The organism is Aquirufa sp. (assembly GCF_044342065.1).
Taxonomy (GTDB): Bacteria; Bacteroidota; Bacteroidia; order Cytophagales; family Spirosomataceae; genus Aquirufa.
Genome location: NZ_JBIIQN010000002.1, coordinates 115,343 through 173,013 on the forward strand (window position 1 = coordinate 115,343; position 57,671 = coordinate 173,013).

The window sequence follows — 57,671 nt, forward strand, 5'->3', positions numbered from 1 at the left end:
TCGCGCTATGAGATAAAATATCAATTTTTTGCTTTCTAAAATCTTTGAAAGAGATCCCCTTCACATCAATAAAGGAGCGAAAGTCAACTTTTACATTGTATTTACGTTCGATTTCAGAATAGGGAGATTTTGCAGCATCTGCCGGAGCAGCCTGAGTAACGAGGATACTTTTTACTTTTTTCAACCGACTTGCATCGGGCTGCGTAACGTTTGCAACTACACTCATAATAATTAATTCAAATTAAGCACTCTAGCTTGGCCTTAAACTGAAAATGCTTGCAAATATACGAGAATTTTTTTCAAAAAAATATCTGCTATTACATGTATTCTGGAAAAATCAACTCCCGCAATCCAAATACCATTACTTGTCCCTCCATCAATACCAAATAAGCCAACAGTGAAAGTTGGTTTACTGAATAACTTCTACGAAATACTTGAAAAAAGTAAATTGCCCGAACGATAAAATATCCAGTAATTACATACGATATGTAGTTCAAACTCACAGGATACATGGGGCCCATGTAAACTGAAAAAAGACTAAGTAAACAGAATAAAACTAAAAAAAACTGCAAGTTGGCTTGAATCGATTTAAAATAATGCGCCTCAGCTATATTGGGCAATCTGAAAAGGTTTGTAAATAACTTATACACAAAGAACCGGCTGACGAACAAGGCAAAACCAATGGCTGTTTTGGATAAAATAAACCAAACCGCCGGAAGAAACCTTTGTAAATTCTCCTGAGATTCAAAAAATGAATCCTGTGACTGATTTAGCAAACCATTGTAAAATGAAAAACAGGCCGTAACTAAACTCAACAAAAAAATTACAAACAGATTAGGGAAAGCAAAAGCGTTTTTCAACAGCACCTCTTCTTTTATTTCCCAATGAATCCAATCTGAAAAACGAAAATACGCCGCGAAATAACGAGGAAAAGAAGTAAACAATACCCCCATAAAAAGCAAAATGAATAAAAACGCGCTTCCAAAAAACTGATTAAACAAATACGCATTTCGTTGGCTTAAATTCAACCTATCCGAAAATGTGGTGTTTGCCTCCTCTACCTTTCGCTCTATGGAAACGGTTTTAGGCAAGCCGACCATATTAGCTTGATAAAAACTCAAGTACAAAGGACCAGACTGCCTAAATTTGTCTCGTAAACTATCAACTGACCACCGGTAGGTTTTGTCCTTGTATAAGTGACTGTGGAAAGCCCCTTGAATAAAAAGAACATATTCCCCATCCATCTCCAAGCGAATATAGGTCTTCGGGTATTCCTCAAGCGGAATGGCTAAAGATTTCGATTTGTAATTATAATGTTTGGATGAAATATAAGGCAGAAATGACTTTAAATTCGCCTGATAGACTAACCATGCCTTATCGAGCGGCTGTACCTCCTGCCACTTTGCAACTGCAAACTGACTGGAGAGCCATAAAATAACGAATAAAAAAAATCTGCTAATCTTCCTGGTTAGGATATGATTAGCAGATTTTGAGATAAAAGGAATCATCCTTAAAATTATTTTCCAGCTAATGCTTTAATCATCGTTTCACCGATATCAGCTGGCGAGTAAACTACATGAATACCACACGCTTGCATAATCTTCATTTTAGCTTCCGCTGTATCATCAGCTCCGCCAATAATTGCACCCGCATGACCCATCCGGCGACCTTTCGGTGCTGTTTGCCCTGCAATAAATCCAACTACTGGTTTGCGATTTCCATCCGCTTTGATCCAACGTGCTGCTTCAGCTTCCATGCCTCCACCAATCTCTCCGATCATCACGATGCCTTCAGTTTCCGGATCATTCATTAATAATTCAACAGCCTCTTTTGTTGTTGTGCCAATGATTGGATCACCACCAATACCGATAGCTGTTGTTTGGCCTAAGCCTGCTTTCGTCAATTGGTCTACCGCTTCATAGGTTAAGGTACCTGATTTTGATACGATACCTACTCGGCCTTTTTGGAAGATAAAACCTGGCATAATACCAACTTTACATTCATCAGCTGTCATGACACCTGGGCAGTTTGGTCCGATTAACCGACAATCATGATTTTGAATATACTCCTTCGCCACAATCATATCTTTGGTAGGGATACCTTCCGTGATACAAATAATCACTTTGATTCCGGCATCAGCAGCTTCCATAATCGCATCTGCAGCAAATGCGGGTGGAACGAAAATAATTGATGTATCAGCACCTGTTTTTTCAACAGCATCAGCCACCGAATTAAAAATAGGACGATCTAAATGCGTTCCTCCTCCTTTTCCTGGGGTCACCCCGCCTACCACATTCGTACCGTAGGCAATCATTTGTTCTGCATGAAAGGAACCTTCTGTTCCTGTAAATCCTTGTACTATAATTTTCGAATTCTTGTTAACTAAAACACTCATTTCGTAGGGGTTAAATAAACGTAGGCGTATTTTTTTTCAAAGGTACAAATTATTGATAATATTCTTCAAAAACCTTTAATCGGATGAAATAAAAATTCGAACAGATTTTTTTATGTAAATTCGAATTCCAAAATACTCGCATGCTCAGACAATTACACATACAGAACTATGCCCTCATTGACTCTGTCAATCTGAGCCTTTCTGAAGGTTTGAGCGTCATTACAGGTGAAACAGGAGCGGGCAAATCCATACTTTTGGGGGCGATTGCCTTGTTGATGGGTGCACGCGCTGATGGCAAATCATTATATGATCCTGAAAAAAAATGCATTATTGAAGGGACGTTTGCATTAGCTAAATATCCACACATTCGCCAGCTTTTTGAAGAGGAAGGATTGGATTTTGAGGACCCTTGCATAATCAGAAGAGAAATTAATCCAGCCGGCAAGTCAAGAACCTTTGTAAATGATAGTCCGGTTGTTTTGGAGTCTTTACGAAAAATAGGTCAAGAACTGATTGATATTCATTCACAACAAGATACTTGGTGGATGTCACATCCTGATTTTAGTTTAGAGTTAATTGACAGTTTTGCTCAAAACCAAGTATTAAAAAGTTCTTACGTTTCAGCATTTCAAGCATTTTTACATGCACAAGAATATGTTGATTCGCTCAACAAGCAATCCGCTTCTGGATTGCAAGGATTCGACTTTATGCAGTTTCAGTTTCAAGAATTGGAAGCAGCACACCTGAAAGAGGACGAATATGAAGCGTTAGAAATCGCTGTTGAAAAAGGTGAAAATGCCGAACAAATCCATGAGAAATTAGCGGGATTGGCGAACTTGTTAAGTATTGATGAATATTCAAGTATCCAACAAATTCGTTTGGCCTTGCAACAAGCACAGTCCCTAAGTAAATGGGATCCAGCATATGAAGCATGGAAAGTTAGGCTAGACAGTATTTGGATTGAGTTAAAAGACTTAGCCAGTGAGGTGGAACATGAGGCTGAAGATTTTCAGACAGACCCCGCAAGCCTATTAATTCAGCAGCAACGATTGGATTTACTCAATCGATTATTGCAAAAATATCAAGTAAAAGATATTGCATCGCTCATTCAAATGCGAAATCAATTAGATGATCAAATCGCAAGTTTCTCCAATTTAGATGAAGCCTTGGCAAAAGCCCATGCACAACTACAGGTATGTCAAGCAGAGGCCCAGAAAGCCGCATTGATTTTACGTGAAAGCCGACTACAAGTTTGTAAACCGATAGAAAGTCAATTAACAGAATCCCTCGCTGCACTAGGCATCCCCAATGCTACCTTAGCCTGGGAAAATACCCAACGAGAAATGCGTCCATCCGGGATTGATAAGATCCAATTATTATTTTCTGCTAATAAGGGCTTAAGCCCGAAGCCCTTTAAACAAGTGGCATCTGGAGGAGAATTAAGCAGGCTTATGCTATCGATCAAACACTTACTCGCTCAGAAACGAGCCCTTCCTACGTTAATTTTGGATGAAATTGATACGGGTGTTTCTGGTGAAATTGCTATCAAAATAGGTCAGATGCTAACGCAAATGAGCCAAGGTCATCAACTGATTGCCATCACACACCTACCGCAAATTGCCGCGGCTGGAAGTTCACACTGGTATGTTTATAAAGACCATGCTGGAGAGAAAACGGTATCAAGTATACGTGAATTAAATGGAGAAGAACGCGTGGAGGAAATTGCCAAAATGATTGGGGGCCAACAAGGTTACCTGGAATTAAAAGATAACGTTAGAAAATTAATCAAAGCATCTCATGTTTCATAGAATCGTTGTTTGTATCCTTTTGGGTACGGGTATCTTAGCTTGTTCACAAGCAGAGGAAAAAATCAGTGAGGAATTACAGGAAAAAGTCTTAGCCTTACATGATAACCTAATGCCGAAGACAGAAGAAGTTGTTTCCTTGCAAGCGCAATTGGATAGCTTTTCTACGGGAAAAGATTCCGTACATGTAAATAAGTTGAAAAAGGCCTTAGCTAAATCGGATCAAGCTATGATGGATTGGATGCATCAATTTTCTATGGACAGTTTAGGTAAAATGGAGGTGAAATCAAAAATTGAATACCTCGGAAAACAGTTCAATAAACTAAAAGAATTACAGCAACTCACCGACTCCACTTTAAATGCAGCCAAAGCCTACCGCCCTTAGTGGATTCCTTGTGCTAAGCTTGTTATTAATAGGCTGCCAAGAGAAGAAAACCTTGCCTTTTTTAGGACCCAAGGACACCCATATTGTGAATGGGAAGGTGGACACCTTGTATCACCAAATTCCTGCATTCCGCTTTTTAAATCAAGACTCGGTTTGGGTGAGTGAAAAGGATATGGCTGGTAAAATATACATTGCCGATTTCTTCTTTACCTCCTGTCCCACAATTTGCCCAAAGATGAAAACGCAGTTATTGCGAATTTATGAACGTTACGCGAAGAACGACGGTATTCGCATCTTGTCGCACAGCATCGATCCTAGTTTCGATACCCCAAGTGTATTAAAGCAATATGCCAGTCGTTTACAAGTCAAAGCACCTCGATGGAATATGCTTACTGGAGATAAAGCGGCCCTATATAAATTAGGAGAAAAGTCCTATATGGTTACCGCACAAGAGGACAAAAATGAGGCAGGTGGATTCGTCCACAGTGGAGCCTTTATTTTGGTAGATAAAAATAGGCATGTTCGAGGCATATACGACGGAACACAAGAAACAGAGGTTAATCACTTAATCGAAGACATTGAAATACTCTTACAAGAAAAGTAGCCTAAGCATGAAATATATTTTCCCATTTTGCCTCCTCATTAGCTTGATTGCCTGCCAAAGCAAGGAAGAAATATTGTACCAACAATACGTGGTGGAAGGTCGAGTTATCTACGAAAAAAACTGCTCAAACTGCCATCAATCTGACGGTAGTGGGTTGCGCGATTTATATCCTCCCTTGGCCAAAACAGATTTATGGAGGCGTTATAAAGTCGAGCAATTAGCCTGCATCATCAAAAATGGGCAAAAAGGAGAAATCAAGGTGAATGGGAAAGTCTACTCGGGTTATATGCCAGCGAATGCTAAGCTAGAAGCTATTGACATTGCAGAGCTCATTACGTTCATGAATGATAGCTGGGGAGATAAAAAAATCTATTCATTTGATGAAGCCAAAGCGGCTTTAAAAAATTGTCGCTAATTGGTCGGCAATTGATTTACGGTTAACACCGAGTTACTGACGCGACGTAACGAATAGCTCGAAAAATCTTGGGCGGCATCTAAGCCTACTCCATGAATAATATCAGTACGCGTTTTGATGGATACAGGTTTGGTGGTGAATATGCGCTTTTCATTCGGTAACCACGTGAATTCATCTGTTTTTAACACCTCTCCTTTTAGCACATTGTTGATAACCACATGACCCATCATTTTATAGGAATTCGTGGTTCTGAAAAAATGGGCCGAATCACCTCTGATTTCTGAAGTTACATTGCCCAATTTATCAAAAAACCAAAGTTTCATTTCTTTTGGGTAGATGCGATCTTCTGTAGGAGTTGTAATTTGTTTTTCGGTGATCATGTGTACTACAGCACGCCCTGAATCGGAATACATCATATCAATACCGAGCAATTCAGACTTGGGTCCACGGTAAACACGTTTATCTGCTGCTTGCTCTTTTTGACAAGACCAAAACAGAAGAGAACTCACTACCAACAGTAAGAATCTCACGAAACGCAGCATTGATTTAATCGATTTTAATTTTACGGAACCAAACATCACCCAAAGTCATCCCAATCACCACACGATGATATTGCTCCTCAAGTGAATTATCGGCTAATGTACCTCGTTTACCAAGTTGATATGACACGTTCACGTAATTCAAGAAATTACGCAAGGGCAAGGCAACACCTACCGAAAGACTCTGATCTTTGGCAAATTTACCGTTCCCACCAAAATCGTATGGAGTAGTGGTTTGAGAAACACCCACACGATAGGTCACACGCTTAAAGAAACTCGAAATAGACTCAAAATCAGGCGTATACTCTGCTCCAATTGAGATTTGCTCACTTGTGGGCAATGCTTTGCTTCGGCCTAAATTATTATCAACTTTCGACCAATCCGTTCGTACGTAATCAACACCCACCATCCAGTGCGCTAAACGCTCAATACTTACACCAACACGCGATGAAACTGGTAATTGCTGGGTGAATGCTTCCGATTTAGCTAGGGTATCAGAATTAATTACATTGAGTCCTCCCAAATCATAGGTAACAAAACGTTTCATTAAAGTACCACTCAAACTGGGACTTAAGTCCATCGTTGCACCAGCATTGAGCACTAAATCATTTTTCAGCACCTTACGCCATGCAGCCCCAGCTTTAAATGTGAAATCAGCATAATTTGATTGATTTTCCAACTTAATCTTATAAAACTGCCCGTCTGAAAGATTTTGAGTCCCTACATTGCGATTTACGGCGCCGAATAAAAAACCCATTTCCAAGCCTACAAAAAACTCCTTACCAATGCGCACCCCGTTTGATATGGTCAGTTTGCTTACACCACCATCTCCCTTATATGAGTATAAAAGGCTATCTACCCCCAAAACATTTAAGCGGCGGTAAGATCGCGTTTCATAATTTACTGTTGAATAGGGTCTTACTCCAAATGACATTGTCCAACGCGAAGGAATAACAGGTAGCGTTATATTTAAGGATTGATAATTTCCACCAAGAACTTGTTGGCGCTGGCGATAATCCTGCATGTCTTTAAATTCAGCATTTATACCAGCTTCAAACATGGTATAATGATTCCGAGCTAATAGCGCAGGATTAATCTGGTTCGAATAAATACCATTGGAATTTGAAACGCCTATTCCACCCATCATGGAATTAGAGGGTGTTTCTGGCGTGTAAAGCTCACCCATTCCTATGTAGGATAAAGGAGAATTAACGATTGTTTGAGCGTAGGAATTGGGGATTAACGCGGCAAAGAATGCAAAAAATAGCACGAATGATGCTAAAATATTTTTATTCAAATGAGTCAATTGATTGTAAATCATGCGGTTAAAATTCCTCCCTTTTATATCTTTCAAGTCTGCAAAGGTCGTAAATTTTTTCATAATCGAGTAAGATATTAGCTATATTTGAAATCATATTTTGAGAATCCCGCATGGAAAGCTTAAGCAATTGGTATTTTTTAGAAAACTCAGCGCTTGATTTAATCATATTCGCGTCAATCCTTCTCACAGGTTTAGTTTTAAGGCGTTTTTTTTCGAATACCTTCTCAAAAATTGTCCTTCGCTTTTTTCCTCAAGAGTTCGTATCATTTCAAGATTGTATTCAATTATTGCGCAAGCCCTTGGAATTACTTGTTTTTTGGATTTCACTTTACCTGGCTGCTCATAATCTTCATGTCCCCTCAACTTGGCATTTAGTATCGATTGAAACTTTTGGTATTCGCTTTTTACTTTCAAAAACTTTTGAAACCGTTATCATACTAACGCTAACTTGGATAATTATCAGATTAGTAAAAGTGGGTATTCTTGTTGCGCAAGAAAAATGGCAAGGAATAGAGCAAAAATCAAAACAACAGTTTATTCCCTTTTTAAACGACCTGTCGCTCGTATTTATTATTGCAGCAGCTGGCTTTGTCATCTTGGGTCGTATTTTCGAGGTAGATGTGGTTGCCTTAATTACGGGTTTAGGATTAGGAGGTTTGGCATTAGCCTTAGCCGCTCGAGAGACATTGGAAAATCTATTTGCCTCGTTTACAATATTCCTAGACCTTCCGTTTGTGGTTGGGGATAGTATTCAAGTAGGAACTATTACTGGCGATATAGAAAAAATCGGATTTAGAAGTACGCGATTACGCGGCGTAGATGGCAATTTAGTAGTTATACCTAATCGGCTACTGACCTCACAATCTTTAGAGAATCTCAGTGAAAGAGATTACCGACGAGCTAAGTTCAACCTAACCTGCCATTTAAATACCTCTTCAAAACAAATTGACACCATTATACAGGCCATTACGGATTGCATTAAAGCAGAAAAGCTTTGCAATACAAAAGAATCTAAAGTAGTATTTGAAGGATTTGGATTGTATTCTTTGGATATAAGCGTCATGTTTTATGTCCAAACAAAAGATTTATCCATTTACCAACAAACTAAACAACGCATCAATTTGCAAATTTTGGCATTATTAAATCAGCATAAGATCACCTTAGCGAGTAGTGTCAGCGCATGAAAAAGATCATAATACTATTTTTTAGTTGTCTATTTATATTCCTTCATTTTGCTAATCTAGTTCAATACTTGATCAACTTCCCAAATTGGGGGGATGACTTTACTTTTTTAGCTTATTTTATTGACCTTCCAACATTAGAATTTACAGAATTTTGGAATAGATCCACCGAATTTCATGGGTTTATTCATCGAATGGTGGGCGCAAGGCTGATAACAGCCATATATCATTTATTCTCTGATGAATTCAATTTTAAAACATTGACAATTTGTGTGAATGTCCTTATCGTGAGTATCCTGTATCCGATATACCAACTTGTTCAAAAGGCTAAAATCAACTTGTGGCACTTCATTCCGATAAGCGGCTTGTTATTTGCTTGGAATGGAAATTTGGATAATTATGCCTTAATAGGTGTTCTTGTTCATGCGACATCCTTAAGCTTTTTGATTTGGGTATCTTATTGGATTAGCCAAACGAAAACACGAAACTGGGGGATTGGCCTTTCATTGATTTATCCATTTATCAGCACGGAAGGACTTGCCTTTATTCCGGTGGTACTGGCTTTACTATTTTATCAAAAAGACCGAAAAGCTTGGATTTATAGCATCGCTGGCTTGCTTGTAATCTCTCTATACTTCATTAATTACGATGCCCCCAAAAGCGCGTCTGCTAACTCCGGCATTGAAAAACTTTTATTTCTGGTACAAGGAAGCATTGTGTTTATTGGAGGAGCGATTAAGCACCAGGTATTTTTAAGCATGATCGCAGGTACCTTTTTGATTGGAAATGTAGGGTATACCCTGCTGCGCTATCACCAAAGTAAAGATCCCGCTTTGCTTTTCGCTGGACTTGTTTTCATCCAAATCATTGCCATGGGCACCATGATTACTTTGGGACGGGGTAATGTTGAATCAGGCGACTTAAATGCCCTCTTCGCTGAACGTTTTTCATTTTATGGAACGGTCTTCATCTGCATAACATACTTCGTTTGGATTCAACCTCAGCATTTTCAAATACCTTTTTCAAGACTGTATTTGATGGCCCCAGCGTTTGGCTGGATTGTTTTGTCTGCTTATGCTGCATACCCCAAATTGCAGAACTTACGTAACCGATTACAAGCAGATGCGAGCAATGCTTATTATTTTAAGCTTCATACTTTATACCCCTTTGCTAGGCAAGAGATGAATTTGCTGACGCAAAAAGGAGTATATCAATTTCCCAATGAATTGTTTTCACTCAAACCAATTGGGAATCAAATACAAATAACACCTACACCCGAATTTGAACCTGAATTTCGTGAATTTGCTGTTGATGGTAGCGGGACAATTTTGGTTTTTCAAAACCAAAAACCTCGCTTATTTTTACCCATAAATTCACTCAGCCATCGCATTAAAATAAAAAAGGACGTCCGCTTTAATGAGCGAACGTCCAAATTTCTATTAATTCCAAGCAACTAATTACCCAACTAATTCTTTCAAATCTTCATCGTGAATCATCTTGCGGGCATCTGCCATCAATAAGAAACGGGTGTAGATTTTATCTAATTCAGGCTTCTCAAAATCAAATCCCAAAAGACTCAGGCGATGGCGCAATGCAGCACGCCCTGAACGCGAGGTTAGAACAATTGCAGATGAAGGCACACCCACATCCTCTGGGTTCATAATTTCATAATTTTGCGCATGCTTTAAAAATCCATCTTGATGAATGCCAGATGAATGAGCAAATGCATTCGCACCCACAACAGCTTTATTCGCTTGAACAGGCATCCCCATCAAATTTGAAACTAAACAACTGGTTGGATATAAATATTTCGGGTTAATCCCTGTAGAGAATCCCAAATCTTTGTGCACATTCAAAATCATGGCTACCTCTTCCAAAGAGGTGTTCCCAGCGCGTTCACCTATCCCGTTAATGGTCACCTCGACTTGGCGTGCTCCAGCTTGAATTCCGGCAATGGTATTCGCTGTTGCCAGTCCCAAATCATTGTGGTTATGCATGGAGATGGTTGCCTGGTGAATATTTTCTACGTGTTCGTACAAATAGCTAATGCGATCATACATTTGATTCGGCAACAAATAACCCGTCGTGTCCGGTAAGTTTACAACCGTAGCACCGGCTTTGATAACCTCAGAAGTCAATTTAGCTAAGAAGGGTAAATCAGCCCGACCGGCATCTTCCGCGAAAAACTCCACATCTTCCACAAAAGATTTTGCGTATTTAACTGCCCAAACTCCACGCTCAATAATCTCTTCGCGCGTTGAATTAAATTTATGTTTAATGTGAACATCAGAAGCACCGATTCCCGTATGAATGCGTGGACGACGTGCGGGCTTTAATGCTTCCACAGCCGCATCAATATCTTCTTTTTTAGCACGCGTTAAGGCACAAACCGTAGGCTCCATTACCGCCCCTGCAATGGCCTTTACAGATGCAAAATCACCAGGAGATGAGATGGGAAAACCCGCTTCAATGATGTCTACACCCAACTTCTCTAATTCCTTAGCCACTTCAACTTTCTCCTCTCGGTTTAGTTGACAGCCGGGCACTTGTTCACCATCACGTAAGGTTGTATCAAAAATTTGAATGCGGTTGCTCATATTGTTTTGTTTACTAAAATCGTAGACAAAACTAAATTAAATACATGAAGCAAACAACAAAATCGAGTAATCGAAAAATTAAAAATTTAGACTAATAATCGCTACAATCCGAATAATAAATAAACATTTAGAATAATTATCTAAAATGTGCCAAAATAAAAGATTAATTATCTAATCTTGTCAAATTAACAAGAATTGAATTTTATTAAATAAATCTAATTTTTACCAAATATTCGATAAATCCTTAGCCTCATACGTATGATTCCGTGTATCATAAACAGAATCACCGGTTTGAGGCTTCAATTTAAGGTTATCAGCCTGCTTAACTAAACGCATCAATAAGGCGATTGGTGTCAAGAAAACAAAAAATATGATTGTCAGTAAAACATAGCCGTTAATCCGCCCAAGAAGCTGGGCTAATTTCATCCAGGCTTTCGAAACAAGCTCTGCGAATCCATTGGAAAGCAAAGCAAGAAGACCAATAGCCAGCGCAATTTGTGCAAGCATATTGATTTTTAAGAGCAGGCTGAAGGCGATAAGCCCTACAACAATTGACAAAATGGTTTGAGCTGGATTTTGCTTTTTCATCGATTAAAACAATGTATAAATAAAAGGCGCAAGAGCTGAGCTACCACCTACGACGATCAAGATACCGATTAACAAAAGAACTATGATAACAGGTGTTAACCACCATTTTTTACGCTCTTTCATGAAGTTCCACAAATCACTTAAAAAGTCCATATTGATTATATTTTTAGTCTAATACAAATTCCTTTTTCCAAGCATCCGATTCCTCCCACGGAGCTTGTACTTTCTTATCAAATAGGTAATTCCCTACTACAAGGTAATCCATCTCGGTGCGCATCAAACAACGATAAGCATCAGCAGGCGTACAAACGATAGGCTCCCCACGAACATTAAAGCTGGTATTAACCACCACACCTATGCCCGTCGTTGATTTGAAATCAGAAATTAATTGGTGATAACGTGGATTGGTTTCCGCATGAACCGTTTGAATACGCGCGGAATAATCGATGTGCGTAATCGAAGGCAAATCAGAACGGAGAAAATACAATTTCTCCATCATCTCTAATTGCTCGTAATTCGCTGGCATTTCTTTTCTTCGAGCGGGTTTCACCCCATGCACCAACAGCATATATGGCGAAATGGTATCACATTCAAAATATTCATGAACATCTTCAGCTAAAACTGAAGGGGCAAATGGACGAAATCCTTCGCGGTATTTAATTTTAAGATTCAGCTTCTTCTGCATTTCGGGGTTTCGGGGATCGCCCAAAATACTTCTTCCACCTAAAGCTCTTGGGCCAAATTCCATACGCCCTTGAAACCAACCTATCACATTTCCTTCAGCAAGTAATTCGGCGGTCTTAGCTGAAAGTTCTTTAAAGTCGTCAAAATAGGTGAATTTAGCTTGATTCTCTTTAGCCATTTGTTCGATTTCCTTATCAGAATACGAGGGGCCTAAATACGATCCTGACATGGCATCCAATTTGCTAGCATCAATGGAACGCGCTTGATCAAAATAAATATAATGAGCTGCCAGGGCCGCTCCTAGCGCACCGCCCGCATCACCCGCGGCAGGCTGAATGAAAATATCGTCAAATATCCCAGCATCCTTTAATTTCCCATTAGCAACGCAATTCAACGCTACACCACCGGCTAAAACACAGGCTTTTGAACCGGTCAATCGCTTCGCCTCATGGGCCATCAAAATCACAACCTCTTCCGTAATCTCTTGAATAGCCAGACCTAAATCACAATGTTTCTGTTCTAAATTTGATTCCGACTCGCGGGTTGGAAAACCAAATAATGCCTCCCATTTGGCATCATACACCATACGTAAACCAGTAGCATAATTAAAATATTCCTGATTTAGCCAAATTGAACCATCAGGCTTGATGTCCACCAATACTTCACGAATCAACTTTTTATATTGCTCTACTTCCTTAGACCCATGCCGGCCATACGGAGCTAAACCCATCAGTTTATATTCTCCTGAATTAACTTTAAAGCCTAAGAAATAGGTAAATGCAGAGTACAACAAGCCCAATGAATGTGGGAATTTTAACTCTTTTAAGATCGATAAGGTATTTCCTTTCCCATGTCCAATCGAAGCCGTAGCCCACTCTCCCACGCCATCCAATGTCAAAATAGCTGCATCGTCAAATGGTGATGGATAAAATGCACTTGCTGCATGAGACAAGTGGTGCTCTGGAAATAATAATTTTACTTTCTTCTTGTCGAAGTGCTGGATGTCAAATAACTCCTCATACAACATGCGCTTCAAGAACATCTTCTCTTTCAACCAAACAGGTATCGCCGTCAAAAATGAAAGCAGGCCCTTGGGGGAAAAAGCATAATAAGTCTCCAATAAGCGTTCCATTTTCAGCAAGGGCTTATCGTAAAATACGATCGCATCCAAATCACTCAGCTGAACTCCAGCCTCGGATAAGCAATACTGAACCGCATGAGTGGGGAAAGCTGGATCATGCTTTTTACGCGTAAATCGCTCTTCCTGTGCTGCAGCAATAATTTTACCATCCTCAATATAAGCCGCGGCAGAATCGTGATAAAAAGCAGAAATTCCTAAAATCTTCAAATTGTCAAGCTTTTAATTTAATCGAAAAGACAAAAATAGCTAAAATTCTGCTTTACTCTTCATCAATTTAGGAAGCGGGTGCTTGATTCTGCTAAAATTTGCCCGACCCGAACTGAACCTATATTGGTAAAGTGCATTGGGTCGTAAAAATACCGTGAATCCTTGGGGAGTATTTTTGCCAAATCTATCAATTCGAGGTGCTCTTTTTGGCAAACATCGCGCATCACCTCATTATATAACTCCAATTTATTCCAATACAAGCGCCCATTCATATCAACTGAAATTTTAACCTTTGCTAAATCCGTTCCAGTTGCTGGATCAAGCCCTTCTCCTACCAATAAAGGTTGCGTAATAAATACCGGTTTAATACCATGGGACTTACATAGCGTAACCAATTGCACGATACGGTTTCGGTAGGCGGGAAGTAGAGCTTTCTGTTTTGTTAATGTAGCCTGAATAGTAGCTTCAGGAATAATCAGCGTATCCTTGGGATTTAATTGCACGATTTTATCTACAAAAATCTTTTGATTACGCGCCTTAAGGGATTTAGAAATATTATAGATCAAGTTGGCCACTTCAGAATGATTAGATAAGGTTAAAAAAGCATTCTTTAACCAGCCATTGTTTTCCATTTGAACCGACTTGCCAAGCACCATCCGATTATCAAACTGGTTAAGATCTTGTCGGTCCATATCATTGACGCCCATTAAAAAATAAATATAATTGGGCTTGTATTTCAGAACGACGTCTTTCAAAAGCAAAAGATGCCCAAAACTCGAATGCCCATTTAATCCTGCATTATTGACCCAGGATTTAGGCATCTTTTTTCGCAGCTCTGATTGCATTACTTGTGGCCAGGCCTTATCCTCCGAGATAAAGAAACATTCGGTGGTACTGCCCCCTACCGTAATTATTTTCGTATACTGAGAAGCGTCTTTGGGAAGTTCTTCCCCACGAAATCCCATGGAATTTTTCTTGTGAATAATCAATGAATCAAAGCAAGCATACTGATTTGTAAATTGATACGATTGATTAATGGGCAAGATAATTTTATCCCCTTTAATACGAAAAGGAATCGGGTTGTAAATACGCAATAAAATCTCAAGAGCTGCGGCAATGAAGATGAGCAGATAAGTAATATAAAGCGTCGATTTCCAGATTTTCTTCATTGACTTTTCAAATAGCAAAAACAAAGCTAGCCTCTCCCAGATGAAAATCAAAGCCTATGTGACTAATTGTCTGCTAATGCCTTTATTTCGGGGAGACGCTTGGTATCAAAATTTCCACCCGATATCACGCAAACCACCGTTTTTCCTACAATTTCAGACCGAACTTGTTCGAGTGCCGCAACAGAGAGGGCGCCGGCTGGCTCAACAATCATGCCGTAGAATTGATACAAATCGAGCATCGTTTGGCAAAGCACATTTTTCTCAACAACCAACATGCGATCAAGGGAGGGTTCACAAATCGCAAAAGTCTTCTCGCCTACCCGTTTAACTGATGCGCCATCAACAAATGAATCAATGGAATTCAGTGAAACAACTTGATGAGCTCTTAAACTCTCCAGCATGGATGGGGCAAGCGCCGGTTCGACGCCAATTAATTTTGTTTGAGGTGAAAGGGCTGATAAAACCAATCCTGCACCTGCCGCTAAACCACCACCGCCGATAGCCACAAGTAGGTAGTCGGCCGGAGCGGGCAGTTGATCGACAATTTCAAGCGCCACAGTTGCTTGACCTGCAATAATATCAAAATCATCAAATGGAGGTATGAATATAGCTTGATTTTCTTGGCAAAATCGTTGGGCTGCAGTGAACGCCTCGTCATATGTATTCCCAACTAACTTGATTCGTACCTTTTCTTTTCCGTGAAAACGAACGGCCTCTACTTTTTGTAGTGGGGTGGTTTTCGGCATAAAAATAAAAGCTTGAATGTCTAGCATGGCACAAGAAAGTGCAACCCCTTGCGCATGATTCCCTGCTGAAGCGGCTACAACCCCTTTTGAACGCAGTTCCAACGGGATGTTGCTAATTTTATGATAAGCTCCACGAATCTTGTAGGAACGAACCCCTTGGAGGTCTTCCCGTTTTAAAAAAATCTTGGCTCCAAAGCTTTCAGATAATCGGGGTGCATACATCAATGGGGACTTCAAGGCGATGTCCTTAATTTGATGAGCAGCTTGTTTGATTTGATGAAGGCTTGGAACCTCTGTTAATTTGTTGAATTCCATGCACAGCAAACGTACAAAAAACTACTTTGTGGGCAACAAAAAAGTCGCCCGAGAAAACCCGGACGACTTCTTAAGGAAAAAACAATTAGTTATTTTCAGGACGTAAACTACGTACCGCAGCTCCCGCTCTCCACATTTCCATATCTGCCATCTCTTTCAATTCGGCATCTAATTTCACACGGTAATCTGGCTGAGAATTTAACGTAATTGATCGCTCTGCTTCAGCTTGTGTTTTCACCGAGTTATATAATTGTTCGAATACCGGTTTCGTCGCGTCACGGAATGGCTTCCACCAATCCAATGCACCACGTTGTGCCGTCGTAGAGCAGTTGGCATACATCCAATCCATTCCATTCTCCGCAACTAGTGGCATCAACGATTGCGTTAACTCCTCCACTGTCTCGTTAAATGCTTCTGAAGGTGAGTGGCCATTTGCGCGCAAAACTTCGTACTGCGCCGCGAAAATTCCTTGAATAGCGCCCATCAACGTTCCACGCTCACCCGTTAAGTCAGATGTAACTTCTTTATAGAAATCGGTTTCAAATAAATAGCCAGAACCTACACCGATTGCCATCGCAATACATTTTTCACGAGCTTTTCCTGTTGCATCTTGGTAAACTGCAAAAGAAGAGTTCAAGCCTTTACCCGCTACGAACAAACGACGCAATGAAGTACCTGATCCTTTTGGAGCAGCTAAGAATACATCCACATCAGCTGGAGGAACGATACCCGTTTTCTCTTTGTATGTGATTCCAAATCCATGAGAGAAATAAAGCGACTTACCAGCTGTCAAATATTTCTTAACTGTTGGCCATAATTCAATTTGAGCCGCGTCTGAAAGTAGGTAACAAATGATCGTTCCTTTTTCCAATGCTTCTTCAATTTCAAATAAAGTCACACCTGGAACCCAACCGTCGGCAACTGCCTTATCGTAGGTTTTACCTTTACGCTGACCTACAATCACATTCAGACCATTGTCTTTCATGTTTAAGGCTTGACCTGGACCTTGAACGCCGTAACCAATTACTGCGATGGTTTGATCAGCCAATACTTGTCTAGCTTTCTCTAACGGAAACTCTTCTCTTGTTACGATGTCTTCAACAACTCCACCGAAATTAATCTTTGCCATTTTTTTGTCTTTTAATTTATATACTAATTCGATTATACGATTTCCCAATTACCTTCAGGAAGAAATTCAACTAATCCTTTTTCCGTTTTACCTACGGCAATACGACCAGATTTAACATATTCTAATATTTCCCACTTTTTCAAATAGACATAGAATTCATTTAACTCATCTTCGGTCCCATTTTTTTCCACGACCACATATTCTAGACCCCAATGAACTACTTTGGCATTCCAATCTAAATTGATCGTTTTCACATCGATGGGCTCACCACCCAGCGGAGTTGCCAATTTAAATAAGGCTACCTCATTGAAAATTATCTCATCATCTAGATACCCATAAACGGCCAGAACATCTGTTACTTTACGAATTTGGCGAACCAATTTCTCTACGACATCCCGATTCTCGTTTCGGATGACGATCGTAAAGCGAGAAACGCCACGACGCTCCGTTTCAGAAACCGTCAAACTTTCAATATTCAAACGGCGACGTGTGAAAATGATGGTAATCCGATTCAATAAACCGACCGTATTGGTTGTAAAAACTGAAAGTGTATAATTTGTCAACATATTACTCTAGCCTAACATTGGTTACGGAACTGCCCGCAGGCACCATAGGGAAAACATTTCCCTCCTTTTCACAAACAATTTCTAACAAATAAGGCGTTTCTGAATTCAATAAGGTATCCAAAGACTCGCTTAACAAACTACGATCAGATACCGTATGACCTGGTATACCAAAGCCTTTGGCAATCGTAATGAAATCAGGATTTTCCAATTCAACGAATGAATAACGGCGCGCGTGAAACAACTCTTGCCACTGGCGAACCATCCCTAAAAAGTTATTATTCAAAATAATGATCTTAACTGGCAACTTGCTTTGAGCAATCGTACCCAATTCTTGCAAAGTCATTTGAAATCCTCCGTCACCAATTACCGCAACAACTTCTCGCTCAGGAACAGCAACTTTAGCTCCGAACGCTGCCGGCAAAGCAAAACCCATGGTTCCTGCTCCACCTGAAGTCACGACCGAATTCTGTTTCTTAAATCGGTAGTACCGGTTAGTCACCATTTGATGTTGACCTACGTCCGTAACAATAACGGCCTCCCCTTTTGTCTTGTCAGACATCATGGCGATAGCCTCGCCCATTTTAATCTGATCCCCATCATGGAATACATCTTTCAGGGTAATCTTTGTATATTCTTCTTTGTCGTAAGCGTCAAATTCCGCACGCCAAGCCAGGTGTTCTGCAGGCTTAATTAACGGCAATAATGCACGTAATGCGGCTTTGGCATCACCCACAACAGGAGCGTCTGCTTTGACATTTTTATCTACTTCAGCCGGATCAATTTCAATATGAACCACTTTCGCCTGCTTTGCATACGTCGACAAATCACCTGTAATCCGGTCATCAAAACGCATACCGATGGCGATCAACACATCACATGAATTTGTCAAAACATTCGCGCCATAGTTACCATGCATGCCTGGCCAACCCACATACATCGGGTGATCCGCATCCATCGATGACATGCCTAATAGCGTTGTGGCTACTGGAATGCCCGCTTTGTCAACCAATTCATTTAATTCTTTTTCAGCACCGGAAATAATAATTCCGTGACCGGCAAGAATATAGGGCTTTTTGGCCCCATTGATCAGCTTGGCAGCAGCTTCAAGATGCTCACGCTTCGGCTCAATACGCGGATTATATGAAATAATGGACGTACAAGGTGTATACTTAAAAGGCTCGGTCATCATTTCAGACTGAGCTGTACGTGTGATATCGATTAAAACAGGACCTGGACGGCCTGTTTCTGCAATGTAAAATGCTTTCGCGATGATCTCCGGAATTTCGTTGGGATCTACTATTTGATAATTCCACTTGGTTACAGGCATAGAAATACCCATTAAATCACACTCTTGGAAAGCATCCGTACCCAATAAATTTCCTTTTACTTGACCTACGAGGCAAACGAGTGGCGTTGAATCCAACATGGCATCGGCGATCGGCGTAATCAAGTTGGTGGCTCCAGGACCCGAAGTCACCATACATACACCAGCTTTATTCAGCATACGTGCGTACCCTTGTGCGGCGTGACCAGCACCTTGTTCGTGGCGAACTAAAATATGCTTTAAGCGATCTTGATAATCAAATAATGCATCGTAGGTAGGCATAATCGCACCACCTGGATAGCCAAAAATAGTTGTCACCCCTTGCGCAACCAATGATTCCATAATGGCTTGCGCACCAGTCAAGAATTTTTTCTGGTCGGCCTGATTCGAATCTGCAGTCTGCGTTTGGGTTTGTCCCATGGTATTCATTTTTTTATTCTCAACTTTCAAGGAAAAGCTAATTTAAGCTATCCCTTGCTAGTAAAAAAGGTAATTTTCTTTTTTTACAAATCCGTCACACAGCCTTGGCTGGCTGAAGCAACGTTTTTAATGTACTTGCGCAACACGCCTGAGGTGTGTGGTGAAACAATCGGTTTCCACAGTTTACGGCGTTCGGCTAATTCTTCATCGGATACATGCAAGATGATTTTATTGTCAACTGCATCAATCGTAATCTTATCTCCATCTTTCACCAAAGCGATGTTTCCACCTTCTTGCGCTTCAGGCGTCACGTGACCTACCACAAACCCGTGCGTTCCTCCAGAGAAACGCCCGTCCGTAATCATGGCAACTGAATTACCTAAACCAGCGCCCATAAGTGCAGAGGTAGGCTTTAACATTTCGGGCATTCCAGGTCCACCTTTGGGTCCTTCGTTGCGAATAACCACTACATGTCCTGCTTTTATTTCTCCTTTGGACAAGAATTCCATCACATCCTCCTCGCGATCGCATACTTTCGCCAAACCCTCAAAACGCTCTCCTTCTTTGCCTGTGATTTTCGCAATGGCACCTTCCGTGGCTAAATTGCCATACAATACTTGAATGTGGCCTGAAGATTTCAAGGCCTTTGATTTAGGGAAAACGATCTTTTGTGCATCAAAATCCAAATCTGGCGCATCGGCTAAATTCTCAGCCATTGTTTTTCCGGTTACTGTCAAACATTCGCCATGCAAATAACCTTCCTTCAACAAATATTTTAAAATCGCTGGCATACCACCGATCGCCAAAACATCCTCCATGTAATATTTTCCTGAAGGCTTCAAATCAGCCATTAATGGCGTGCGATCTGAAACGTCTTGAATATCTTTCAATGTAAATTCTACCCCTGCAGAATGCGCAATCGCTAAATAATGCAACACGGCATTGGTACTTCCACCCAATGCCATAACCACAGTCATCGCATTCTCAAATGCATGACGTGTCATGATATCGCGCGGACAAATGTTTTTCTCCAACAATACCTTCATCGCTGCACCTATTGCCAAACACTCCGCTTTTTTCCCTTCATGTGTAGCTGGATAAGACGAGGAATTAGGTAAAACTAAGCCCATCGCTTCCATCGAAGAAGCCATGGTATTCGCTGTATACATACCTCCACAAGCCCCTGCACCCGGAATCGAATTCCGAATCACTCCCTCATAATCTTCTTCTGAAATAGTTCCGGCATATTTTTTCCCAAGAGCTTCAAAAGCCGAAACGATATCCAATTTTTCTCCTTTGTAAGATCCAGAACGAATCGTTCCTCCGTAAACCAACATCCCCGGGCGGTTCAAACGCGCAAGCGCCATCATCGCTCCTGGCATATTTTTATCACAACCTACCACAGCAATCACGCCATCATACCATTGTGCCCCCACTACATTTTCGATTGAATCAGCAATAATATCACGGGAAGGCAACGAATAGCTCATCCCCTCATTTCCATTGGTCATTCCATCTGACACACCGATCGTGTGAAAGATTAACCCCACCATGCCATTTTCTTGAATTCCTTTCTTAACATGGACCGATAGACCATTTAAGTGCATATTGCATGGATTACCTTCGTAACCGGTACTTGCAATACCAATCTGCGCCTTATCCATATCCTCAGTTGTCAATCCAATGCCATAGAGCATCGCTTTCGCCGCAGGATTTGTAACTTCTTGTGTTAACGTTCTAGAGAATTTGTTTAACGACATAGGAATAAATTTTTTCAAACAACAAATATACGCAATCCGATTTGTTCAAGCCAAAGGATTGCCAAACAATATATGGTCAATCAAGGAAATACAAAATAAATTATTTGTTTTCCCCTACTTGTTGGCGCCACATGGCATAGTACAAACCTTTGTCGGCCAACAAACTATCGTGATTCCCTGATTCGACCACTTTTCCTTTTTCCAAAACATAAATACGCGTGGCATGCATGATGGTAGATAAGCGGTGAGCAATCAATATGGTCAAATGCTCCGCATCTTGCGAAACCGCACGGATTGTTTCCGAAATTTCCTCTTCCGTTAAAGAATCTAGGGCAGAAGTTGCCTCGTCGAAAACCAACAAATTTGGATTCCGCAATAAAGCCCGAGCAATACTTAAGCGCTGCTTTTCTCCTCCGGATACCTTTACGCCACCTTCCCCAATCAAAGAATCTAAACCTTTATCAGCTCGAGCCAGTAAACTTTGACAAGCTGCCTTTTCCAGCACCTCCATACATTGGGCATCGGTCGCGTTCGGATTAACGAATAAGAGGTTCTCCCGAATGGAGCCTGAGAACAACTGGGTGTCTTGGGTCACAAAACCGATTTTTTTACGGAGTTGGTCAAAATCAATGGCGTCTTCTGGCTCGCCATTATAATAAATATTTCCCTTTTTCGGTCGGTATAAACCTACGAGCAATTTAACCAAGGTAGATTTCCCGGCACCCGACGGCCCAACAAACGCGATGGTTTCCCCGCCTTTCACTTGGAAGGAAATATCAGAAAGTGCTTCTTGGGTCGCGGATTGATGTTGGAAGGAAACATGATCAAATGTCAAGTTCTCAATGTGCGTTATGGCTTTCGGGTTCGCTGGTTTTTGTTCCCCTGGAATAGCCAAAATCTGTTCAAAATTCTGCAATGACACTTCTGCTTCGCGGAAGGTATTGACCACATTTCCAATCTCCTGCAAGGGATTAAAAAGGAAGAATGAATAGATGTTTAAAGAATAAAACTGACCAATGGTAATTTTGCCTTGGTAGATTAAATAGATCAAAACTACGACCATGAGCATGCGCAATAGGTTAACACAGGTTCCTTGAACGAAAGCCATGGAACGCACGTAACGCACCTTTTTCAATTCAAGCTTTAGGATTTTCTCTGTGGTTGCATTCAAATGAGCAATTTCTTGCTCGGCCAGCCCGAGCGATTTTACAAGCTCAATATTGCGTAGGGATTCTGTGGTGGAACCAGCTAAACCGGTTGATTCTTTGACAATTTCGATTTGAATGACTTTGATCTTTTTACTCAAAACGGAAGATACCCATGCAATCAACGGGCCTGTGATTAAAAATAAAGGCATAACCATCCAATGCACCGAAAAGGCATAGATCGAAATAAATACCAATGCAATGACGGATTGAAAAAGAATATTGATGCCCAAGGTGATCAATTTTTCTACATCCGTCCTTACTTTTTGTAATTTACCCAAGGTCTCGCCTGAACGCTGATCTTCAAACGTTTCATATGGCAATTCCAAAGAATGGCGAATTCCGTCCGAATATAGATTCGCCCCCACCTTTTGAGTGACGGTATTAATCATATAGTCTTGAAAGTTTTTCGCTACCCTACTCACGAATGCCACACCCACGGATGCCAAAGCTAAAGGCCAAATAGCATCAACAAATTGGGCCATAGTATGCGTTTCTGCCCGATAAACCGCCGCTACATCATCGATGATTTTCCGAAAAATGTAGGGATCCATCAAGGAGAAAATCTGGTTGGTCGCCGCAAGCCCTAAAGCTGCGAAGACACGCCAGCGGTAATGGGTAAGGTAAGTAAGTAATAATTTCATGTTGGTGACGGATCATTTTTTTCATGACGCGAAAGCTCGCTCCAAATCTGTAGAGACGCGATACCTCGCGTCTGCTTATTTTCAAAGACGCGAAGTATCGCGTCTCTACCATTTACTCAAAACGCACCAGCGCCATTTCGGCCACGGTCTTACCGATAGCTAACGACGATGTTGCCGCGGGGCTTGGCGCGTTCAAAATATTGATAACCTTTTCATCTTCGACGATCGAAAAATCATCCAATAAACCTCCGGTCCGATCACATGCCTGCGCACGAACACCCGCTCCACCCTCAACCAAATCATCCATTTGTATTTCAGGAATAAGAACTTGCAGGGCTTTGGTAAAGGCTTCTTTCGAGAAACTTCGATACATTTCACCGAGACCTGTTTCCCAATATTTGGCCGCTACTTTTTGAAAACCTGGCCAAGTTAGTGTATCCCAAAGTTCCTTAGCGTTGATACCTAATTTATTATAGCCTTCCTTTTTGAACGCCAAAACGGCATTAGGACCAGCTTCCACGCCTCCACGCATCATGCGAGTAAAATGTACCCCTAGGAATGGGAAATTGGGATCAGGTACTGGATAAATCAAATTCTTTACGAGGTATTCTTTGTCTTTTCTGAGCTTGTAATATTCCCCTCTAAACGGTACGATTCGCACATCTAAAGGCTCTTTTTGCGTCCATTGGGCAACTTGGTCGGAATACAAACCGGCGCAATTGATAATGAGTTTTGCCTCATAAACGGCCTTTTCCGTTTCAACGATTGAGTAGGTCAGCCCTTTGGTGATGTTGATAACTTTTTCACCTAGGTGTATTTCACATCCGTTGGCTTGAACACCTTGCGCTAATTTAGCGGCAACGGCACGGTAGTCGACGATACCTGTTTGAGGTACAAACAAACCCTCAACACCGGTAACATGAGGCTCATATTCGCGCATTTCCGCTAATGACAATTTCTTCAATCCGCCAAGGCCATTATCCTGACCACGCTGAAACAAGGTATCTAATTGTGGTCTTTGCGCTTGGGTACTGGCAACCACCACTTTTCCGGTTAATTCGAAAGGAATATCTTCTTTTTGGCAATACTCGATTAATTGATGGTAGCCTTCAATACAGTTTTTGGCTTTTAGCGAACCCGGTTTGTAATATAACCCGGAGTGAATCACTCCTGAGTTATTCCCGGTCTGGTGCATGGAGACCATATTTTCTTTTTCAAATAGCGCAATTTTCAAAGCTGGATTAGCTTCAAGCAAACGGTGTGCAGTGGCTAGGCCTACAATGCCTCCGCCAACAATAATAATATCAAGTGCCATAACGATGGAGATTGAAAATAATTAGCCACAAAGATACGAAATCAAGGTGGGGAATTATCAATTAATTATCAAGTACTTGATGAAATTTCAACCTTCCTTGGGGGATTTTTTTGTAGCTTTGTGCTCCCTCATTTTAGCTTCGCCAAACCTTCAAGGATTGGCGAAGCTGAGGGGTTAAGCACAAAACTTTGAATCCACAAATCGAAAAACTTTATCGCATTGCGGAACAACCTACCCGAACGATTTTGGGCTTGATGTCCGGTACATCCTTGGATGGCTTGGATATGGCTTTATGTCGGTTTAGTGGACAAGGACTTGAAACAAAATGCGAGTTAATCCATTTCGATTCTGTGCCTTTTTCAACGGAATTCAAGGAATCAATTCGGGAGGTTTTTGCGAAAGAACATATCCATTTCCCAAGCCTAAGTACCTTGAATGTACAGATAGCCCGAACTCATGCCGCGATTATTTTAGACACATTAGCCCGCTGGGGAGTTAAACCCGCAGAAGTAGATGCTTTAGCTTCGCATGGACAAACGGTGATGCACCGACCAGATCGGACGGGAGGATTGCCGAATTCTACCTTACAAATAGGGGATGGTGATCATTTGGCACATTTAACAGGGATTATTACGCTATCGGATTTCCGACAGAAACACCTAGCGGCAGGAGGCGAAGGAGCCCCATTGGCAATGTTTGGTGATTATTTTCTTTTTACCAAACCAGAGGAGGAGCGTATTTTATTGAACATTGGGGGCATTGGTAATTTTACCTATTTGCCGGCAAATCAAGACCCTCAGGATATTTTGGTAACAGATACAGGTCCTGGAAATACCTTGATTGACGCATGGGTGCGGGCTCACTATCCAGGAAAGTCCTACGATGAAGATTCCCAAATCGCGCGTTCAGGTAAGGTTCATCCCGAATTTTTAAAAGCCTTATTGGCCTTGCCCTTTTTCCAAGAATCCTTCCCAAAAAGTACGGGGCCGGAATATTTTAACATCGGCCGAATTAGCGAAATAGCACCGGCGGGAATAAGTCCGGAAGATAGCATTGCGACACTCACCTATTTTACAGCGGAGAGTATTGCCTTAGCTATTCAACATTATACGGGTTTGGAAGATGGACAGGTATATGTGAGTGGTGGCGGCGCGCGTAATCCTTTGATGATGAAATATTTACAAACTTTGTTGCCTGGATTTACGATACAAGATTCTGAAGTTTTGGGAATCGAATCAGCGGCGAAAGAAGCGATTTTATTTGCTTTATTGGCCAATGAAACATTGACTGACCCGAATCCGGCACCTGATCGCCGTTTAGGTGATTCGCCTTGGATGACGATGGGGAAGATTAGTTTACCCAATTAAATTAGACGTTGGACGCTAGACGTTGGACGTTAGACGCTAAAAGTTGGACGTTAGACGCTAGACGTTGGACGTTGGAAAAAAGGTAAAAGATAGTACTCCGGACTAAAGACTAGCGACTAGTGACTTATATGAAATACAAATTACAAGATTACATCCTTTTTGAAAACGATGATTTCATTGTCATCAATAAGCCTTCGGGCATTGCGACTTTGGATGAGCGGAAGGATGATTATGCGCCTAGTATTTTGCGCATGGCGAAAGTATATTGGGAGGATGCGCAGGTGGGACATCGTTTGGACAAAGAAACAACGGGGGCTTTGGTGATTGCCAAAAACCCAGAGGCTTACCGACATATTTCCATGCAATTTGAGCATCGCGAAACGGCAAAACGCTATCATGCGGTGGTGGAAGGCATGCACGACTGGGATGGCATGTTGGTAAATTTACCTATTCTTCCCTTAAAAGATGGGAAAGTAATTATTGCTAGAACAAATGGTAAACATGCGGAGACTTGGTTTCGATCAATGCAGGTATTTAAGGGATATACTTTGGTAGAATGCATGCCCATCACGGGCCGCATGCACCAAATTCGCATTCACTTAACCTGTTTACAGGCACCCATTGTTGCAGATGAAATGTATGGCGGAAAGGACGTCTATCTGTCTGATTTGAAGCGTAATTTTCATCTTAAAAAAGATACAGAAGAACGACCGCTGATGCGACGTGTGGCGCTACACGCCCATAGTTTGACTTTTAAACTGATGGATGACAGCCTAGTTACCGTGGAAGCACCCTACCCAAAAGATTTTAATGTGCTGGTAAGACAATTGGAGAAGTATTCGTAAATTTGCAATCCTGGCTCCGTAGTTCAATGGATAGAATGTAGGTTTCCGGTACCTAAGATGCAGGTTCGATTCCTGCCGGGGCTACTCCATAAAAAAAAGACATTTCGAAAGAGATGTCTTTTTTGTTGTTTAAATAAAATCTAATTATGCTTTGTTTTATTCCAATATCTAAATTTATTTTTAAAATAAAATATGTTATTAATTTGTAATTAATAAGGTTCAAACCCTCGCTCAGGATACGCAGTATCCATAATCATTAAATATCTTTGACTATCCTTGTATATGTACATCCACACTTGGTGATAATTGTCTCCTTTTCTTTTCTCCCAAGTTCCAGAATATGTATTACCAGAGGTAGTAAATATAAATTTACCATCATCAAAAAATTCATATTTCTTCGAATAAGAATCACTATATAGCCATACGTGTCTATAATCAACAATCCAAAAGACAAAATTATTCCAATAATTCTTAGATTCAGTGCTGAGTCTCCAATCAGCTAATGCTTCTTTAACATACGCCATATTGTCGCTAAGATTATCAACAAGCCTATATCCTTTCCCTCCACAACGAGTACATTTAATTATCGGCCCAATAACAGATCTACTGTCTTTGCAAACTCTACATGGGACTTTGCGCCTATATTCAGCATTCCAATTTCTACAATTAGAACAAGTAACTTGTTCTCTAATTAATTTATGACCACTACAATAGTAGCATAATTCTTTTCTAAGATTATTACTACTCTGTGAATAAAGAGAACTAGTACCACACAAGAACACAAAAAAATGAATAAAACAAATAGTTAATCTTTTCATATTTGGTTGTTTATATATTTTCCAATTGAATTTAAAAACCCGTTAGCAAGGTTACAACAACTATCAAAACATAAGAAGATTAATGTGTTTTTCGAGTACATAACACAAAATAAGTGGGATCAACTGCAGCGTAATTAATCCAGGGCCTCCTTTTTCAATCCATATTTTACAAACCGCTTATCATCCTCATCTGCAATTCGAAAAACAGCTTCTTCAATCTGATAATGATCAGCAAAGTACTGATTCATCGCATTAATAAACTGAGCTCGGTACTGCCTTTGCGTATCAAAGGCTTTCTTTTCACAACCAAGTAAAATAGAGATTTCATCCGTACTGACTAAATAATCACCCCCATTCAACTTAAATAGCTCAATAAATTCTTTTCCCCCTGCTGGCAAATTGTTGATTGCGTCATATTTTGGCATCTTGTTCTTCTTCAATGAGAATCGATAATTAAACCAAACGCTGATGAATAATAATAAACCTAAAGCAATAGACAAATACTCGATGTTCGAAAACATGGGGTCTTTTGAATAGAAGCGGCCCACCAACTGAGAATTTTTCCTCAATTCATCCACTGACATCGAATCGATTTTATAATGATCTCCTGTGCTATTCTTATCATGCCGTTTAGACAAAATCTGATTCCCCCGTTCAAACAACACAGATTCCATCAAAAAAAATTGCTTTTTAGGCCCGATGTATTTGTAAATTTGATTTTCCTCAGGATCAACAAACAAGCCAATTTGAAGGTCATTAAAAAACATCAAATTGTTACGTAACACGAAATTTGCACTCGATTGACCTAGTTTTTTTAAAGCTCCTAAATCCACATTCCCCTTCTTTTCCCAAATACGACTCGACAAATCAAGCTCGTAATACCCTAAATGTGGAACCTGATATTCCCCTTGATGAAAGGCTTCAATGGCAATAACTTTTGTTTGACTTGGATTGATTGCCGCATGCAGACTCAATAAGCCCTCTGGAGCTTCTCCAAAGGTTTTAATTTGCTCCCACTCTTTATACTTGAAATCAAAAAAACTTAAAACATTATTGCTTCGCCAAAACCCCTCTCCTCCCAAACTAAACAAGGTATCATTCTTTACATATTGAAGTGCGAAAAAATTGTACCCGCGAAAAAAGGTCTGGTCCATTCTTTGTAAAACCTTCTTTGCTTTATCGAATTCATAAACCTGTCCAGTCCCTGGGATAGAAAAAATCATTCTTTTACTCCGTTCAAAGCTAAGAGGAGCACACGAGTTGGGAATATCAGCAAGATTAACCTGATCAAACTTTACTTCAAATTGTCTTTCCCAAGAACCATCAAACTTTTTTACCTCAAAAGTTTTTGTTTGCAAGTTAATTCGATTGAATATTCTGGCTTTATAATCCACCCATTCAAATGCGGTTAACGCAAAAGAAATGTGAAAGTTAAAAATCAAAAGCCCAACAATCCCAACTACTATTTTCATAAATTGAAATTAGAGATTTTAAAATTGCCCTACAATTAGGAATGAAATGTGGCCCATAAAAACATGTTTTATACATATCTACACATACTTATTTAAGCCCATTAATTTTTTAATAACCACACATCAAAAACTTTGGAATGTTGGCGCCAATTTAAATGTGACTCCTCGGGTTCATCAAACGTTACGTCAATTTTACCATCACTTACATACTGTGGGCTGAGCTGAAACTCCTTGAACTCCCCCATGCCTTTTTGATAGAGCGTTGGCGCAATGCGAACCCCATCTACGCGCAGTAAAGCCTCTCCATAACCTGAAATCCGAATGGAGTATTTGGCGTTGGGGTCTAGATCCACATACGTTAGTTTAGGAAAATTTTGATACAGTTGGGAGGATAGTCGGCGCCTACTTTTACCATTTTCCTCCCACAACACATCCGTTCCATCATCCGTACGAGTCGTCACTCGGGGACCTTTCGAGACATCTGATACGTTATCGTAAAAACTACCAATCCCCGGATTCTCCCAATTCGCAATCACCGCGATGCGTGCTAATTGGTCTTCCTCTTTGGGCATTTTTTTAATTTTTTCGAACTCATCGGCCAACCACCACCGGTTATTAAGTGGGTAATCAATAAAATCCAATATGGCCCCACGTTCAGCGCCACTAGCCCGATACTTCTCCACACTCGTCTGTAAACCAATGGAGGTAAATAATGCATCGCAATACGAGATGATTTTTTGACGTATTTCTGAATTTTCTAACGAATTATCTGCCTCATTAACCTTCGCAAGCGCCATTTCCATCGCTTTATTCACACCTATTTCGCTAGCTTTGGCTAAGATTAGATTCGCTTGTTGCTCCAATTTTTGCTCCCGGATTTTGCGCCGTTTTACGTAGGTATCGTAATAAGCGCGCAACAATAGCTGTTGCCAACGCCAATTATTCTTCAAGGTTGGATATTGTAATTCTAAATTAACCCAGTACGCAAAGGTTGTTTCAATACCCCCATTTTCCTCTACCGGACCAACCCAATTACGCTCCAAAGCCAAAATGCCATCAGCCACTTTCTCGGATACCTGTTGGCCAAAAAAGAATCGCGCATAATCAACTAACACCTCTCGTACCTCTTTTGAAGGATCTACCGATTTTTGGCTCCAAATCGCTTTATTGACATCATCGTGCACACCATCGGAATAAGTTATGGATCCATCTGTCAAATGCGCAAATCGCTGATGTATTTTCGCATAATATACTGGCTGAGGATTCGAAACTTCACGCCCTTCGGTGAGGGCAAATGCCTGATCCCAATTTTCGGTGGGATATTGGCAACGCACCGTATGCGTGATATCTGGGTAATGGCGGTGCTTGTATTGTTTGGGCAATCTAAATCGGGTGCTGGCCAGATCAGGGCTGCTGGGACCTGTGACAACTCCCGCAAGCCAGTTGGGCTGATACTTTTCCAAGTATTCGTAAAAATAATTAACCTCATCATCACTAAATCCTTGCAGAGAAACCCACATCCCCGCTGCAGGATGGGATAATTTCAATTCAGCTGCGATTGCTTGTAAGAAAGGCAACACATATTTCGGATGATTACTTCCTGGATCACCCCCTGGAAAAAAAACGCCATCGATCTTAGGGGTTCTCTTATAAAAATCAGCGTGCTTCATGACCTCCTGCTTAAACTTAGCTTCATCCGCTAAGTCCACAACAGCAGGTGTCCAAACCCAATAATCAAGCCCATAATTCGAACAGATTTGGCTTAATTTAACATTCATTTCCTCTCGAGATAATTTCATGTGAGGCCCCAGCGGGCTGTCCTCCATGGGAATATTTTCAATCGCATTCATTCCAAAAAGCGCTAAATCTCGAATGTATTGTTCATACTGCTTCGGATCCCAAGCATCCCATGAATTCGCCGTGTTTCGATAACCCAACTGGTGGCCACGAATCGTATGCAGCGGTGAAATAGCCACCTCGTATTTTTTATCAAGTAAAATTTTATTCTTTGACAAATGGGCTTTTCGAAAAAACTCCCCCATGGAATATAAAATACCCCTTTCATCCCCACCTATGAGCCATAAAATAGGCCTTTTCGTACGTATATCGATGGAGAGAGCATATCCCTCTTTGGCAAATGCGGGCGAATTTTTAGGAAATTGGGGCAACGGAATGCCATGTAAATCTTGATCTGTGGCAAACGCCAAAGCAATCACCGGCGTCATATCGGATTGATCTTGCACACGCAAATTAATCTCAGTCCGCTTTTTAATCTCCTCCTGAATTAGCCTGATATAAGTTTCTCTAAAAGGAGATTTTAATTCTTTTGTTACCAGTACATGCGCATTTGAAAAGTCAACTATCTGAGCTTGAGTCAAAAAAGCAAACGAAATAAAAAACAATGCTTGAATTAATTTTCTCATAGGTACCAATGTTATGGATTTGAAAAATTTTGTGCTAGTTGGCACAAACATGTAAACCCCGCCAATAAAATTTTATATTGCCAATCATTCCTGAAAAATAACATTTTAAATAAAATAACCGATGAAGTTAAATCAAGAAATCATCCAACTATTTGATGAATATACACACAAGCCTTTAACTAGAGTGGAATTTTTAAGCCGATTAACCAAATTAATCGGCGGTACAGCTGCATTAAGCACGATTTTACCCGCTTTGGAGGGTAGTTATGCGGCAAGTGCGCAAGTAGCCGAGGATGATAGCGACTTACTCATTTCATCCGCGGAGTTCCCTTCCTCCAATGGGATTATCAAAGGCTATTTAGCCCAACCCAAGCAGGCGAAAAAGCGCTTGGGCGCTGTTTTGGTTATACATGAAAACAGAGGCTTAACCCCACACATTAAAGATGTTACGAGGCGAATCGCCAAGGAGGGATTTATCGCATTAGGAATCGACGGCTTGAGTCAATTTGGTGGGACGCCTACCAATGAAGATGAGGGACGAACGTTGATTGGTAAATTAGATGCGAAACAAAACATCGAAAATATGCTGAGCGGCCTTGGCTACCTCAGATCTTTAAAAAATAGTAATCAAAAAACTGCTTGCATTGGATTTTGTTGGGGTGGTGGAGTCGTGAACGATTTGGCTGCAGCAGATCCTGCGTTAACTTTAGGCGTTCCTTATTACGGTCGGCAAATCGACGCCGCACTCGTGCCTAAAATTAAAGCCAAATTAATGCTTCATTATGCCGGTTTAGATGAACGTATCAATGCGGGTATTCCAGCTTATGAAAATGCGCTGAAAAGCAATCAAATAGATTATCAATTGTTCATTTATGAAGGGGCACAACATGCCTTTAATAATGACGCATCCCCAGCGCGCTATCAGAAAGAACCGGCCGATTTAGCGTGGAATAGAACAATAAATTTCTTCAAAAAGCATTTGACTGAATAATACCTTTTTTACAACTGCAGATTTACGCTACTTAAGTTGAAGCCGGGGTCGCGTCCGACTCGATTCCTTACAGGGCTAATCCATTAAAATAGGACATTTCGAAAGAGATGTCCTTTTTGTTTTCAGATAAAAAAATAAAGCCCCCACTATCCCTAGCAGAGGCTTCGCATAAAATTAAAGGTATTAGGGTTAGGTAATCGTGTTACGTAGTAGAACTAGGGTTATTACTTAAACAAAGTAACCACCTTAACGCGATACCCACAATGAGACCTAGGCCTCATTTTTATACCCAAAATGACTGAGGGCAAAGGAAAGTAAACTGTTGTTCTCTGTCGATAAGTTCAACTTCTTACTAATGTGATAGCGGTGATTTTTGACCGTCTTTTCAGATATGAACAAGAGATCGGCAATTTCCTTGCTCTTCTTGTTTTGTGCAATTAGCTCCAATATTTTTAATTCTGCCACCGTTAAATCAACTAACTTTTGCGTTTGCTCGTCCAGCGCTTCAATCTGATCAAAGGCCATTTCCACAGATACCCGTATCTGGTGATCACTCCAAGGTTTTAAAATATAATTGACCGGATGCGTCTTGCCCGCTAACTCGACCATTTTACGATCGCTAAAGGCCGTCAAATAAATGACGGCAAGCGCAGGCATTAAAGCTTGCACTTGTTTAACAAAATCTATTCCTGATTCCCCCTCCCCAATATTAATGTCACAAATGGCTAAGTGCGGTTGGAAAGCGGAGATCGCCCCCAAGGCCTTGCTAAATTCATGGGTAACCATACATGTATAACCCAAATTCTCCAGAATCTCTTTGATATCCAAGGCAACAATAATCTCATCTTCTAAAATCAAAATACGCTTTTGCTCCATAAATTTTACTTATTAAATGAAATTAAATGTTTGATTCCTCGACCTTGCTCCAGGCGATATATTGCTCCCATCTGCTCACTCAAAATACGAATAAGGCGCATTCCCAAATTTGACCTGCTTTTGATTTCTGATACAATTCCAGGTCCATTATCCTCAATTTCGACGACAATTTTTTGACCCATTTGTTGGATATCAATCCGTAAAAATCCTTGATCTACCTCAGTAAAAGCATATTTAAATGCATTGGATGCGATCTCATTGATGACCAATCCTAATGTACCTATTCGCTCAAAACGTAATTTGATTGTCTCGTCTATATGAAAATGTATTTCCACGGGTTTAATTTCGTCTTGCGTATACATTTGTTTCAAATGCTCCACCAAGGTCCTTACGTATTTATCTAGTTGGACATATTCCATTTCATCCGACTGAAATAGGTTGTTATGTACCAGCGCAATGGTCTGAATTCGATTCTGAAGTGCCATGATGAGATCAATGGATTCAATATTTTTACTGCGTCGCTTTTGGAGATTAAGCAGACTATAAATCACCTGTAAATTATTCTTAACTCTATGATGCAATTCCTTCAATAGCACGGCATTTCGTTCATGTTCCAAGGCCAATTGTATTTGATTTTGTTGCAACAAACCCTTTTGACGAAAATTGACAAATAATAAAACTGAACCAAAAAGGATTGTACCTAAAATAATGCTCAATAATTTAATTTTGAAATCCTGTAATTTAGAAGATTCTGAATAAACCTCCACATCGTGTTTGTCCTTTAAGGATTCCTCTCGGTGTTTGGCTAGTTCTAATTGTCCTAACAACAAAATGGATTTATTCCGATTAATATGCGTATTGATGGTATCTTGATAGGCTTGGAATGCTTGGCTGTAATAAAAAGCTGAATCATACTGTCGCACAGCGAAATAATAGTCTTTGTACGACTCTAACAGCATGCTGTTGGTGGGTTGGATAACCTTTTGTGCCATCATGAATCGTGCACGATCTAGCTGTTTTTTTGCATCAGCCCGCCGCTCATCATGTAAATAGGTGCGGGCAAGAAGTATCAATTTAACAATCTGATTATCTGGATTATCTGCACTGGATTTTATGTCAAAAAGCAACATGGGAATGACACGACGAAATTCACCTAACTGCATATTGCATTGTGCAATTTGACCGGTGAATAAACCCTCCCAATAGCGTAACTCCCGAGGCAAATAGATTTGCTTCGCCGCTTTTCGAACTTCTGCGACCTCACGATATCCTTGCTGATTAACTTCCCTAGCCTTTTTGTATTGCTTTAAATCAAAATAAAGCCAACCAAGACGCTGTAAATAAAACAGTCGGCGATAGTCACCTTTGGGCGGAACAGGTTGAAGCTGTAAAAAATCACGTAATGCATCCTCAAACAGCCCGCATTCCCGGTAGATTTCCCAAAAAGTCTTAACATACCCTAATTTAATGCGTAATCGCCGAATGGGGATAGCCTTTTCAAGCTCATTTTTTCCGCGATATTCTTCCTCTAATTTGATTAGCACATGAGGCCAATAATAAGAAGGCACTCGATTTCGATTTGCAAACAAGAACTCAAAGAAAGGTAAACCATGGGTAAATTTAGCTTGATTATGATAAACCATCGCGAGTGGAATCGCAGCCTTAACCATTAAATCTAAATCATTTTTTTTACGTGCCTCCCGCCATTGGTTTTCCAGAATTCGCTCTAAATCAGGAGCATTTCCTGAAGAAAAAAAACTACCATCTTCTCGAAAAATTCGATCCCAAGTATCCCACATGAATTTGGGATCTTGATAGCGTAAATCAAGGATGAATTTGGAAGGATTGTACGAATCTTCTGCCACACTTCGTACAGAAACAAGCAACAGAATACAGCATAAGGCCTTAAACAGGCGACTTACCTTCATTGAAATTTTGATTAGAACTAGTGCCCTTTCAGGTCTTAATATATCAACAAGATACTAGGTTATAATCAATTAACAAGGGAAGGCAATTTTATCTTGGGGATTACAATGAATGTAAAATGGTCGCCTCGTTTGCACTTAGCGCACGATTATAAATTCTTAATTCATCTACCGATCCACTGAAATACTCTTTGACGTCGTTGTTGGCAGCATTAACAACTCGGGCACCTATGGATAAAACACTGGGGTTCAAAAACAATGGACTTGCGGGATGATTCCAGTTGTTGACAAGGGCGCCATTGATATAAAAACGTTCATTTGCGCCATCATAAGTGATAACTAAATGCGTCCAACGACCCGTAAATATTGATCTGGTAATAGTAAAATCCAAATTCCAATGATAATGCATTAAACCGCCCGCAGGCAAGGTTTTTACGTAATTGCTTGCAGCAGAAGGACCTGAAGGACCATATCCCATAATGGTCATTTCACGATTCCAGACATCGGCTTTAAACCACACGGAAATCGAATAAGCTGAATTATTTGCTGGTAAATTCTTTGGCAACAACATGGTTAAAAAATTACTCGATCCATTAAAAGCAAATGCAGAATTTGATACGCCAAAACGTCCGGTCGTTTTTGTTGCTATTCCGTTTAAGTTATTTAATGAACTGGAATAATCGCGCGTATCCCCATTGAGCGGAAAATAAGTTACGAGTCCATTCGCCATGCCTGAACTATTCGCTGAGGTGATAAATTCGCGTTGGTTTCCATAGGTGAAAATCCCATTGATTCTTGCATAAGATCGGACAAAATACTTTTGGCCTGGAATTAAATCCACCAAAGTCATTTGGGCTGGGTTGACTCCCGGAGAAACTACCGCATCTGAAATGGTGGGATTGCTAGTCAATCCATAACATAAACCGCGCTCTTGAACGCTATATTGACTCGTCAGGTTAGTGATTGCTATCCCCGAAGTGGCTCGGGTATCTTGTATATTACTGACGGCATTCGTAGACACATCCACAAAATTGCCTTTCCCAAAAGGTATAGCGGGATCCTTTTCGCATGAAGAGAACAAAAAAACAACCCAAATAAACAAGCACCTTTTCATCCATTAAAAATTTAATCCGAATCCAATCCATACATCGGAAAAGGCTTTGGTATCCGCTGTTTTAAAAAGACCTAAATAATTAATTCCCGTGGCTATGTGCATCTTTTTAAACATTAAATTAAATCCACCTTCCAACTCCAGGCCTGATTGACTCGCAAAGGAATTCTTTGCCCAAATTTCACCTGTTTTCGTGCCGGTAAAACTAAACTCATCTGCCGCCCAATACAAGGCACGAGAACCATATCCCAGCCCCGCACGAACGTACAGAAATTCCTTAATGCCCAATAAAAATGAAGGGACTATCGATAAACGTGACGTCTTCACTTCGTTCGTAAATTTATAAATGGAATTAGCCCGAGAATAATTCGTGATTTGCGTATTTGAAGCAACATAAGTGGTAGAAGGTGAACCCGATAGCCCATACAATACACTTAAACTATAGCCATAACCACCATTGATTACACCAAAATTACTGGCAATGGTCAAATTCGATTGCTCACCACCAAGCGTAATGGGACTTATGCCAATGCTCGCAAACTTGAATGCTTGCTCAAATGGCTGAATAATTTGAATTGTCTTTCTTGGAGCCGCATCCACAACTTCCTTTTTAAGTACTTCCACTTGCTTGAATTCCCCTTTAGCCTGTAAAGTGGTAGGCGTAATTTCAAACACGTATTCTGATGGGGGGAGGTTTAATCCTTTGGTATCAATTTGGAAATAGTAATTAAATCCTGGCATTATGCCCTTTAAACTCAATCCATGAATGGATGATGTTTCCACTTGTTTTCGAGCCCCATTCGGATACTCTTGAACATATACTTTTAAATCTACCCCTTGTTTTAACTTACTATCCAAATCGAAATACACCTCAAATCGTTTGATTTCAGGCACATAGCCAACCTGTACATTGGAAACTTCCTGGGCATGTACGGATAATGCGCAACCAAAAAAGATGGTCGTATAAACCAAAAAAAATGTTCGTAGCTTAACCATGCATATCCTCTCTTATGGTCTTGGTACCACCACGCGCTCAGTACGAATGCGTGCGCCCAATACATTCACCTTTGCATCCGCGTTTTGCGTCCAAACACCCCACTTATTGTTAACTAAATATTTTGGACTAGCAAAGACATCAATATCTGGATTTTGATCTACCAATTGATAATTCATTTCATGCAATACATTTGCGACCGCCACATTTTTCCAAGTAAGGTTATTGGCAAAACCAGTTACAGGTAAGGCTAGTAAACACGCGACACCATAACTAAGCTTATAATCATCGAAATTTTTAGCGTTATCTTTTAGACCTACAAATGTTTGAACATAATATCCCGTTGACAAGGTTGTGGTAAGCAAGGTTAAAATTGGCAATATACGGGGAACACGACCTATGGTCACCCCATTCAAACGAAAGACAAAACCCGTTTTATTTCGAGCAGCGTTGGAACTTGTATACGGAATTCCAAAAATGGCATTTCCTGTCCCTGAAACTTCGGGTAATCGCTTGATATCGTACTCAGAAGAATTTCGGTTCAGCGAAATATCGGCAAAACCGCCCATACCGGTTTTGATTTGGTGGCTACAGCTCGAAAACCCAACTAATACGCTAAGTAGACTAAAAAAAAGTAGCGCGCGAGAGGATAGAAAAGATTTGTTCATAGAATAGAGGAAATGTTTACTTTCAAATGTAATCACTCTCCCTTATCGACTCAACTAATATTTATTTAACGGTCAAGCTATTCTTGTATCTCGTAAATCATGGCTGTTTTAGCTGGAATATCTAAGGTATTTCCCAATACCTGAGTTTTGTCATTCAACACGTCCATCAGGCGCGCACCCGGCTTCACTAATTCTGAATAATGGTCCATAGCCAATGATTTTGCGGTTGAATTCTTGTTCATAACCACCATCACTTTGCCCTTTTCTGAATGACGGAAATACACATAAACCCCATTTTCTGGACCGAAATGCGTCAACTTTCCTTCGTGAATCACAGCGTTATTTTTCCGCCAATTCAATAATTTTTTGAAGAAATCTTGTGTACTTTTCTCATCAGCTGATAAGCCCCGCTGCGTAACGGCATCTTTGGCATCGCCTGGCCAGCCGCCATAGAAATCACCCCGAATCTCCCCATGTTCATTGCTTTTGGGATTCGACATTAAAATTTCAGTACCATAGAAAATTTGCGGAATACCCCGCGTCGTTAGTAGGTACGTCATTCCCATTCGGAATAATGCCTGATCATGTTTCACTTGAGAATAGAACCGTGACATGTCGTGATTATCCCCAAACACCACCAAATTATCCGGATTCGAATAGATCAAATCATTTGATATCACCGAGTATATCTTGTTCAGGCCTTTCCCCCAATCTTGGTCATTCTCATTCATCGCTTCTGATACTGCACTTTGAAGAGGGAAATCCATTAATGCTGGCAATGATGATTTGAAGCCGTCCCGGTTTACCTTACCTCTTTGCCAGTACGAGGTAATGATTGGATTTGAAGACCAATCCTCTCCTACCATATTCAGATTTGGATACTCGGCTAATACCGCATCCGACCAGCTCGCCGCAAAATACTTATCCGAATACGGATAGGTATCTATTCGAATTCCGCCCAAATGCGCATATTCAATCCACCAAATCGTATTTTGTTTCAAGTAGTTTGCCATAAATGGATTCTTCTGATTCAAATCCGGCATCGCTGGAACAAACCAACCCTCCGACTGCATCTTCGCATCAAACTTCGAAACATGTGGATCTTGAACCGTTTCTCTGCGGTGGGTGGTAGAGACAAATTTGCCATCAAAATTGATCCAGTCCTTGAATGGAAAATCCTTCATCCACCAGTGTCCATCTCCACAGTGATTTAAAATTACATCCATGATGATTTTAATACCTTTTTGGCCTGCCTTCTCTGCTAACTCTTGATATTGTTTGTTGGTACCAAAACGTGGATCAATCGCATAATGATCCGTGATGGCGTAGCCGTGATAACTTTCTTTTGCCTGATCATTCGTTTGAACGGGCAAATTCCAAATGGCCGTAAATCCCATATCATGCAGGTATGGCAAACGGTCGATGATGCCTTTTAAATCCCCTCCATGCCGACCGTACATCTCGTTTCTTGCGGGATTTGGCTCCCGAAATCCAGGTGCCGCATCGTTGCTTGGATCTCCATTCGCAAAACGATCTGGCGTGATCAGGTAAATGACATCTTTGGTTGTATATGAGGGCCGATTCGCGGAATTCGGTATGCGCGCTTCGAGTTTGTAATCGATGTGGTGGATGATTTTATTGCCTTTTTTAATGTCAATCGGGTATGTCCCCGCCAGCGCGTTTTCCGCTATCTCGCAGTCAACGAAAAGGTAATTAGGGCTGTCGGCATTGTTAACTTTTAGGATCTTTAAACCAGGTTTATTGGCGATGACCTCGCTACCTTTTAAGTCCTTTCCGTGGATTAGAAGCTGTAATTTAGGGTTTTTCATGCCCACCCACCAGTTCAGTGGTTCTACACGTAAATCTTGTGCTTGAAGGGATTGTAAGCTTAGTGCCGTAAATAGGAATAATATAAGTTTCTTCATGATTCTGGAAGGTTTTGTTCAGGTTGTCGGGGTCAGGACCCCAACAACCTGTGACTTAAAATTAGGTTAAATAGCTCAAAAAAGCGTCTAAAATGGGCTAAAAATGTGAAAATAATCAGGTTTTAGGTAGTTTAACTGGCGAAATAGTGCTTCTTTGCGTAACGCTGCCGGGGTCTGAAGACCCCGGCAGCGTTTACCGTCCTATCTTGCTTTTCCAGCGATATTTCAAGATATTTGTAGCTCAAATTCGCCTAAAAACAATCAATCCTATGTGTGGAATCGTCGCCTACATCGGCTCGCAAGCCGCTTACCCCATCATTTTAAAAGGTCTTAAGCGTTTGGAATACCGTGGTTACGACAGCGCAGGCATAGCTTTATATGGCAAAGCAATCACTAATTTCAAGAAAAAAGGGCGCGTTGCAGAGCTAGAAGCTTGGACAGACGACATTACCAAAACCGCTACCGTGGGCATCGGACATACCCGCTGGGCTACGCATGGCGAGCCATCCGATGTCAACGCGCACCCACATAAATCGAATTCAGGCAGGTTGACTTTGGTACATAATGGCATCATTGAAAATTATGCATCTCTGAAACAAGAACTCATCCAAAAAGGCTACACCTTCGAAAGTGCTACGGATACCGAGGTTTTGGTGAATTTCATTGAGGAAATCCAAAAGAGCAATGACTACTCCTTGGAAGAAGCGATGCGCATCGCATTGAAGCGCGTGGTAGGCGCCTATGTCATTATCGTCATGGAAGATGGCTTCCCGAACCGACTAATTGCGGCGCGTAAAGGAAGTCCACTGGTGATCGGTGTGGGTGATGGTGAACACTTTTTAGCATCTGATGCCTCCCCGATTATCGAATATACCAAAAAGGTTATTTACGTAAATGACTACGAGTTGGCGATTATTTCCGAAGATGAAATCATCTTGAAAAACCTGGGAAATGAGCCCATTACTCCTTACATCCAACAATTGGACATGGAATTAGCCCAAATCGAAAAGGGTGGTTTTGACCATTTTATGTTGAAGGAGATTTTTGACCAACCAGCCTCCTTAACGGATTGTTTGCGTGGCCGTTTGGACAGTGAGAAAATGACGCTGACCTTAGCGGGTGTAGAACAACATTTATCGGTTTTTGCACAGGCTAAACGCATCGTGATCGTGGCTTGTGGAACAAGTTGGCATGCCGGCCTCGTTGCTGAATACATGATTGAGACCCTTTGCCGCATTCCGGTGGAGGTGGAATATGCTTCTGAATTCCGTTACCGCAATCCTGTGATTGGACCAGGTGACATTATTATAGCCATTTCGCAAAGTGGCGAAACGGCGGATACGCTGGTGGCGATTGAACGTGCAAAGGAACAGGGCGCTTTTATTTTTGGTGTAGTAAATGCGGTGGGATCGTCGATAGCACGTCTCTCTCACGCAGGTGCCTATACGCATGCCGGACCGGAGATTGGGGTGGCGAGTACCAAAGCATTTACGGCCCAACTGACTGTTTTGGCGATGATGGCGATGAAAATAGGCAAGGCCAAAGGGACATTAGCCACGGCAGAATATGATCGTTTACTTGCTGAACTGGCTTTGATACCAGAAAAAGTTAAAACCACGCTAGCCACACATGAAAAAATCAAAGAGGTCGCGAAACAGTATGCAGATGCACGCGATTTCTTGTTTTTGGGTCGTGGGTATAATTTCCCAGTGGCTTTAGAAGGTGCTTTGAAGTTGAAAGAAATATCCTATATCCATGCAGAAGGCTATCCAGCAGCGGAGATGAAACACGGACCGATAGCCTTGGTAGATGAAAACCTACCGGTTTTATTCATCGCTACTAAAGATGCGTATTACGAGAAAATCGTTTCCAATATTCAAGAAATTAAAGCCCGCAAAGGCATGGTAATCGCCGTGATTTCAGCAGGCGATACCTTGATTCGTGACATGGCCGACCATGTGATGGTCGTACCCGAAGTGGATGAATTATTGGCCCCGCTACTTAGTGTTTTACCGACTCAATTATTATCCTATTACATTGGAGTATTACGTGGCTTGGATGTGGACAAACCGAGGAATTTGGCTAAATCCGTTACGGTGGAGTAGTCACCAAAATTCAGGTGATAAGCGATCGATTTATTTAGGTCGAAATAATAAACTTGGCATTTTTGAGTTATTATAATAATTTTTGAAGGTATAAGAAATCAAAATGACATGATAAAAGGCTCCATTATTACCATATTCTTTTTAATTACCGGTTTTTCAGGGATGTCTCAAGCTACTGCCATTAAAATGGAACTGCATTATTGGAACAAACCGGAACAAAATTTCGAAAAGACCTTAACAAAAAACGGCAAAATATTATTGGACTCTTTACTGTCTTATTCAAAAATAGACACGTCAACGTGCATAAAAGTTGACCGAAAAGACATCATTGAATTAACGAGTATAAAGTTTTTAGCAAACCATAGTTACACCTACCTTAGCTACGAAAATTATAATGGTGAGGTTAATAAAAATTACTACCGAAATTTTAATGGGTTTCATAAACAAGGCACATGCAAAGTTATCCTTTACCATTCGACGGATAAAAAAACCATAGATGTTGTCACCATGTATGTCATTGAATAAAGCCCTAATTAACGAGTCTTTCCTTTACCAAAAGTATATCAAAATAAAACGCAGAAATTACGCCTTGCGGACCTTTAAGTTAGGAACAGAATGCCTTCGTCTTCTCGTAAAAAAATCATCAAATCACTTGGAATGAGTGATGTAAGACCAACCAGCAGCTCGGAAAAGTGTGAGAAACTGGTAGCTTGGAATAAACCCGTAGGGATAAACATTTAGTGTATTTTATTGAGTATTTTTTCTTTTGGCACGCGCTTTAAATCAGATTCAATTTTTATAATGTAGAACGTTAAATTTTATCGGAGGCATTTAAAAAATACATGAAATTCAGTAGTTTAGGTTTTCAAAACCATTTAACTACCCATGAAAAAGACCTTTATCCTCTCGATTTACGTAGCTTTTGCAACAATAAGTTTACCGCTATTTTCCCAAATACCTTCTATCCGTGCAGAAGGTGGTGGCGGTAAAAATGTCAACTGGCCTTTAATAAAAAAGCAGGCTGACCCGGATGGGCCGGGCTATTTTTATGGGGATTGTGATCAAGAAGTAAAGGCTGTGAAAGCCTCATCAGTCCTTGCGGGCCAGGGTAAAAAATCTTACGGCGTATTTAATGTAAGTGATGCTGACCCTATGAGTGCATGGGTAGAAGGCAAAGCTGATTATGGAATTGGAGAATCCTTCGAGGTTAAGGCACCGATACTCAATAAAATCTACAATGGCTATCAATCTTCCCCGAAAAATTGGGCAGAAAATTCACGCGTGAAGCGCTTTAAGGTTTACAAAAACAATAAACCCCTGTGTCTTTTAGATTTAACCGATGAAATGGGCGAACAGCATTTTGAATTGCCTGGGCATAACAGTGCCGCGACCGATAAAGTACATGTGTTCAGGTTTGAGATTGTGGATGTGTACAAGGGTTCTAAGTGGCAAGACGTTGCGATTTCTGAAATAGGCTGGTCGGCCTGCTGTTTTATTGGTTCCACCTCGATTGAATCGGGTGCAGAATCAGCTAAGATTTCGGATATGCAATCCGGGGATTTGATTTACTCGGTCAATATGAAAACGGGGGAAATATCATCCACGGAGGTTGAAAAACTGACAAAGCAGACGCACCTAAGTGTTTTTAAGGTACAAACGACAAACAGAGCGATTGAGATTACGTTTGATCATCCGCTGTATATCAAAGATTTCGGATTCTCGTCCCTGGCGCGCTACATGAAAACGAAGCAGATTGCCAATTTCCAGGAGCTGGTAGGTAAGATTGAATTGATGGTTTACGACGAGCAGCGCAAAGAGACCGTTTTTGAACCGCTACAAGGATTGGAGCTTACAAACGGTCGCTTCGAGACCTATTCGATTTTAAAGTTGAAGCAGGGGGAGAGTTTTATCGCGAACGGATTTGTCACGAGGGTGTATTAGGAAGCTGATTTAAGACGAAGGCTGCCTACTTTTTCTTTTCAGAAGATCCCAATACAGACTGAGGATTCCAGCCAAATTTTGCTCGGGCGAGCGAATCATCGAAGGTCAGTTCGGAGGTAATTTTTTGTAATTTATCTGAATTCAAAGGAAAAAATGGACCTACGATATCGCCCATTTTTGCTAAAATTCTCGCCAACGAAAGGGGCATATTGGGCACCCAATTTCTTCCCATCGATTTTCCTATCGCATGGCTTAACTCATGGAAAGTAGGATGATACCCATCGGTAAGGTGATATATCCCTCCTAGTTCAGATGCAGGAAGAATGAAGCGAGCTATATCTGCTGCCCGTACCATACTTTTCCGCGCTTTCCCGCCAGCAATGTTAAAATAATATCCATTTTTAATGCCCTGCATCAGGGCTCTGAGGTTTCCAGGCGGATTTTCACCATAAATCAAAGGCAGACGGAGAATCGTGCAAATGACATCATATCGATGACACCATTGAATAATCTCCGCCTCGGCTTGAATTTTACTTTGACCATAGGGGTCCATAGGTAAAAGAGGTGTCTGCTCATTCAATAAACGCCCGGCGGGTTTACCATACACGGCAACAGAGCTAATATAAACAAATCGCAAAGGCGGATGTCCTTCCAAAGCCTTTAGTAAATTTCGAGTACCGATGACATTTACCTCCCAAAAGGTCTGCTTTTCTTCTTCTGAACGTGGTACGAGATGCGCTTTACCAGCTGCATGGATGACGCAATCAAAGGATGCTATTAATTCAAAGGCTTTGCTTAAATCAACCTGAATGTCGTTCGAGGGATTTCTTCCAAGTGTTTCTACAGTGTTTTCTTTAGCAAGGAATTGAGTCAATACTTGACCTAGAAATCCGGAAGAGCCTGTCAAAAGGATTTTCACTCTGTTATCCATTATACAAGAGTTCCTTTAAACACCTTTCATTAATCTCTGTTCTAGATTTATCAAAGAACCATCCCCATTTATTGAAATAATAAATCGCTGACTTCATTCCTATTAAGGTCAATCTCCAGGATTTATGTGAGCCTTTTTGAAACTCATGGTATATGTTTACGTTAGGAAAAAAAACATTTCTGTATCCAGACTGAATGAGTCTTCTACCTAAGTCTGTTTCCTCACCATACATAAATATGTTTTCATCAAACAAACCTACTTTAGATAATGCATCTAGCCGCAAAAACATGAAACATCCAGATAAATAAGGGACATTCATTTGCTTTTCATATTTAGAAAACCGCAATTCAAATAATTCATTTCTTGTTTCAACAAGTCTTTTAAATGGATTAAATCTTCGACCAATCCAATCATATGGAGTAGGTAACAATTTACATAGAAATTGAATTGAACCATTAGGATAGAACACCTTAGGCATTACATTGCCAATATCAGTATTCCTATCCATTAAACTAAGTATTTCAGGAATAACATCTTTATCGAAATAAACATCAGGATTAAGGACAATATGATATTTTGAGCCAATATCCAACGCATTTTTAATGGCCATATTATGACCTGCTCCATAACCGGGGTTTGATGGATTGTGGAGATAATGAACACCAGGAATTGCACAATGATTCCTTAATTCATCATTAAATGAATGATCAATAACAAATAGGGTTCCAACTTCTTTAGTTTGCAAAAAACTAAAAAAAACTTTCTCCACAACATTCGGGCTATTATTAAAGAGTACTACGCTCGCTGTTACCATCAAACCAAGAGTTAAGGCGAAAATTCTAGATACCCAAACATAGTAACTGTTCTGTAAAATCTAAACAAAATTAGACCAAGAAAGAGGCCAGCAAACATCACATTTTTTAAAAAAAAACGACTTTTTATTGAATAAGCCTTTTTGACCGAATTAATACGCATCATTATAATCACAAAATAAATAAGCGTAATAAATCTACTAGAGATAACTGCGATTGGAGAAAAAATCAATGACACAAAAAATAACATAACTAAAACCCTAACCCATACATGTTGATTAGAATGTTGATAAATTCTAAAAAAATAAAAAGAGAATAAGCCTAAAATGGCTAGTTCAACAACAATCCCCAAAATAGACTCCCCTTGGAGATAATAAAGTAAATAATTTGAAACTTTATTTATTATTAGATCGCCCAAAAAATAAAATAGCCCTGTCAAAATGAGAAGAACGGCGAGTAAACTAAATAAGTTAAACTTAATTCTCAATGCGAGTAGGAATGATCCTAGAGATACGTGGAATAGTGGCATTGTTAAAATAGCAATCTTCCTAAATCCAAATAACAAAAGAAAAAGAAAACCATATCCCGTTCTAAGATTAATTGCACATGCAAAAGGCATTACGCAAATACCATAAAAGATAATCCAGGCAATCGAATTCCTTGTTTTAGAAAAAATAACAAAATTTGCGGTAAGCAAACCTGCTAAAGAAACAAAATAAAGTAAACTGAAGTGTAAGCTCTCTGGGAAGATTCCGATTATCTTAAACATTAGAAATGAAATTGGCTCGAAATCAAATGCTAAATCACTTAGATTTCCCTTGATAACTTCTAGATAAGCTACTATATCTCCATTGGTTTCTATGGATTTTCGAAAAAGCAAATACAGTATACTAGCTTGAAATATTACTAATAACAAGAAGACTATAATCCGCAATTTCCCAAAAAATGACCGGTAAATTTTCACTATTTAGCTAGGAGGACTTTCCTGATTTTAGACGAAAAAAGCCAAAACAAATTATTAGTAAAAAACAAGCATATCATGGATGCTATAGATAAGCCTAAAACTCCTTGCAGCTTATATCCCACAGTAATGAGAATGATCATTGTAAGACTTCCTAAGCATGTTCTCATTAATGTAAAAAAACCCCCATTCATGATAGCATTGATTTGTCCTAATATCATTCCCAAGGCATTTACAATGATACTTAAGCCAAGAATACAACCAGGCATAAACAGATAACTTAAATCTCTATTAAAAACGATTGACGAGATTTTTTCAAAAAGAAGAATAAATAAGAGGTAAAGAATCAACCCCATCAATATAAATAATGCTATGTTTTTCTTCGAATCTGCCTGAAACCTAGTAAAGGATTTTGATTTTGAATTATTCAATAGAAAACTGACTCTCTCCCCAAAAACATTCAGCGGAATCATAAAAAGGCCAATGATTGAGCCAACCAACATGTAATTACTTAAATTATTTTTATCGATATGACTAGTAAGCATCAACTGGTCTACACGTACGATAAAAACAGAAAAAATTCCATTAAAATACAATCCTGAAGACAATAAACTCAACTTTTTTACTTCACGAATTATGGCGCAACTGAAATTCCATTTTTTTACATTTAATAAGTAAGTCTTATAACACCATACCAAAACAACAAGCGCCTCAAAAGTTTCAATAATCGTTTTCACTAATATTGAATTGAAAACAAAGAAAATACCAATTTTAACAACTAAAAAGAATAAGGCCATGTAAACCAAACGCCAATTTTTCTTCCCTTCAAAATCAAATATATGAGGAATAATATCGGTGAGAAAAATATACAAAATTAAGGAAGGCAATAGTCCAAACAGTATTAGAAATACTTCCTCTGTTTGAAACAAACTAACATGTAAATAAAATCCAAATAAGCAAATTGAAACTATTGCCAATAATATTCTTAAAAACACAGTAAAACCATAAATTTTATTTATGAACGATAACTTATCCTGTGCAAGCCGCAAAATAATAGAGGAGTATGGCAAATTAATTACAAATGCTAAAACTGATTGAAACAGTACTATTTGTTGTAATAACAAAAAATCATTTTTTGAAAGAAATCTAGCACCAATAAAAAGGGCTGCAATTGAATACAGGATTTTAATTAACCGCTCCCAAACAAGATTACCTATTTTCATTTTAGCACACGTGTTCTTAAAAACCTAACCGGGAATTTTAGTAGTTCAAAAAGAATAAATCCACATCCCCAAAAAAAGAATTTTGGATATTTTATTTGAAGCAAAATGTTGGCATATATAAACGAGGCTGACATTTTGAGAATTGAACCAGTTAACCCAGACTCTCCAATCGCTTTTTTAAATCCATAAGAAGAATTAAAATGCAAAAGTCCAATTTTTTTTTCCTTCAAAAGTGCCTCAATAGATAATTTATAATCATCGCACCTCCTTAATCGAGGATCAAAAAAAAGCATTTCAGATCGTTTCGCTATTAACGTTACTGGGGACAGATTTTTAAGAAACACATCTCCAATTCTCACCTTAGAAAGTTTCGGAACTGAAACATTTATACTTGGATAAAATTCCGAATAATTTGAATACAAGTAGTCAAGATTATGGTTCATCATTGTATTCAATTGTAGCTCAAGTTTATTTTCAACCCAAGCATCATCAGCATCTAGAAAAGCGACATAATAGCCACTCGAAATTGAAATACCTGTATTTCTGGCCGTGGCAGCACCTTGATTGAATTCATGAAGGTGAACAATTAACTTAAAGTCGAATTGACATTCTTCTAAAAATTTAGCTGAATGTTCAACATCACTATGATCATCAACTACTATAACTTCGAAGGGTTTGATTGTCTGATTATTGACCGATTCTAGCGAGATTAAAATCGTTTCTTTTGAATTAAAATATGGTATGATTACTGAAACATCCTTCATCCCAAAAAAAATCCTCTAAAATATCGAATGAAATCTCTAACAAAGTAAACAAACAATAAAATTGAAAATCCAAAATTCAACTTTCGCACTAAGTAATTCTCTTTAATTATTGCAAGATTATGACTTTGCCCACCTGCAAAAAAGTCAACTAAAATTTGATTAGAAATAAATCCATTTCGAGTAAAGCTTAACATTTTTAACATGAAATTATAATCGGCTGCTAATCTAAATTCTGTATTAAATCCACCAATATCTCCCATTATTTTCCTTCTTACTGCTAACCCAGGATGTGGAAATGGCATAGTCCAAATCACTTTTTGTTGAAGAATTTTGGAATCAGTTAACCATTTTATCTGCTTAGTTGGATAGATTAAATTCACGCCAACATTAACAAAGTCAAATTTATCACAGACTTTATCAACTTCTTCTAAATAGCTTTCATAGAGCAAATCGTCAGAATTAAGAAAAATAACAAATTCACCTTTAGCTAACTTTAAGCCTTTATTCATGGCATAATATATCCCATCATCTTTTTCAGAAACTAATATATCAACATGATAATCTTCCAAAATAGCGAGTGTGCTATCTGTTGATTTACCATCAATAATGATATGCTCAAAATTCCGAAATGTTTGATTAGCAACACTCTCTAAACAACGCACAATTGTTTTAGATGAATTCAAGCAAACGGTAATGATTGAAAATTTTATCATTACTTGGTAATCCGCAAAACCTTACGCCTAATAAAATTTTTAACCCTATCGATTACACCAAAATCCTTATCCCATTTCACCCAAATAGGCTTTTCATCTAAATTTTCCCACTTATTTACCGTAAAATATTCATTTGTAAATAGGTAGTCGACATGCTTTTCCTTACATAATAAAGAATAAATACTTTGGTCGTGTCTATGCTCGATAAATCCAGAAATATTTGGAATTATAGATGGAGAATCATTTAGTAAATTAAAATTTTGTTCAAATACGCTTATCCATTTTTTCACAAATTCAACCGTTGATTTTTCTTTGCGGATAAAAATGATACCACCTTGAAACTGTGGGGTATGCGTTATGCTTTTATCATTAAGGCATTTAAAGTATTCCAAAAGATCCCCTTTATTATACTGATATTCTAAAATTTTAGGATTAAGATCTCCCGAATCTATTTCTTCCTCAGATTTAGATCGAAATGCAAGTATCCCAGATTTCGATTTAGAAACTATTTCAAAATACTCTAGTAATCTTTTTTTTCCTCTGGGATTTAAATGACACCCTGAGTCAGTGTACTGAAGCACATCACCCTCCTCCATATCTTGAAGAATCTGTAATATTATTTGAGGTTTCCAACACCAAAATCCAAATCCTCGAATTCCAGGTTTTAGATATTGGGCATATTTTTTCTTAAATTCATCGTTCAAAACACTTTCATTACAAACGTGAATGGAATGATAAACATTAAAATGTCGGGCTTGATATTCTATTCTAGATAGGCTCCTATGCAACCTGCTGTCAGCAAACGAGCAGAAATAAAATTTACTCATATAATCCCCATATTTTTCTCAACTAGAAACCAATTAGGTAAATGACTTTAGGTGTCGATATATTCTAAGTAAAAATAACGGTGTCGAATGATACAATTTGTATTTTAAAAATATTAATTTGATAAAAAACAACTCCTTAAAATTGTACAACTTGGCATCATTGGTGTACCAATCATTGCATCCGGTTCTTTTAAATAATGTATAGCCATATTTTCTTAAATAATTCTTAACGGCAAATTCTTTACCGTTCGAATTATCTTCAATAATGACAATTTTCGGATTGTACTTTTCAATATCAAAACCATGTAATACATTCATTTCATGGCCCTCAACATCTATTGTAATAAAATCAATTGGGTTGGAATCCATTTTTTCTAAAATAGAATTCAATGTTGTCGTTTGAACCATAATCTTCTCAAATTCACTCGTAGATTCTGCTTGAAATCTAGCAATGTCAGGAGAAAATGAAGAAATTTCTTCAACAGATTTAGCAACATAAAATTCAGAAACTCCTGTAAAATCGCTTATAGCCAAATTAAATGATTGACACTTCCTGTTTTTTAAAATTTTATCAAAACAATAAGGGATTGGCTCAATTATAATACACTGCCAACCTAATTTTTCAAAAAAATAAGTATTACTATGCTTCACCCCATCAAAACCTCCAACTTCAATGCAAAAGCCTATTTTTTTGCCAAAAATTTTATTTAAAATTTCGTCCTCACCATATTGCGAATGGAATTCCATCATCATAATTATTAAAATTGTGAAAAACTATATTTAATTAATAAGTATTTCAACTAAGAGATAAGGCAATTTGATTGACGACGTAACCGAGATAACTTAATTTTGATACTCAAATTTTAATATTATTTAGTAATCATTTTTGCTTATTTGATTGTACTAACAGTAATTCGAAAAGTGCCCTAGTTTGATACCAAGCCCAAAAGATAGAAAGACTAAATCCTAGAAGTCCATCTTTATAACCTTTTTTATAAAAAAAACTGTACATGAATTGCTTAAAAGGTTCTATAACAACAAGGACAATATTAGTCCTAAATCCAGAAACATATCTTGATTTCCCCTCATTGACTAAATATCTAAGGTGCTTTTCGAAAAGTGATGAAAAATCACGCATCCAATAATGATGTATTTCAACTGAATCACAGTGTTTAACAGAAATACTCTTAAAACCGTCTTTCAATATTCGTCCCAAATGTACATTAGGTAAAAAGTCAAATCTTTTATTATTTACAACCAATACCTTTGATTTATTCCCACCCCAAGGAGTACCTAGAAGTCTGTGATTTTTAAAATAATAAGTTATTGGCGCCAAAATTGAGCCTATTTCGCTAGAGATGCCATTTTGAAATAATTCGTTTATTTCCTCCGCGAGTAATGGATCAATGACTTCATCAGGATCTGTAATTAATACCCATTCATTTTTTGTTTTGTTTGCATATTCGGCATGGATCCATTCACATCCGGGCACCTTTACATGATGAATAATTTCAACATTATAAACACTTGCAATTTCAATAGAGTTATCTGTCGACCCCAAATCAAAATATAAAATTTGATCACAAAAACTAATTCCTTGAAAACATGAAGACAATAAATCTCCTTCATTAAAACCAACAACAATAGCTGAAATCGGCAATTTTTTCATAATATTTATTCCAACATTTTCATCCATTTCCCTCCCCCCTCAATCATCCCCTCACGAAACTCCCCCTGACCAAAAACTCCCACCCGCACCTTCTTCTGAATTAACGGCTCCACCTTCTCGATCAACTGATATAAATACGGGCGGTCGATATTGCCCACCAACACCAAATCCACAAAAGGTGAATTCCGGCCCTCGGCCAACTCCCCGGTTAAATATACCTGGTCCACATTTCCCAACTTCTTGATAATCTGATCCACAATTTGATCCAATCCCACAAATTGCAGGATAATCCCCCGCAAGGTTTGAAACATCGGATGGTCTTGATTCACCATGTAATGTTTCACCTTGGTATTTTCTTCCTCCGATTGTACCTGAATCAGATGCATCTCCTGCAACTTATTTAACTCCAAGCGCACCGTATTGCTACTCACCCCCAAATCGCGCTCCAATCCGCGTAAGTAAACTTTACTCACTGGATTTAATAACAATTTGGTTAGCAAAGCTACCCGAATCTTCCCTGAAAATAAAGAATCTAATACCACAATGAACGCCCTTGAAACGGCTTCGCCTACCTGAGTCACATGAACCCCGGACAGACTGATACAATATTGAGTAACAAATTTATTAATTATTGTATTATTGACAAGTATTTTAACAACCCATTTATCTTAGGCTTATTCGATTTTACCCATTTCCATTTACCTGGAAGCCATGAAAATGAACTAATGTGTTTGCATCAGCCTGTGAATCGAAAACGCGCTACATCTAGTATAAATATCTACCGCCATCGTCTACCGCAAGAAAAATATTGGAAAATCAACACGACTTTTACCCCGCAAAACAAAACAATATGAACGTAACCCCGTTACTTATCTATGTCAAATCCAATTGTTAGCATCAAGCACCTTTCTAAAAGTTTTGGAAGTTTTCATGCCGTTCAAGATGTCAACATCACCGTTAATCCAGGTGATGTATATGGTTTTTTGGGACCCAATGGCGCAGGGAAAAGCACAACCATGCGCTGCATGCTCTCCCTGATTCAACCTGACCACGGGTCCATCGAATTGTTTGGTAAATCCATAAAAAGCCACCGAAGTGAAATTCTAGCTCGCGTAGGAAGCCTGATCGAAAAACCCGATTTCTACAAATACCTGTCTGCCTTTAAAAATCTACAATTGTTTTCACGCATTTCTGGTAGACCGTCTAGTTCGAAAGAAATCATGGATATGCTCGAGTTTGTGGGGCTTACCGGACGTGAAAAAGACCTTGTAGGTGGATTCTCCCATGGCATGCGCCAACGATTAGGAATCGCCCAAACCCTACTGCACCAGCCCGATCTCATTGTCCTCGATGAACCCACAACCGGATTAGATCCCCAAGGGATTATCGATATGCGCAACCTGATTTTGCGGTTGAAAAATGAACAGAAAAAAACCATCATTCTGTCATCCCACAACCTGAGCGAGGTAGAATTAATCTGCAATCGCATGGTCATCATCCACCAAGGAAAAAGTATTGTGGAAGGCGATGTAGCTTCGCTCCTCAACGAAGAAGAACAAATCATCCGCATTCAAACCGCAGCCGAATCGATGCAAGGTTTGTTAGGGCTTTTGACTGTTCTATACCAACCTGTTCAAATCAATGAACAAGTTGTCGAAATAAGTTTGTTGAAAGATATGATTCCCGGGCTAAATACCCAACTCGTGGAGGCCGGCATCCCCATTTTTGCCATCGAAGCGAAACGTAAACTTGAAGATTACTTCATTAACCTGTTGGCATCATGATTTTTATATACAGCACCTACAATGAATTAATCAAAATAGCTTTGAAACCCCGGAGCTATTTAGGACTTGCGGCCATCACAGGCCTGGTGGGCATTATCTTGTTTGCCTTAAAAGTTGATGGCATGTCCATGATATCCTTTGTCACTGCATCTTTTGAACAAACCTTACGCTTTGAAGGTGAAGTGCTCAATGGAAATCTGGTTGCATTCATCATATTGCAGATGTTGATCGTGCACATTCCTCTCTTAGTCGCATTGGTTACCGGCGATCTTATATCAGGGGAAGCCGCCATGGGAACTTTGCGTATGCTTGTTAGTAGACCCATCAGCAGAAGCCAATTATTGCTTTCCAAATTTCTCGCGGGAGGAATCTATACCTTATTGATTGTAATTTGGTTGGGGGTTTTGGCAGTGGTCGTAGGCCGATTTTTATTTGGCCCCGGCGACTTAATGGTGCTAAACTCCGATGGCTTAATCATTATCCAAGAACATGACGTTGCATGGCGGTACATGGGTGGTTTTTGTGTAGCATTTTTAGCTTTGCTGACAATCAGTTCTTTATCGATTTGTCTTTCTTGCTTCTCGGATAACTCGATCGGCCCCATAGTTTCCACCATGGCGATTATCTTGTTATTTACGATTATTGGCACTTTAGACGTACCCGTTTTTGATCCTATACGCCCCTATTTGTTTACCACACACATGGCCGCTTGGCGCTCATTTTTTGAAGACCCCTTGCCATGGGATCAAATTAAACAATCCATTTATATTTTAATCGTGCACAACGTTGCCTTTATGGGCATAGCACTCGTTACCTTCCACCGAAAAGATATAACCGTATAATGAAATTCATATTAATCTTATTATTGCCGTTCATGGCAGGGGCCCAACAAGCTGATGCGCTGTTTGGGCAGTTGGTACAAAAATTCAAGAAGGTACAACAGTATGATGTTTCGGCTCAAATTAAGCCAAACATACCCATGATTCGCATCTTACCTGTTCGTGCGTCGATAAACTTTCAATACCCGAATAGCTATAAAATCAAGTCGGCGGGCATCTCCATACTCCCTAAAAATGGCTTTTCTGAATTACCTCAATTATTCGCAAAGCCAAATCAATTCACGGTCATTGCTTCCGGCCAGGAAGTGGTGGACGGGGTGAATGCTACGATTTTAACGCTATTGCCAATCGAGAATGAAAGTGATTTAATTCTGGCTAAAATTTGGGTAAATACGAAAGAATTGCTGGTGTTGAAATCGTTGATTACGAGTCGAAGCAACGGAAGTATCACCAGTAATTTCCAATATGCTGAAGAAAAAAAATGGGGCTTACCTTCTAAAATGACTTTCACCATGGATGTGAAAAAATTCAAAATCCCGAAAGGGGTTGCCACTGATATTAATCGGACTAGCCGAAAAGAAGACACTTCAAAAATGACGAAAACAGGAACGATTGAAATCTATTTTTCCCATTACAAGGTGAATTAAATTTGGCATATTGCAAGGGCTTTTTTATTTTGGCATCGATTTTTCAACTAATTAAGTACGATGCAAGCAATGAATCTTCCTTGGGTGGAGAGTCCTTTCTTTGAACAAATCCTCCCTACAAAAAAGCTAAATCCAGCAGAAGCCAAGTTGGCGACGGATTACCACAACAACGGGTATGTAATTCTTAAGAATGTCTTTAGTGCGGAGCTTATCGATCAGGTTATTGAAGAAATGCAAACCAAAGGCTTCAATCCTGATTATCCCATTGAAACATTTCGCAATGATATACGGATTCAAGATCTTTGGCAATATTCATCAGCAGCCAAAAATATGGCAGCGCACCCTGAAATTATCAAAACTTTAGAAATGCTTTACGGAAGGAAGGCTATCCCCTTTCAAACCCTCAATTTCAAAGTGGGCACGCAACAAAGAGCACATTCGGATACCTTACATTTCAGTTCTCTTCCAGCTCGTTATATGTGTGGGGTATGGGTTGCACTTGAAGACATTACGCCGGACAACGGTCCTTTGTTTTATTACCCAGGTTCACACCGAACGCCGGAGTATAATTTCAGTCATTTTAAAAATAGTATTGAGGATAATTCATATGACGATTATCCTGCATATGAAAACTTTATGGAAAGCCTTATGGATGCGTCTCCATATGAGAAACAGCATTTCTTGGCAAAAAAGGGCGATGCTTTAATTTGGTCTTCCAATATTATTCATGGAGGAAGTGCTGTAAACGATCTGCATTCTACGCGACTTTCTCAGGTAACCCATTACTATTTTAAAGATTGTGTCTACTATACACCCATGCTTTCCAATATGGTAACAAATGAATTGTTTATCAGACGTTTTTTGGTTGATATTTCTACCGGTGAACCCGTTGATAATGTTTGGAATGGGCAAAAAACTAATTTTTTACGTACCCGTGATCAGTTATATACCATCAATAATCACATCAAATTACCTAAAGTAATGCGTTGGATTGCGTCCAAATTGAAATAGCTATTACTTTGGCAATCTTTTTAAGGATTGCCAAAGTTTGCTCTGTCTTACAAATACTTCCTCAATAAATCCACACTCTTTTTCACACCCACTGGCCCAGGCTCTTTTCCCTCAAACTCAATGGAAATGTAGCCATGGTAGTTGGCCTGTTTTAGCATTTTTATGATGCGCGCATAGTCCAAGTCCAAGCTATACCATTCGCCTCCGCCATAATAGGTTTTGGCTTGTACGAAGCTGGTTTTGGAAACGATTTTCTCCAACTTTTCATACGGATTTTCAAGAAAATTTCCGGTGTCCATAAGCAATCCTAACCAAGGAGAATTCACTGTATCGTGGATGCGCAGCATGCCTTCTGGCGTGGAACCAAGACCCCAGTGATTTTCAAGGGCAAGTAATACGCCGCATTCCTCCGCTTTCTGTAAGCATTGCTGAATCCCATCCACACACCACTTATATCCATCGTCTTCCGTGTACCCCGGTAAAATAGGTTCAATACCACGGTTGGCCATTAAGTCATCGAAACTCTTGATGGTATTCCAGCGCCCTGTGTTTAGTCGCAAACAAGGTATTCCCATTTTGTAAGCAAGTTCAATGCAATGATTGGTATGGTCGACGTGTTTTTTCAATTCCGCTTTATCGGGCGTAACGAAGCCTTGGTGAATGGACAAACAGGTCATGGCGATGCCGTTCAAAAAGGCATGTTTTTTCAATTTTTGCAGATACGCATTGTCTTCGCTTTCCATTTGGCGATGAAGAACGTCTATCCCATCTAAACCCAATTTAGCTGCCTCGTCAATGACCTTTTCAATGGGAAATTTATCGCCTTTGAAATGCCAATAAGAATAAGAAGAAACACTTAATTTGATTTTAGCGGGAGCTGGATTAGCAGCAGGGGACCATTGAATGGCAGGGGCAGCAGAAGTCAATGCTGCCGCGGAGATAAAATTTCGTCTGTTCATAGGTTTGAGGTTTTCATTGCTAACTTACAGAATATTACCAAATTACCCTATGTACTTAGACGAAATTTGCGACTTCTGCATGGCGCTACCCTTAGTCGAAGAGACGCAGCCTTTTGGCCCAGATCACATTGTGTACAAAGTCAAAGGCAAAATATTTTTGCTTGTAGGCATCGAGGAGACTCCTGTTCGATTTAATGTCAAATGCAATCCAGAAAGAGCAATCCAGCTCCGGGAGGAATACCCTCATGCTGTCTTGCCTGGCTTTCACATGAATAAAAAACACTGGAATACGGTGATTATGGGCGAAGGGCTGAGTCGGGCTCAATGCGAGGAAATGATTCGGCATTCGTATGAGTTGGTAGCGAAAAAGTAGAGACGCGATATTTCGCGTCGGTATTTGTGGAGGGACATGAGGTATCGCGTCTATATAGCGAACTTGATAATTTTCGTGTCACTCCCGAAAACACTTGCAAATCCGTCCCCCCCGCGCTAGCTTTGGCAAACCTCTAAGGATTGCCAAAGCTAAGAAACATCACTATATGAAAAATGCGCTTCTTTTTCTCCTCTTGATTCCAATGCTGGGTATGGCCCAGCGACCTGCTCAATCCATTCAGC

The 57,671-nt window shown here is 39.7% G+C and carries 55 protein-coding genes and 1 tRNA gene (2 of these 56 running past the window's edge); 19 read left to right on the forward strand and 37 right to left on the reverse strand.

Features of this window, described 5'->3' with window-relative positions; all coding sequences use genetic code 11:
* The 3 genes from ACIQZ2_RS01420 to sucD form a co-directional block, all read right to left on the reverse strand.
* Positions 1-226: the 5' end (the start) of a uroporphyrinogen-III synthase gene (locus tag ACIQZ2_RS01420; protein ID WP_395767050.1), read on the reverse strand. 566 nt of this gene lie to the left of the window's left edge; 226 of the gene's 792 nt are visible here — the first part of the coding sequence; its start codon is at positions 224-226; its stop codon lies beyond the left edge, outside the window.
* 91 nt (positions 227-317) lie between these two features.
* Positions 318-1,508, reverse strand: a complete 1,191-nt coding sequence (locus tag ACIQZ2_RS01425; RefSeq protein ID WP_395767051.1) for a hypothetical protein — start codon at positions 1,506-1,508, stop codon at positions 318-320.
* An 8-nt stretch (positions 1,509-1,516) separates the two neighbouring features.
* Complete coding sequence (gene sucD / locus ACIQZ2_RS01430; RefSeq protein ID WP_395767052.1) at positions 1,517-2,395, reverse strand: succinate--CoA ligase subunit alpha; 879 nt, start codon at positions 2,393-2,395, stop codon at positions 1,517-1,519.
* A 140-nt stretch (positions 2,396-2,535) separates the two neighbouring features.
* Here sucD and recN point away from each other — a divergent pair, with 140 nt between their 5' ends.
* Genes recN through ACIQZ2_RS01450 form a run of 4 tightly spaced genes read left to right on the forward strand, consistent with a single transcriptional unit; the run spans position 2,536 to position 5,604 of the window.
* On the forward strand, positions 2,536-4,203 hold the full coding sequence (gene recN, locus ACIQZ2_RS01435; protein WP_395767053.1) for a DNA repair protein RecN: 1,668 nt from the start codon (positions 2,536-2,538) through the stop codon (positions 4,201-4,203).
* The gene (locus ACIQZ2_RS01440; RefSeq protein ID WP_395767054.1) at positions 4,193-4,585 is read left to right on the forward strand and encodes a hypothetical protein; all 393 of its coding nucleotides are present in this window, start codon (positions 4,193-4,195) and stop codon (positions 4,583-4,585) included. Before recN ends, ACIQZ2_RS01440 begins: the two co-directional genes overlap by 11 nt.
* Complete coding sequence (locus tag ACIQZ2_RS01445) at positions 4,560-5,189, forward strand: SCO family protein (RefSeq protein ID WP_395767055.1); 630 nt, start codon at positions 4,560-4,562, stop codon at positions 5,187-5,189. The genes ACIQZ2_RS01440 and ACIQZ2_RS01445 overlap by 26 nt, the downstream gene beginning before the upstream one ends.
* A 7-nt stretch (positions 5,190-5,196) precedes the next feature.
* Entirely contained in the window at positions 5,197-5,604 is a 408-nt protein-coding gene (locus tag ACIQZ2_RS01450) for a c-type cytochrome (RefSeq protein ID WP_395767056.1), read from the forward strand.
* Here ACIQZ2_RS01450 and lptC read toward each other — a convergent pair.
* Positions 5,601-6,134: an LPS export ABC transporter periplasmic protein LptC gene (lptC, locus tag ACIQZ2_RS01455; RefSeq protein WP_395767057.1), complete on the reverse strand. Its 534-nt coding sequence runs from the start codon at positions 6,132-6,134 to the stop codon at positions 5,601-5,603. The genes ACIQZ2_RS01450 and lptC overlap by 4 nt on opposite strands.
* A 16-nt stretch (positions 6,135-6,150) precedes the next feature.
* Positions 6,151-7,524: a hypothetical protein gene (locus ACIQZ2_RS01460; protein WP_395767058.1), complete on the reverse strand. Its 1,374-nt coding sequence runs from the start codon at positions 7,522-7,524 to the stop codon at positions 6,151-6,153.
* Between the two features lie 50 nt (positions 7,525-7,574).
* On the opposite strand from ACIQZ2_RS01460, the gene ACIQZ2_RS01465 reads away from it, so the two are divergent.
* Positions 7,575-8,648: a mechanosensitive ion channel family protein gene (locus ACIQZ2_RS01465; protein WP_395767059.1), complete on the forward strand. Its 1,074-nt coding sequence runs from the start codon at positions 7,575-7,577 to the stop codon at positions 8,646-8,648.
* Positions 8,645-10,102 (forward strand): hypothetical protein, encoded by a 1,458-nt coding sequence (locus ACIQZ2_RS01470; protein WP_395767060.1) that lies wholly within the window; start codon positions 8,645-8,647, stop codon positions 10,100-10,102. The genes ACIQZ2_RS01465 and ACIQZ2_RS01470 overlap by 4 nt, the downstream gene beginning before the upstream one ends.
* Here the strand turns inward: ACIQZ2_RS01470 and ACIQZ2_RS01475 are convergent, their stop codons facing one another.
* The 12 genes from ACIQZ2_RS01475 to lhgO form a co-directional block, all read right to left on the reverse strand.
* Complete coding sequence (locus ACIQZ2_RS01475) at positions 10,103-11,242, reverse strand: 2-isopropylmalate synthase (protein WP_395767061.1); 1,140 nt, start codon at positions 11,240-11,242, stop codon at positions 10,103-10,105.
* A 222-nt stretch (positions 11,243-11,464) separates the two neighbouring features.
* Entirely contained in the window at positions 11,465-11,830 is a 366-nt protein-coding gene (locus ACIQZ2_RS01480) for an SxtJ family membrane protein (RefSeq protein ID WP_395767062.1), read from the reverse strand.
* A gap of 3 nt (positions 11,831-11,833) precedes the next feature.
* Positions 11,834-11,983, reverse strand: a complete 150-nt coding sequence (locus ACIQZ2_RS01485; RefSeq protein ID WP_395767063.1) for a DUF5989 family protein — start codon at positions 11,981-11,983, stop codon at positions 11,834-11,836.
* 13 nt (positions 11,984-11,996) lie between these two features.
* Positions 11,997-13,862, reverse strand: coding sequence for a carbamoyltransferase (locus ACIQZ2_RS01490; RefSeq protein ID WP_395767064.1), 1,866 nt, complete (start codon positions 13,860-13,862; stop codon positions 11,997-11,999).
* 62 nt (positions 13,863-13,924) lie between these two features.
* Positions 13,925-15,031 carry a GDSL-type esterase/lipase family protein gene (locus ACIQZ2_RS01495; protein ID WP_395767065.1) on the reverse strand — a complete coding sequence of 369 codons (1,107 nt, stop codon included), beginning with the start codon at positions 15,029-15,031 and terminating at the stop codon, positions 13,925-13,927.
* A gap of 62 nt (positions 15,032-15,093) precedes the next feature.
* Positions 15,094-16,092, reverse strand: a complete 999-nt coding sequence (gene ilvA, locus ACIQZ2_RS01500) for a threonine ammonia-lyase IlvA (protein WP_395767066.1) — start codon at positions 16,090-16,092, stop codon at positions 15,094-15,096.
* Positions 16,093-16,177: 85 nt separating this feature from the next.
* Positions 16,178-17,221 (reverse strand): ketol-acid reductoisomerase, encoded by a 1,044-nt coding sequence (gene ilvC, locus ACIQZ2_RS01505; protein ID WP_395767067.1) that lies wholly within the window; start codon positions 17,219-17,221, stop codon positions 16,178-16,180.
* Between the two features lie 32 nt (positions 17,222-17,253).
* The gene (gene ilvN, locus ACIQZ2_RS01510; RefSeq protein ID WP_395767110.1) at positions 17,254-17,784 is read right to left on the reverse strand and encodes an acetolactate synthase small subunit; all 531 of its coding nucleotides are present in this window, start codon (positions 17,782-17,784) and stop codon (positions 17,254-17,256) included.
* 4 nt (positions 17,785-17,788) lie between these two features.
* Positions 17,789-19,531 carry a biosynthetic-type acetolactate synthase large subunit gene (ilvB, locus tag ACIQZ2_RS01515; protein WP_395767111.1) on the reverse strand — a complete coding sequence of 581 codons (1,743 nt, stop codon included), beginning with the start codon at positions 19,529-19,531 and terminating at the stop codon, positions 17,789-17,791.
* Between the two features lie 83 nt (positions 19,532-19,614).
* Positions 19,615-21,291 (reverse strand): dihydroxy-acid dehydratase, encoded by a 1,677-nt coding sequence (ilvD, locus tag ACIQZ2_RS01520; protein WP_395767068.1) that lies wholly within the window; start codon positions 21,289-21,291, stop codon positions 19,615-19,617.
* 100 nt (positions 21,292-21,391) lie between these two features.
* Positions 21,392-23,140, reverse strand: a complete 1,749-nt coding sequence (locus ACIQZ2_RS01525) for an ABC transporter ATP-binding protein (protein WP_395767069.1) — start codon at positions 23,138-23,140, stop codon at positions 21,392-21,394.
* 112 nt (positions 23,141-23,252) lie between these two features.
* Entirely contained in the window at positions 23,253-24,455 is a 1,203-nt protein-coding gene (lhgO, locus tag ACIQZ2_RS01530; protein ID WP_395767070.1) for an L-2-hydroxyglutarate oxidase, read from the reverse strand.
* Between the two features lie 188 nt (positions 24,456-24,643).
* Between lhgO and ACIQZ2_RS01535 the strand changes: the two genes are divergently transcribed.
* From ACIQZ2_RS01535 to ACIQZ2_RS01545, 3 genes are all read left to right on the forward strand, one after another.
* Positions 24,644-25,822, forward strand: a complete 1,179-nt coding sequence (locus ACIQZ2_RS01535) for an anhydro-N-acetylmuramic acid kinase (protein WP_395767071.1) — start codon at positions 24,644-24,646, stop codon at positions 25,820-25,822.
* A 128-nt stretch (positions 25,823-25,950) separates the two neighbouring features.
* On the forward strand, positions 25,951-26,667 hold the full coding sequence (locus ACIQZ2_RS01540) for an RluA family pseudouridine synthase (RefSeq protein ID WP_395767072.1): 717 nt from the start codon (positions 25,951-25,953) through the stop codon (positions 26,665-26,667).
* 12 nt (positions 26,668-26,679) lie between these two features.
* A tRNA-Arg gene (locus ACIQZ2_RS01545) sits at positions 26,680-26,751 on the forward strand.
* Between the two features lie 125 nt (positions 26,752-26,876).
* Here ACIQZ2_RS01545 and ACIQZ2_RS01550 read toward each other — a convergent pair.
* The 3 genes from ACIQZ2_RS01550 to ACIQZ2_RS01560 form a co-directional block, all read right to left on the reverse strand.
* Positions 26,877-27,485 carry a hypothetical protein gene (locus ACIQZ2_RS01550; protein WP_395767073.1) on the reverse strand — a complete coding sequence of 203 codons (609 nt, stop codon included), beginning with the start codon at positions 27,483-27,485 and terminating at the stop codon, positions 26,877-26,879.
* Between the two features lie 134 nt (positions 27,486-27,619).
* Entirely contained in the window at positions 27,620-28,957 is a 1,338-nt protein-coding gene (locus ACIQZ2_RS01555; RefSeq protein WP_395767074.1) for a hypothetical protein, read from the reverse strand.
* A 101-nt stretch (positions 28,958-29,058) separates the two neighbouring features.
* A complete protein-coding gene (locus ACIQZ2_RS01560; protein ID WP_395767075.1) occupies positions 29,059-31,380 on the reverse strand; it encodes a hypothetical protein in 2,322 nt (773 codons plus the stop codon).
* Positions 31,381-31,501: 121 nt separating this feature from the next.
* On the opposite strand from ACIQZ2_RS01560, the gene ACIQZ2_RS01565 reads away from it, so the two are divergent.
* Positions 31,502-32,371: a dienelactone hydrolase family protein gene (locus ACIQZ2_RS01565; RefSeq protein ID WP_395767076.1), complete on the forward strand. Its 870-nt coding sequence runs from the start codon at positions 31,502-31,504 to the stop codon at positions 32,369-32,371.
* A gap of 270 nt (positions 32,372-32,641) precedes the next feature.
* Here ACIQZ2_RS01565 and ACIQZ2_RS01570 read toward each other — a convergent pair whose 3' ends face one another.
* From ACIQZ2_RS01570 to ACIQZ2_RS01595, 6 genes are all read right to left on the reverse strand, one after another.
* A complete protein-coding gene (locus tag ACIQZ2_RS01570) occupies positions 32,642-33,247 on the reverse strand; it encodes a DNA-binding response regulator (protein ID WP_395767077.1) in 606 nt (201 codons plus the stop codon).
* Positions 33,248-33,252: 5 nt separating this feature from the next.
* Positions 33,253-35,175, reverse strand: coding sequence for a sensor histidine kinase (locus ACIQZ2_RS01575; RefSeq protein WP_395767078.1), 1,923 nt, complete (start codon positions 35,173-35,175; stop codon positions 33,253-33,255).
* Positions 35,176-35,275: 100 nt separating this feature from the next.
* Positions 35,276-36,286 carry a LamG domain-containing protein gene (locus ACIQZ2_RS01580; protein ID WP_395767079.1) on the reverse strand — a complete coding sequence of 337 codons (1,011 nt, stop codon included), beginning with the start codon at positions 36,284-36,286 and terminating at the stop codon, positions 35,276-35,278.
* A 3-nt stretch (positions 36,287-36,289) separates the two neighbouring features.
* On the reverse strand, positions 36,290-37,279 hold the full coding sequence (locus ACIQZ2_RS01585; protein WP_395767080.1) for a hypothetical protein: 990 nt from the start codon (positions 37,277-37,279) through the stop codon (positions 36,290-36,292).
* Positions 37,280-37,291: 12 nt separating this feature from the next.
* Positions 37,292-37,945, reverse strand: a complete 654-nt coding sequence (locus ACIQZ2_RS01590) for a hypothetical protein (RefSeq protein WP_395767081.1) — start codon at positions 37,943-37,945, stop codon at positions 37,292-37,294.
* Between the two features lie 77 nt (positions 37,946-38,022).
* Positions 38,023-39,870, reverse strand: coding sequence for a glycoside hydrolase family 13 protein (locus ACIQZ2_RS01595; protein ID WP_395767082.1), 1,848 nt, complete (start codon positions 39,868-39,870; stop codon positions 38,023-38,025).
* 269 nt (positions 39,871-40,139) lie between these two features.
* Between ACIQZ2_RS01595 and glmS the strand changes: the two genes are divergently transcribed.
* The 3 genes from glmS to ACIQZ2_RS01610 all read left to right on the forward strand — a co-directional run bounded on the left by glmS (position 40,140) and on the right by ACIQZ2_RS01610 (position 43,916).
* Positions 40,140-41,975, forward strand: coding sequence for a glutamine--fructose-6-phosphate transaminase (isomerizing) (glmS, locus tag ACIQZ2_RS01600; protein WP_395767083.1), 1,836 nt, complete (start codon positions 40,140-40,142; stop codon positions 41,973-41,975).
* A 108-nt stretch (positions 41,976-42,083) separates the two neighbouring features.
* On the forward strand, positions 42,084-42,500 hold the full coding sequence (locus tag ACIQZ2_RS01605) for a hypothetical protein (protein WP_395767084.1): 417 nt from the start codon (positions 42,084-42,086) through the stop codon (positions 42,498-42,500).
* A gap of 360 nt (positions 42,501-42,860) precedes the next feature.
* Positions 42,861-43,916 (forward strand): NADase-type glycan-binding domain-containing protein, encoded by a 1,056-nt coding sequence (locus tag ACIQZ2_RS01610; protein ID WP_395767085.1) that lies wholly within the window; start codon positions 42,861-42,863, stop codon positions 43,914-43,916.
* A gap of 25 nt (positions 43,917-43,941) precedes the next feature.
* Here the strand turns inward: ACIQZ2_RS01610 and ACIQZ2_RS01615 are convergent, their stop codons facing one another.
* The 10 genes from ACIQZ2_RS01615 to ACIQZ2_RS01660 form a co-directional block, all read right to left on the reverse strand.
* Positions 43,942-44,835, reverse strand: coding sequence for an NAD-dependent epimerase/dehydratase family protein (locus ACIQZ2_RS01615; RefSeq protein WP_395767086.1), 894 nt, complete (start codon positions 44,833-44,835; stop codon positions 43,942-43,944).
* Between the two features lie 4 nt (positions 44,836-44,839).
* The gene (locus tag ACIQZ2_RS01620) at positions 44,840-45,661 is read right to left on the reverse strand and encodes a glycosyltransferase family 2 protein (protein ID WP_395767087.1); all 822 of its coding nucleotides are present in this window, start codon (positions 45,659-45,661) and stop codon (positions 44,840-44,842) included.
* Positions 45,662-45,672: 11 nt separating this feature from the next.
* The gene (locus tag ACIQZ2_RS01625) at positions 45,673-46,575 is read right to left on the reverse strand and encodes a hypothetical protein (RefSeq protein WP_395767088.1); all 903 of its coding nucleotides are present in this window, start codon (positions 46,573-46,575) and stop codon (positions 45,673-45,675) included.
* Positions 46,576-46,622: 47 nt separating this feature from the next.
* The gene (locus ACIQZ2_RS01630) at positions 46,623-47,843 is read right to left on the reverse strand and encodes a hypothetical protein (RefSeq protein ID WP_395767089.1); all 1,221 of its coding nucleotides are present in this window, start codon (positions 47,841-47,843) and stop codon (positions 46,623-46,625) included.
* Entirely contained in the window at positions 47,840-48,607 is a 768-nt protein-coding gene (locus ACIQZ2_RS01635) for a glycosyltransferase family 2 protein (protein WP_395767090.1), read from the reverse strand. The genes ACIQZ2_RS01630 and ACIQZ2_RS01635 overlap by 4 nt, the downstream gene beginning before the upstream one ends.
* Positions 48,604-49,320 (reverse strand): glycosyltransferase family 2 protein, encoded by a 717-nt coding sequence (locus ACIQZ2_RS01640; RefSeq protein WP_395767091.1) that lies wholly within the window; start codon positions 49,318-49,320, stop codon positions 48,604-48,606. Before ACIQZ2_RS01640 ends, ACIQZ2_RS01635 begins: the two co-directional genes overlap by 4 nt.
* The gene (locus ACIQZ2_RS01645) at positions 49,320-50,147 is read right to left on the reverse strand and encodes a hypothetical protein (RefSeq protein ID WP_395767092.1); all 828 of its coding nucleotides are present in this window, start codon (positions 50,145-50,147) and stop codon (positions 49,320-49,322) included. The genes ACIQZ2_RS01640 and ACIQZ2_RS01645 overlap by 1 nt, the downstream gene beginning before the upstream one ends.
* A gap of 33 nt (positions 50,148-50,180) precedes the next feature.
* Positions 50,181-50,900, reverse strand: coding sequence for an FkbM family methyltransferase (locus tag ACIQZ2_RS01650; RefSeq protein WP_395767093.1), 720 nt, complete (start codon positions 50,898-50,900; stop codon positions 50,181-50,183).
* Positions 50,901-51,027: 127 nt separating this feature from the next.
* The gene (locus ACIQZ2_RS01655; RefSeq protein WP_395767094.1) at positions 51,028-51,843 is read right to left on the reverse strand and encodes a glycosyltransferase; all 816 of its coding nucleotides are present in this window, start codon (positions 51,841-51,843) and stop codon (positions 51,028-51,030) included.
* Positions 51,822-52,289 (reverse strand): ArsR family transcriptional regulator, encoded by a 468-nt coding sequence (locus ACIQZ2_RS01660; protein ID WP_395767095.1) that lies wholly within the window; start codon positions 52,287-52,289, stop codon positions 51,822-51,824. Before ACIQZ2_RS01660 ends, ACIQZ2_RS01655 begins: the two co-directional genes overlap by 22 nt.
* A gap of 402 nt (positions 52,290-52,691) precedes the next feature.
* Here ACIQZ2_RS01660 and ACIQZ2_RS01665 point away from each other — a divergent pair, with 402 nt between their 5' ends.
* From ACIQZ2_RS01665 to ACIQZ2_RS01680, 4 genes are read left to right on the forward strand one after another with little or no spacing between them, the layout of a single operon-like run.
* Entirely contained in the window at positions 52,692-53,600 is a 909-nt protein-coding gene (locus ACIQZ2_RS01665) for an ABC transporter ATP-binding protein (RefSeq protein ID WP_395767096.1), read from the forward strand.
* Positions 53,597-54,442, forward strand: a complete 846-nt coding sequence (locus tag ACIQZ2_RS01670) for an ABC transporter permease (protein ID WP_395767097.1) — start codon at positions 53,597-53,599, stop codon at positions 54,440-54,442. Before ACIQZ2_RS01665 ends, ACIQZ2_RS01670 begins: the two co-directional genes overlap by 4 nt.
* Positions 54,442-55,086 carry an outer membrane lipoprotein carrier protein LolA gene (locus ACIQZ2_RS01675; protein WP_395767098.1) on the forward strand — a complete coding sequence of 215 codons (645 nt, stop codon included), beginning with the start codon at positions 54,442-54,444 and terminating at the stop codon, positions 55,084-55,086. The genes ACIQZ2_RS01670 and ACIQZ2_RS01675 overlap by 1 nt, the downstream gene beginning before the upstream one ends.
* 60 nt (positions 55,087-55,146) lie before the next feature.
* Complete coding sequence (locus tag ACIQZ2_RS01680; protein ID WP_395767099.1) at positions 55,147-56,097, forward strand: phytanoyl-CoA dioxygenase family protein; 951 nt, start codon at positions 55,147-55,149, stop codon at positions 56,095-56,097.
* Positions 56,098-56,144: 47 nt separating this feature from the next.
* Here ACIQZ2_RS01680 and ACIQZ2_RS01685 read toward each other — a convergent pair whose 3' ends face one another.
* Complete coding sequence (locus ACIQZ2_RS01685) at positions 56,145-57,056, reverse strand: sugar phosphate isomerase/epimerase family protein (RefSeq protein WP_395767100.1); 912 nt, start codon at positions 57,054-57,056, stop codon at positions 56,145-56,147.
* Positions 57,057-57,105: 49 nt separating this feature from the next.
* Here ACIQZ2_RS01685 and ACIQZ2_RS01690 point away from each other — a divergent pair, with 49 nt between their 5' ends.
* Positions 57,106-57,429: an MmcQ/YjbR family DNA-binding protein gene (locus ACIQZ2_RS01690; protein WP_395767101.1), complete on the forward strand. Its 324-nt coding sequence runs from the start codon at positions 57,106-57,108 to the stop codon at positions 57,427-57,429.
* 166 nt (positions 57,430-57,595) lie between these two features.
* Positions 57,596-57,671 carry the 5' portion of a DUF4440 domain-containing protein gene (locus ACIQZ2_RS01695; protein ID WP_395767102.1) on the forward strand. Its footprint extends 1,343 nt past the window's final position, so 76 of the gene's 1,419 nt are visible here — the first part of the coding sequence; the start codon lies at positions 57,596-57,598; its stop codon lies off the right edge, out of view.

Excerpts from the sequence above, each read along its gene's own strand:
- ACIQZ2_RS01425 (WP_395767051.1), bottom strand. The coding sequence starts at position 1,508 with ATGATTCCTTTTATCTCAAAATCTGCTAATCATATCCTAACCAGGAAG.
- sucD (WP_395767052.1), bottom strand. The coding sequence starts at position 2,395 with ATGAGTGTTTTAGTTAACAAGAATTCGAAAATTATAGTACAAGGATTT.
- recN (WP_395767053.1), top strand. The coding sequence starts at position 2,536 with ATGCTCAGACAATTACACATACAGAACTATGCCCTCATTGACTCTGTC.
- ACIQZ2_RS01440 (WP_395767054.1), top strand. The coding sequence starts at position 4,193 with ATGTTTCATAGAATCGTTGTTTGTATCCTTTTGGGTACGGGTATCTTA.
- ACIQZ2_RS01445 (WP_395767055.1), top strand. The coding sequence starts at position 4,560 with ATGCAGCCAAAGCCTACCGCCCTTAGTGGATTCCTTGTGCTAAGCTTG.
- ACIQZ2_RS01450 (WP_395767056.1), top strand. The coding sequence starts at position 5,197 with ATGAAATATATTTTCCCATTTTGCCTCCTCATTAGCTTGATTGCCTGC.
- ACIQZ2_RS01460 (WP_395767058.1), bottom strand. The coding sequence starts at position 7,524 with ATGAAAAAATTTACGACCTTTGCAGACTTGAAAGATATAAAAGGGAGG.
- ACIQZ2_RS01465 (WP_395767059.1), top strand. The coding sequence starts at position 7,575 with ATGGAAAGCTTAAGCAATTGGTATTTTTTAGAAAACTCAGCGCTTGAT.
- ACIQZ2_RS01470 (WP_395767060.1), top strand. The coding sequence starts at position 8,645 with ATGAAAAAGATCATAATACTATTTTTTAGTTGTCTATTTATATTCCTT.
- ACIQZ2_RS01475 (WP_395767061.1), bottom strand. The coding sequence starts at position 11,242 with ATGAGCAACCGCATTCAAATTTTTGATACAACCTTACGTGATGGTGAA.
- ACIQZ2_RS01480 (WP_395767062.1), bottom strand. The coding sequence starts at position 11,830 with ATGAAAAAGCAAAATCCAGCTCAAACCATTTTGTCAATTGTTGTAGGG.
- ACIQZ2_RS01485 (WP_395767063.1), bottom strand. The coding sequence starts at position 11,983 with ATGGACTTTTTAAGTGATTTGTGGAACTTCATGAAAGAGCGTAAAAAA.
- ACIQZ2_RS01495 (WP_395767065.1), bottom strand. The coding sequence starts at position 15,031 with ATGAAGAAAATCTGGAAATCGACGCTTTATATTACTTATCTGCTCATC.
- ilvA (WP_395767066.1), bottom strand. The coding sequence starts at position 16,092 with ATGGAATTCAACAAATTAACAGAGGTTCCAAGCCTTCATCAAATCAAA.
- ilvC (WP_395767067.1), bottom strand. The coding sequence starts at position 17,221 with ATGGCAAAGATTAATTTCGGTGGAGTTGTTGAAGACATCGTAACAAGA.
- ilvB (WP_395767111.1), bottom strand. The coding sequence starts at position 19,531 with ATGGGACAAACCCAAACGCAGACTGCAGATTCGAATCAGGCCGACCAG.
- ilvD (WP_395767068.1), bottom strand. The coding sequence starts at position 21,291 with ATGTCGTTAAACAAATTCTCTAGAACGTTAACACAAGAAGTTACAAAT.
- ACIQZ2_RS01525 (WP_395767069.1), bottom strand. The coding sequence starts at position 23,140 with ATGAAATTATTACTTACTTACCTTACCCATTACCGCTGGCGTGTCTTC.
- lhgO (WP_395767070.1), bottom strand. The coding sequence starts at position 24,455 with ATGGCACTTGATATTATTATTGTTGGCGGAGGCATTGTAGGCCTAGCC.
- ACIQZ2_RS01540 (WP_395767072.1), top strand. The coding sequence starts at position 25,951 with ATGAAATACAAATTACAAGATTACATCCTTTTTGAAAACGATGATTTC.
- ACIQZ2_RS01550 (WP_395767073.1), bottom strand. The coding sequence starts at position 27,485 with ATGAAAAGATTAACTATTTGTTTTATTCATTTTTTTGTGTTCTTGTGT.
- ACIQZ2_RS01555 (WP_395767074.1), bottom strand. The coding sequence starts at position 28,957 with ATGAAAATAGTAGTTGGGATTGTTGGGCTTTTGATTTTTAACTTTCAC.
- ACIQZ2_RS01560 (WP_395767075.1), bottom strand. The coding sequence starts at position 31,380 with ATGAGAAAATTAATTCAAGCATTGTTTTTTATTTCGTTTGCTTTTTTG.
- ACIQZ2_RS01565 (WP_395767076.1), top strand. The coding sequence starts at position 31,502 with ATGAAGTTAAATCAAGAAATCATCCAACTATTTGATGAATATACACAC.
- ACIQZ2_RS01570 (WP_395767077.1), bottom strand. The coding sequence starts at position 33,247 with ATGGAGCAAAAGCGTATTTTGATTTTAGAAGATGAGATTATTGTTGCC.
- ACIQZ2_RS01575 (WP_395767078.1), bottom strand. The coding sequence starts at position 35,175 with ATGAAGGTAAGTCGCCTGTTTAAGGCCTTATGCTGTATTCTGTTGCTT.
- ACIQZ2_RS01580 (WP_395767079.1), bottom strand. The coding sequence starts at position 36,286 with ATGAAAAGGTGCTTGTTTATTTGGGTTGTTTTTTTGTTCTCTTCATGC.
- ACIQZ2_RS01585 (WP_395767080.1), bottom strand. The coding sequence starts at position 37,279 with ATGGTTAAGCTACGAACATTTTTTTTGGTTTATACGACCATCTTTTTT.
- ACIQZ2_RS01590 (WP_395767081.1), bottom strand. The coding sequence starts at position 37,945 with ATGAACAAATCTTTTCTATCCTCTCGCGCGCTACTTTTTTTTAGTCTA.
- ACIQZ2_RS01595 (WP_395767082.1), bottom strand. The coding sequence starts at position 39,870 with ATGAAGAAACTTATATTATTCCTATTTACGGCACTAAGCTTACAATCC.
- glmS (WP_395767083.1), top strand. The coding sequence starts at position 40,140 with ATGTGTGGAATCGTCGCCTACATCGGCTCGCAAGCCGCTTACCCCATC.
- ACIQZ2_RS01605 (WP_395767084.1), top strand. The coding sequence starts at position 42,084 with ATGATAAAAGGCTCCATTATTACCATATTCTTTTTAATTACCGGTTTT.
- ACIQZ2_RS01610 (WP_395767085.1), top strand. The coding sequence starts at position 42,861 with ATGAAAAAGACCTTTATCCTCTCGATTTACGTAGCTTTTGCAACAATA.
- ACIQZ2_RS01620 (WP_395767087.1), bottom strand. The coding sequence starts at position 45,661 with ATGGTAACAGCGAGCGTAGTACTCTTTAATAATAGCCCGAATGTTGTG.
- ACIQZ2_RS01630 (WP_395767089.1), bottom strand. The coding sequence starts at position 47,843 with ATGAAAATAGGTAATCTTGTTTGGGAGCGGTTAATTAAAATCCTGTAT.
- ACIQZ2_RS01635 (WP_395767090.1), bottom strand. The coding sequence starts at position 48,607 with ATGAAGGATGTTTCAGTAATCATACCATATTTTAATTCAAAAGAAACG.
- ACIQZ2_RS01640 (WP_395767091.1), bottom strand. The coding sequence starts at position 49,320 with ATGATAAAATTTTCAATCATTACCGTTTGCTTGAATTCATCTAAAACA.
- ACIQZ2_RS01645 (WP_395767092.1), bottom strand. The coding sequence starts at position 50,147 with ATGAGTAAATTTTATTTCTGCTCGTTTGCTGACAGCAGGTTGCATAGG.
- ACIQZ2_RS01650 (WP_395767093.1), bottom strand. The coding sequence starts at position 50,900 with ATGATGATGGAATTCCATTCGCAATATGGTGAGGACGAAATTTTAAAT.
- ACIQZ2_RS01655 (WP_395767094.1), bottom strand. The coding sequence starts at position 51,843 with ATGGATGAAAATGTTGGAATAAATATTATGAAAAAATTGCCGATTTCA.
- ACIQZ2_RS01665 (WP_395767096.1), top strand. The coding sequence starts at position 52,692 with ATGTCAAATCCAATTGTTAGCATCAAGCACCTTTCTAAAAGTTTTGGA.
- ACIQZ2_RS01670 (WP_395767097.1), top strand. The coding sequence starts at position 53,597 with ATGATTTTTATATACAGCACCTACAATGAATTAATCAAAATAGCTTTG.
- ACIQZ2_RS01675 (WP_395767098.1), top strand. The coding sequence starts at position 54,442 with ATGAAATTCATATTAATCTTATTATTGCCGTTCATGGCAGGGGCCCAA.
- ACIQZ2_RS01680 (WP_395767099.1), top strand. The coding sequence starts at position 55,147 with ATGCAAGCAATGAATCTTCCTTGGGTGGAGAGTCCTTTCTTTGAACAA.
- ACIQZ2_RS01685 (WP_395767100.1), bottom strand. The coding sequence starts at position 57,056 with ATGAACAGACGAAATTTTATCTCCGCGGCAGCATTGACTTCTGCTGCC.
- ACIQZ2_RS01690 (WP_395767101.1), top strand. The coding sequence starts at position 57,106 with ATGTACTTAGACGAAATTTGCGACTTCTGCATGGCGCTACCCTTAGTC.